52 protein-coding genes and 4 pseudogenes (1 of these 56 only partly in view) are annotated in these 54696 nt (G+C 67.0%); 35 read left to right on the top strand and 21 right to left on the bottom strand.

Features of this window, described 5'->3' with window-relative positions; translation table 11 throughout:
- Both OR16_RS12295 and OR16_RS12290 read left to right on the top strand, forming a co-directional pair.
- Positions 1 to 338: the end of an ADP-ribosylglycohydrolase family protein gene (locus OR16_RS12295; protein ID WP_006158289.1), read on the top strand. It extends 787 nt beyond the left edge of the window; only the last 338 of its 1125 coding nucleotides appear in the window; the start codon falls outside the window, past its left edge; the stop codon is at positions 336 to 338.
- 101 nt (positions 339 to 439) lie between these two features.
- Entirely contained in the window at positions 440 to 1711 is a 1272-nt protein-coding gene (locus OR16_RS12290) for a DUF445 domain-containing protein (protein ID WP_006158288.1), read from the top strand.
- Positions 1712 to 1738: 27 nt separating this feature from the next.
- On the opposite strand, the gene OR16_RS12285 is transcribed toward OR16_RS12290, so the two are convergent.
- On the bottom strand, positions 1739 to 3016 hold the full coding sequence (locus OR16_RS12285) for a Zn-dependent hydrolase (RefSeq protein WP_006158287.1): 1278 nt from the start codon (positions 3014 to 3016) through the stop codon (positions 1739 to 1741).
- Positions 3017 to 3173: 157 nt separating this feature from the next.
- Between OR16_RS12285 and OR16_RS12280 the strand changes: the two genes are divergently transcribed.
- On the top strand, positions 3174 to 3557 hold the full coding sequence (locus OR16_RS12280; RefSeq protein ID WP_006158286.1) for a nucleotide pyrophosphohydrolase: 384 nt from the start codon (positions 3174 to 3176) through the stop codon (positions 3555 to 3557).
- 191 nt (positions 3558 to 3748) lie between these two features.
- A complete protein-coding gene (locus OR16_RS12275; protein WP_006158285.1) occupies positions 3749 to 5236 on the top strand; it encodes a M81 family metallopeptidase in 1488 nt (495 codons plus the stop codon).
- 13 nt (positions 5237 to 5249) lie between these two features.
- Here OR16_RS12275 and OR16_RS12270 read toward each other — a convergent pair whose 3' ends face one another.
- Complete coding sequence (locus OR16_RS12270; protein ID WP_006158284.1) at positions 5250 to 6296, bottom strand: GntR family transcriptional regulator; 1047 nt, start codon at positions 6294 to 6296, stop codon at positions 5250 to 5252.
- 301 nt (positions 6297 to 6597) lie between these two features.
- Between OR16_RS12270 and OR16_RS12265 the strand changes: the two genes are divergently transcribed.
- The 5 genes from OR16_RS12265 to OR16_RS12245 all read left to right on the top strand — a co-directional run bounded on the left by OR16_RS12265 (position 6598) and on the right by OR16_RS12245 (position 11253).
- A complete protein-coding gene (locus OR16_RS12265) occupies positions 6598 to 7281 on the top strand; it encodes an amino acid ABC transporter permease (RefSeq protein ID WP_006158283.1) in 684 nt (227 codons plus the stop codon).
- Between the two features lie 44 nt (positions 7282 to 7325).
- The gene (locus OR16_RS12260; RefSeq protein ID WP_006158282.1) at positions 7326 to 7970 is read left to right on the top strand and encodes an amino acid ABC transporter permease; all 645 of its coding nucleotides are present in this window, start codon (positions 7326 to 7328) and stop codon (positions 7968 to 7970) included.
- A 59-nt stretch (positions 7971 to 8029) separates the two neighbouring features.
- Positions 8030 to 8758 carry an amino acid ABC transporter ATP-binding protein gene (locus tag OR16_RS12255; RefSeq protein WP_006158281.1) on the top strand — a complete coding sequence of 243 codons (729 nt, stop codon included), beginning with the start codon at positions 8030 to 8032 and terminating at the stop codon, positions 8756 to 8758.
- A gap of 66 nt (positions 8759 to 8824) precedes the next feature.
- Positions 8825 to 9625: a transporter substrate-binding domain-containing protein gene (locus tag OR16_RS12250; RefSeq protein ID WP_006158280.1), complete on the top strand. Its 801-nt coding sequence runs from the start codon at positions 8825 to 8827 to the stop codon at positions 9623 to 9625.
- 59 nt (positions 9626 to 9684) lie between these two features.
- A complete protein-coding gene (locus tag OR16_RS12245; protein ID WP_006158279.1) occupies positions 9685 to 11253 on the top strand; it encodes a UxaA family hydrolase in 1569 nt (522 codons plus the stop codon).
- 102 nt (positions 11254 to 11355) lie between these two features.
- Here the strand turns inward: OR16_RS12245 and OR16_RS12240 are convergent, their stop codons facing one another.
- Complete coding sequence (locus OR16_RS12240; protein ID WP_043419467.1) at positions 11356 to 12138, bottom strand: GntR family transcriptional regulator; 783 nt, start codon at positions 12136 to 12138, stop codon at positions 11356 to 11358.
- A 104-nt stretch (positions 12139 to 12242) separates the two neighbouring features.
- Here OR16_RS12240 and OR16_RS12235 point away from each other — a divergent pair, with 104 nt between their 5' ends.
- The 5 genes from OR16_RS12235 to OR16_RS12215 all read left to right on the top strand — a co-directional run bounded on the left by OR16_RS12235 (position 12243) and on the right by OR16_RS12215 (position 17988).
- Positions 12243 to 13025 carry an SDR family oxidoreductase gene (locus OR16_RS12235; protein ID WP_006158277.1) on the top strand — a complete coding sequence of 261 codons (783 nt, stop codon included), beginning with the start codon at positions 12243 to 12245 and terminating at the stop codon, positions 13023 to 13025.
- 77 nt (positions 13026 to 13102) lie between these two features.
- Positions 13103 to 14035 carry a 3-keto-5-aminohexanoate cleavage protein gene (locus OR16_RS12230; protein WP_006158276.1) on the top strand — a complete coding sequence of 311 codons (933 nt, stop codon included), beginning with the start codon at positions 13103 to 13105 and terminating at the stop codon, positions 14033 to 14035.
- Between the two features lie 90 nt (positions 14036 to 14125).
- Positions 14126 to 15445 carry an MFS transporter gene (locus OR16_RS12225; RefSeq protein WP_006158275.1) on the top strand — a complete coding sequence of 440 codons (1320 nt, stop codon included), beginning with the start codon at positions 14126 to 14128 and terminating at the stop codon, positions 15443 to 15445.
- Positions 15446 to 15716: 271 nt separating this feature from the next.
- Positions 15717 to 17084 (top strand): MFS transporter, encoded by a 1368-nt coding sequence (locus tag OR16_RS12220; RefSeq protein ID WP_006158274.1) that lies wholly within the window; start codon positions 15717 to 15719, stop codon positions 17082 to 17084.
- Positions 17085 to 17121: 37 nt separating this feature from the next.
- Positions 17122 to 17988 carry an alpha/beta hydrolase gene (locus OR16_RS12215; protein ID WP_006158273.1) on the top strand — a complete coding sequence of 289 codons (867 nt, stop codon included), beginning with the start codon at positions 17122 to 17124 and terminating at the stop codon, positions 17986 to 17988.
- A 90-nt stretch (positions 17989 to 18078) separates the two neighbouring features.
- Here OR16_RS12215 and OR16_RS12210 read toward each other — a convergent pair whose 3' ends face one another.
- Positions 18079 to 18630 carry a glutathione peroxidase gene (locus OR16_RS12210; RefSeq protein ID WP_006158272.1) on the bottom strand — a complete coding sequence of 184 codons (552 nt, stop codon included), beginning with the start codon at positions 18628 to 18630 and terminating at the stop codon, positions 18079 to 18081.
- 284 nt (positions 18631 to 18914) lie between these two features.
- Between OR16_RS12210 and OR16_RS12205 the strand changes: the two genes are divergently transcribed.
- The 5 genes from OR16_RS12205 to OR16_RS12185 all read left to right on the top strand — a co-directional run bounded on the left by OR16_RS12205 (position 18915) and on the right by OR16_RS12185 (position 23743).
- Complete coding sequence (locus tag OR16_RS12205; RefSeq protein ID WP_006158271.1) at positions 18915 to 19184, top strand: MoaD/ThiS family protein; 270 nt, start codon at positions 18915 to 18917, stop codon at positions 19182 to 19184.
- Positions 19185 to 19227: 43 nt separating this feature from the next.
- On the top strand, positions 19228 to 20382 hold the full coding sequence (locus tag OR16_RS12200; protein ID WP_006158270.1) for a WD40/YVTN/BNR-like repeat-containing protein: 1155 nt from the start codon (positions 19228 to 19230) through the stop codon (positions 20380 to 20382).
- A 52-nt stretch (positions 20383 to 20434) separates the two neighbouring features.
- Positions 20435 to 21349, top strand: coding sequence for a DUF72 domain-containing protein (locus OR16_RS12195; RefSeq protein WP_006158269.1), 915 nt, complete (start codon positions 20435 to 20437; stop codon positions 21347 to 21349).
- Between the two features lie 59 nt (positions 21350 to 21408).
- Positions 21409 to 22830 carry an ATP-dependent RNA helicase DbpA gene (gene dbpA / locus OR16_RS12190; RefSeq protein WP_006158268.1) on the top strand — a complete coding sequence of 474 codons (1422 nt, stop codon included), beginning with the start codon at positions 21409 to 21411 and terminating at the stop codon, positions 22828 to 22830.
- A gap of 64 nt (positions 22831 to 22894) precedes the next feature.
- Positions 22895 to 23743, top strand: coding sequence for a PA4780 family RIO1-like protein kinase (locus OR16_RS12185; protein WP_006158267.1), 849 nt, complete (start codon positions 22895 to 22897; stop codon positions 23741 to 23743).
- A gap of 32 nt (positions 23744 to 23775) precedes the next feature.
- On the opposite strand, the gene OR16_RS39640 is transcribed toward OR16_RS12185, so the two are convergent.
- Both OR16_RS39640 and OR16_RS12175 read right to left on the bottom strand, forming a co-directional pair.
- Positions 23776 to 24342 (bottom strand): acyloxyacyl hydrolase, encoded by a 567-nt coding sequence (locus tag OR16_RS39640; RefSeq protein WP_006158266.1) that lies wholly within the window; start codon positions 24340 to 24342, stop codon positions 23776 to 23778.
- A gap of 188 nt (positions 24343 to 24530) precedes the next feature.
- Positions 24531 to 25676: a DUF2855 family protein gene (locus tag OR16_RS12175; RefSeq protein WP_006158265.1), complete on the bottom strand. Its 1146-nt coding sequence runs from the start codon at positions 25674 to 25676 to the stop codon at positions 24531 to 24533.
- A gap of 37 nt (positions 25677 to 25713) precedes the next feature.
- Here OR16_RS12175 and OR16_RS12170 point away from each other — a divergent pair, with 37 nt between their 5' ends.
- On the top strand, positions 25714 to 26415 hold the full coding sequence (locus tag OR16_RS12170) for a TetR/AcrR family transcriptional regulator (protein WP_006158264.1): 702 nt from the start codon (positions 25714 to 25716) through the stop codon (positions 26413 to 26415).
- Here OR16_RS12170 and OR16_RS45640 read toward each other — a convergent pair.
- On the bottom strand, positions 26390 to 26782 hold the full coding sequence (locus tag OR16_RS45640) for a CDGSH iron-sulfur domain-containing protein (protein ID WP_006158263.1): 393 nt from the start codon (positions 26780 to 26782) through the stop codon (positions 26390 to 26392). The two genes, OR16_RS12170 and OR16_RS45640, sit on opposite strands and share 26 nt — an antisense overlap.
- Before the next feature lie 401 nt (positions 26783 to 27183).
- Here OR16_RS45640 and OR16_RS12160 point away from each other — a divergent pair, with 401 nt between their 5' ends.
- The 3 genes from OR16_RS12160 (at position 27184) to OR16_RS12150 (ending at position 30413) form a co-directional block, all read left to right on the top strand.
- A complete protein-coding gene (locus OR16_RS12160; protein ID WP_006158262.1) occupies positions 27184 to 27627 on the top strand; it encodes a CBS domain-containing protein in 444 nt (147 codons plus the stop codon).
- A 579-nt stretch (positions 27628 to 28206) separates the two neighbouring features.
- A complete protein-coding gene (locus OR16_RS12155) occupies positions 28207 to 29697 on the top strand; it encodes an MDR family MFS transporter (RefSeq protein ID WP_006158261.1) in 1491 nt (496 codons plus the stop codon).
- Between the two features lie 77 nt (positions 29698 to 29774).
- Complete coding sequence (locus OR16_RS12150) at positions 29775 to 30413, top strand: glutathione peroxidase (protein ID WP_006158260.1); 639 nt, start codon at positions 29775 to 29777, stop codon at positions 30411 to 30413.
- Between the two features lie 35 nt (positions 30414 to 30448).
- On the opposite strand, the pseudogene OR16_RS12145 reads toward OR16_RS12150, so the two are convergent.
- A pseudogene (locus OR16_RS12145) lies at positions 30449 to 31685 on the bottom strand (MFS transporter).
- Between the two features lie 166 nt (positions 31686 to 31851).
- Here OR16_RS12145 and OR16_RS45635 point away from each other — a divergent pair.
- The 3 genes and pseudogenes from OR16_RS45635 to OR16_RS12140 form a co-directional block, all read left to right on the top strand.
- A pseudogene (locus OR16_RS45635) lies at positions 31852 to 32430 on the top strand (LysR family transcriptional regulator); the annotation flags it as partial.
- 22 nt (positions 32431 to 32452) lie between these two features.
- Positions 32453 to 32806 carry a substrate-binding domain-containing protein gene (locus OR16_RS45630; protein WP_237717037.1) on the top strand — a complete coding sequence of 118 codons (354 nt, stop codon included), beginning with the start codon at positions 32453 to 32455 and terminating at the stop codon, positions 32804 to 32806.
- A gap of 62 nt (positions 32807 to 32868) precedes the next feature.
- Positions 32869 to 33660, top strand: coding sequence for an MBL fold metallo-hydrolase (locus tag OR16_RS12140; RefSeq protein ID WP_043419458.1), 792 nt, complete (start codon positions 32869 to 32871; stop codon positions 33658 to 33660).
- A 57-nt stretch (positions 33661 to 33717) separates the two neighbouring features.
- Here OR16_RS12140 and gstA read toward each other — a convergent pair whose 3' ends face one another.
- A complete protein-coding gene (gene gstA / locus OR16_RS12135) occupies positions 33718 to 34344 on the bottom strand; it encodes a glutathione transferase GstA (RefSeq protein ID WP_006158257.1) in 627 nt (208 codons plus the stop codon).
- Between the two features lie 135 nt (positions 34345 to 34479).
- Here gstA and OR16_RS12130 point away from each other — a divergent pair, with 135 nt between their 5' ends.
- The gene (locus OR16_RS12130; RefSeq protein ID WP_006158256.1) at positions 34480 to 35391 is read left to right on the top strand and encodes a LysR family transcriptional regulator; all 912 of its coding nucleotides are present in this window, start codon (positions 34480 to 34482) and stop codon (positions 35389 to 35391) included.
- Positions 35392 to 35403: 12 nt separating this feature from the next.
- Here the strand turns inward: OR16_RS12130 and OR16_RS12125 are convergent, their stop codons facing one another.
- Positions 35404 to 36297, bottom strand: a complete 894-nt coding sequence (locus tag OR16_RS12125) for a LysR family transcriptional regulator (RefSeq protein WP_006158255.1) — start codon at positions 36295 to 36297, stop codon at positions 35404 to 35406.
- A 124-nt stretch (positions 36298 to 36421) separates the two neighbouring features.
- Here OR16_RS12125 and OR16_RS12120 point away from each other — a divergent pair, with 124 nt between their 5' ends.
- Positions 36422 to 37384 carry an NAD-dependent epimerase/dehydratase family protein gene (locus OR16_RS12120; protein ID WP_006158254.1) on the top strand — a complete coding sequence of 321 codons (963 nt, stop codon included), beginning with the start codon at positions 36422 to 36424 and terminating at the stop codon, positions 37382 to 37384.
- 46 nt (positions 37385 to 37430) lie between these two features.
- On the opposite strand, the gene OR16_RS12115 is transcribed toward OR16_RS12120, so the two are convergent.
- The 5 genes from OR16_RS12115 to OR16_RS12095 form a co-directional block, all read right to left on the bottom strand.
- A complete protein-coding gene (locus tag OR16_RS12115; RefSeq protein ID WP_006158253.1) occupies positions 37431 to 38168 on the bottom strand; it encodes an aspartate/glutamate racemase family protein in 738 nt (245 codons plus the stop codon).
- A gap of 17 nt (positions 38169 to 38185) precedes the next feature.
- A complete protein-coding gene (gene hydA, locus OR16_RS12110) occupies positions 38186 to 39577 on the bottom strand; it encodes a dihydropyrimidinase (protein ID WP_006158252.1) in 1392 nt (463 codons plus the stop codon).
- Positions 39578 to 39591: 14 nt separating this feature from the next.
- On the bottom strand, positions 39592 to 40320 hold the full coding sequence (locus tag OR16_RS12105; RefSeq protein WP_006158251.1) for a maleate cis-trans isomerase family protein: 729 nt from the start codon (positions 40318 to 40320) through the stop codon (positions 39592 to 39594).
- A gap of 67 nt (positions 40321 to 40387) precedes the next feature.
- Positions 40388 to 41602 carry a serine hydrolase domain-containing protein gene (locus OR16_RS12100; RefSeq protein WP_043419440.1) on the bottom strand — a complete coding sequence of 405 codons (1215 nt, stop codon included), beginning with the start codon at positions 41600 to 41602 and terminating at the stop codon, positions 40388 to 40390.
- Positions 41603 to 41738: 136 nt separating this feature from the next.
- On the bottom strand, positions 41739 to 43037 hold the full coding sequence (locus OR16_RS12095; protein ID WP_043419437.1) for an MFS transporter: 1299 nt from the start codon (positions 43035 to 43037) through the stop codon (positions 41739 to 41741).
- 188 nt (positions 43038 to 43225) lie between these two features.
- Here OR16_RS12095 and OR16_RS12090 point away from each other — a divergent pair.
- From OR16_RS12090 to OR16_RS12080, 3 genes and pseudogenes are all read left to right on the top strand, one after another.
- Positions 43226 to 43642: pseudogene (locus OR16_RS12090) on the top strand (FCD domain-containing protein).
- The gene (locus OR16_RS12085) at positions 43639 to 44481 is read left to right on the top strand and encodes a fumarylacetoacetate hydrolase family protein (protein WP_006158247.1); all 843 of its coding nucleotides are present in this window, start codon (positions 43639 to 43641) and stop codon (positions 44479 to 44481) included. The pseudogene OR16_RS12090 and the gene OR16_RS12085 overlap by 4 nt, the downstream one beginning before the upstream one ends.
- Positions 44482 to 44794: 313 nt before the next feature.
- Complete coding sequence (locus tag OR16_RS12080; RefSeq protein WP_006158246.1) at positions 44795 to 46060, top strand: M20 aminoacylase family protein; 1266 nt, start codon at positions 44795 to 44797, stop codon at positions 46058 to 46060.
- A gap of 232 nt (positions 46061 to 46292) precedes the next feature.
- Here the strand turns inward: OR16_RS12080 and OR16_RS12075 are convergent, their stop codons facing one another.
- Positions 46293 to 47165, bottom strand: coding sequence for an AraC family transcriptional regulator (locus OR16_RS12075; protein WP_006158245.1), 873 nt, complete (start codon positions 47163 to 47165; stop codon positions 46293 to 46295).
- Positions 47166 to 47274: 109 nt separating this feature from the next.
- Here OR16_RS12075 and OR16_RS12070 point away from each other — a divergent pair, with 109 nt between their 5' ends.
- Positions 47275 to 48531, top strand: a complete 1257-nt coding sequence (locus OR16_RS12070; RefSeq protein ID WP_006158244.1) for an MFS transporter — start codon at positions 47275 to 47277, stop codon at positions 48529 to 48531.
- Between the two features lie 178 nt (positions 48532 to 48709).
- On the opposite strand, the gene OR16_RS47690 is transcribed toward OR16_RS12070, so the two are convergent.
- From OR16_RS47690 to OR16_RS12055, 4 genes are all read right to left on the bottom strand, one after another.
- A complete protein-coding gene (locus OR16_RS47690) occupies positions 48710 to 48892 on the bottom strand; it encodes a chemotaxis protein (RefSeq protein ID WP_237717035.1) in 183 nt (60 codons plus the stop codon).
- Positions 48837 to 49775 (bottom strand): methyl-accepting chemotaxis protein, encoded by a 939-nt coding sequence (locus tag OR16_RS47250; protein WP_337459833.1) that lies wholly within the window; start codon positions 49773 to 49775, stop codon positions 48837 to 48839. The genes OR16_RS47690 and OR16_RS47250 overlap by 56 nt, the downstream gene beginning before the upstream one ends.
- A 165-nt stretch (positions 49776 to 49940) precedes the next feature.
- Positions 49941 to 51260 carry a M20/M25/M40 family metallo-hydrolase gene (locus OR16_RS12060; protein WP_006158242.1) on the bottom strand — a complete coding sequence of 440 codons (1320 nt, stop codon included), beginning with the start codon at positions 51258 to 51260 and terminating at the stop codon, positions 49941 to 49943.
- Between the two features lie 124 nt (positions 51261 to 51384).
- Positions 51385 to 51960 (bottom strand): MarR family winged helix-turn-helix transcriptional regulator, encoded by a 576-nt coding sequence (locus OR16_RS12055; RefSeq protein WP_006158241.1) that lies wholly within the window; start codon positions 51958 to 51960, stop codon positions 51385 to 51387.
- Between the two features lie 121 nt (positions 51961 to 52081).
- Between OR16_RS12055 and OR16_RS12050 the strand changes: the two genes are divergently transcribed.
- The 3 genes from OR16_RS12050 to OR16_RS12040 all read left to right on the top strand — a co-directional run bounded on the left by OR16_RS12050 (position 52082) and on the right by OR16_RS12040 (position 54517).
- Positions 52082 to 53023 (top strand): EamA family transporter, encoded by a 942-nt coding sequence (locus OR16_RS12050; protein WP_006158240.1) that lies wholly within the window; start codon positions 52082 to 52084, stop codon positions 53021 to 53023.
- Positions 53024 to 53072: 49 nt separating this feature from the next.
- Positions 53073 to 53363: a hypothetical protein gene (locus OR16_RS12045; RefSeq protein ID WP_043419448.1), complete on the top strand. Its 291-nt coding sequence runs from the start codon at positions 53073 to 53075 to the stop codon at positions 53361 to 53363.
- 134 nt (positions 53364 to 53497) lie between these two features.
- Positions 53498 to 54517 carry a Bug family tripartite tricarboxylate transporter substrate binding protein gene (locus OR16_RS12040; RefSeq protein ID WP_043419434.1) on the top strand — a complete coding sequence of 340 codons (1020 nt, stop codon included), beginning with the start codon at positions 53498 to 53500 and terminating at the stop codon, positions 54515 to 54517.
- Between the two features lie 36 nt (positions 54518 to 54553).
- Here the strand turns inward: OR16_RS12040 and OR16_RS12035 are convergent.
- Positions 54554 to 54696, bottom strand: a pseudogene (locus OR16_RS12035) (DNA-binding response regulator); the annotation flags it as partial.

Genomic DNA, 54696 nt, shown 5'->3' with positions numbered 1-54696 from the left:
ACGCCATCGCGCGCCTGGGCGAGGGCTGGGTGGCGGAGGAGGCGTTGGCGATTTCCGTCTACTGTGCCTTGGTCGCGCGCGATTTTCGTCACGGCGTTGTGCTGGCGGTGAATCATGACGGCGATTCCGATTCGACTGGCGCTATCACGGGCAACTTGCTGGGTGCGCTGCTGGGCGTGGAGGCGATTCCGCCAGAATGGCTGGCGCCCTTGGAGTTGCGTGACGTGATTGCTGAGCTTGCCGATGACCTGAGCGTGTTCCCGGAGTGGGATGTCGGTGGCGAGGCGGCGGACGAGGCGTTGGCGCAGCGGATCGGGACGAAGTATCCTGGGCTTTGAATTTTTCGACGACTAATCGAGGGACCGGACATGGCTTTGTCCGGCATGCGATTTACGATGGCGATCCCATCGACAAGCCCGGCTGCGGGGTCCGGTATCCCATGAATCAGGAAGAAGAGCTCAGGGACGCAAAGCGCAAGGCATTGGCCTTGCTGCTGTTCGCGTTTGCTGTCTTTGTCACCACCGTCCTCCTGCCGCGCGCGCCCTTGACGGATGGCGTGCGGGCGGCGGCGGAGGCCGCGCTGGTCGGCGGGCTGGCGGACTGGTTTGCCGTGGCGGCGCTGTTCCGGCGGATTCCGTTGCCGGGTTTTGCGCGGCACACCAACATCATCATCCGCAAGCGGGACGATATCGCGGATGGCCTGGCGGTGTTCGTGAAGGAGAAGTTCCTGGATGTGCAGTCCGTGGTCGCGCTGATCGAGCGCCACAATCCGGCGCAGGTGGTCACCCGGTGGCTGGACTCGGCGGCCAACGCGCGGCAGATCGGCGATATGGTGGTGAAGTTCGCGAGCGGCATGCTGGATGTGATGGACGAGCGCAACATCCAGTCGCTCTTGAAGCGGGCGGTGGATACGATGATCGACAAGGTCGATCTGTCGGAGTCGGCGGCGGCTATCCTCGACAGCCTGACCCGGAATGATCGGCACCAGGTGCTGCTCGATGAGACGATCGCGCAGTTGATCGCCTTGCTCAACGAGCCCCCGGCCCGTGCCTTTATCTCGGAGCGGATCGTGGAGTGGCTGAAGCGCGATCACCCCATGAAGGAGCGCCTGCTTCCCACCGAGTGGATCGGCAGCAATGGCGCTGACATGATTTCCGCGGCGCTTGGCCGCGTGCTGACGCAGATCGAGGGGGATGCCGATCACGCGCTGCGCAAGCGCTTCGACGCGGCCGTGCAGCGTTTGATTCAACGGCTGAAGCAGGATGCGGCATTCCACGCCAAGGCCGAGGCGCTGAAGGAACACCTGAAGCAGGATGGGGCGCTGAATGCTTACATCGGCGGGCTTTGGGCCGAGTGGCGCGATTGGTTGAAGCGCGACCTGGCGCGCGAGGATTCCGCTTCGCACCGCAAGGTGGTGGCTGCGGGCCAGTGGATCGGCGCCGAGCTGGCACGCAATGCGTCCTTGCGCGCATCGCTCAACGATCACCTGCGCGATGCGGCGCGCAACATGGCGCCGGACTTCGCGGAGTTCATCACGCGGCATATCAGCAGCACCATCCGCGGCTGGGACGCGCGCGACATGTCCCGGCAGATCGAGCTGAACGTGGGCAAGGACCTGCAGTACATCCGCATGAACGGCACGGTGGTCGGCGGGCTGATTGGCGCCGCGCTGTACCTGATCGCGCAGTTGCCGGCGTGGCTCGGCCGCTAGGGTGAGCTGCCCGCCCAGGCCAGCCGGTCAGGGCCGGTCGGCGAGCCTGACCACCACTTGCAGCAGGATCTGCGCACCATTGACCAGGTCGTCCGGCTCGGTGAACTCGCGCACATCGTGGCTCAGGCCTTTGACGCTGGGCACAAAGATCATGCCGCTCGGGCACACGCGCGCCAGCATCTGCGCATCGTGCCCGGCGCCGCTGGGCATGCGCATATGGCTTAAGCCCAGCGAGGCGGTCTCTTGCTCGATGAGGTCGGTGACCATGGGGTGGAACGCTACCGGCTCCAGGCGCGCGAGCAAGCGGTAGCTCAGGTTGAGGATCTCCGCCTGGCAGGCTTGCTCGGCAAAAGCCAGCACCTCGGCTTCGGCCTGGGCGAGCAGTTGGTCATCGGTGTTGCGCAGGTCGACGGTGAAGGTGGCGCGCTTGGGGATGACGTTGATCTTGTTGGGCTCGAAGCGCATGGCGCCCACCGTGCCGAGCTGGCTGTCGCCGTAGCGCAGCGCCAGGTCGTGCACGAAGCTGGCGATGCGCATGGCGGCGTAGCCGGCGTCGTGCCGCAGGTCCATGGGGGTGGTGCCGGCGCTGTTGGACATGCCGTCGATCGTGAACTCGGTCCATGAAATGCCTTGCACGCTCTCCACCACGCCGATGCGCAGGTCGCGCAGGTCCAGCGCCGGGCCCTGCTCGATGTGCAGCTCGACAAAGCTGTCGACGCGCGGCTCGCCAACCGGCGCCTGGCCGCTGTAGCCGATGCGCTGCAATTCGGCGCCTACGGTGGTGCCGCCGATGCTGGTAGCGGCGAGGGCATCCGCCAGGGGCAGGCCGCCCGCGTAGACCAGCGAGCCCATCATGTCGGGCTGGAAGCGCACGCCGGCCGCGTTGGTGAAGAAGGCCACGGCGATGGGGCGGCGCGTGCGCAGGCCGGCGTCGCGCAGCGTGGCGATCACTTCCAGGCCGGCCAGCACGCCGTAGCTGCCGTCGTAGCGGCCACCGGTGCGCACGGTATCGATATGGGAGCCGATCATCACGGGGGGCAGGTCTTCGGTGCCGGCGTAGACGGCCACACCGTTGCCGATGGCGTCGATCGTCACCGCCATGCCGAGCGCCTGCATGCGCGCAACCGTCCAGTCGCGGCCGAGCTCGTCGGCGTTGGTCAGCGCCAGGCGGCACACGCCGCCGCCCTCGATGGCGCCGAGCCGCGCCAGATCATCCAGGCTTTGCAGCAGGCGCTCCGGGTGGATGCGCGGCGCGCGTGGGGTGTGCGTTGCCTGTATTGCCTGCTGGGGGTGTTGCGCGGTCATGCGTGTTTCTGGGTCCGGTCGGAATGCGTCAACTATGAAACGAATGTCTCGCGTTTTGGTGCACATGAAACCCATGTTTCTCTGCCGGTTGTGCGTCGCGGGCCGCTTGCAATCGTGGTTCAATAGGCACGGTGCCCAATTTTCGCAATGAACCATCATGACCCTGATCGACATCAAGACGCTCCAGCAAGCGGCCGCCGCGTTTGGCGAGGCCCGTGGCTGGGGCAAGTATCACAGCCCCAAGAACCTGGCCATGGCCTTGAGCGTGGAAGTGGCCGAGCTGGTCGAGATCTTCCAGTGGAAAACGGAGGAGGAGGCGCGCGGGATCATGGCCACGGATGAGCGCGCGCACGTGGAGCAGGAGCTGGCTGACATCACGATCTATCTGGCGCAACTGCTGACCGCGCTCAATGTGGACCTGGATGCGGCGGTGAAGGCCAAGATGGAGATGAGCGCGCTGAAGTATCCGGTGAAAGATCCGGAGAAAGATCCGGAGAAAGATCCGGAGAAAGATCCGGCGAAAACGGGCGGAGCGAATTGAGGTAACGCGGCGCCAGGGCAATGGCGCCGCGCGATGGCCTCCCGGCGCCCCTGTCCGCCCCTGTCCGCCCCTGTACGTCGCCGTTCCATCCCGGGCCGCATGCCGGTAGACTTTGGACGTTGGCCCTATCCCCATCCCCCTTTCCGGCCGGACATTCCCGGCCGCTTCCATGCTGGAGCCCCCGCACCGCCATGAAGATCCTGATCGCACGACTGAACCACGAAACCAATACCTTCTCGCCGGTGGCGACGCCGCTGTCGTCCTTTCATCCGCATTACGGTGAGGATGCGTTGCGGGTGAGCAAGGGCACGCGCACGGCCATCGGCGCCTTTATCGACCTGGCGGAGGCGGCGGGCGCGGAGCTGGTGGTGCCGGTCACGGCCAGCGCCAACCCGAGCGGACGCGTCGCGGCCGAGGCGTATTCGGCCTTGTGCGATGCCATCGTGAATGCGGCGCCCGGTTGCGATGCCGTGATGCTCGACCTGCACGGCGCCATGGTCGCTGAGAACAGCGACGACGGCGAGGGTGAGCTGCTGGCGCGCCTGCGCTTGGTGCTGCCCAACGCGCCGATTGCCGTTGCGCTGGACCTGCACGGCAACGTGACGCAGGCCATGATCGATCACGCGGATATCGCGGTCAGCTTCAAGACCTATCCGCATGTGGACATGTACGAGACCGGCGAACATGCTGGCCGCCTGCTGATGCGCATGCTCGAGCAAACGGCGCAGCCCGCGCTGGCCTGGCGGCGCCTGCCGATGGTCACGCACACGCTGCGCAGCAATACCGGCGAAGGCGCGATGCAGCGCGCGGTGGCGGCGGCCAGGCAGGCGGAGGCCGACGGCATGCTGGCGGTGTCGGTGCTGGCCGGCTTCGGGCTGGCGGATATCGCGGCGCCCTGCCTGAGCGTGCTGGTGGTGGCCGACGGCGACCCCGCCGCGGCGCAGGCGGCGGCCGACAAGCTGGCCGCGCAGATCTGGGCGGAGCGCGCGGGCTTTGTCTATGAGAGCGAGCCGCTGGCTGAATCGATTGCGCGTGCCGGGCAACTGGCCGCGCAAGCCGGCAGCGGGCCGGTGCTGTTGCTGGACCACGGCGACAACTGCATGTCGGGCGGCACCTGCGACGATATGCAGGTCCTGCGCGAGGCCCTGCGGCAAGGATTGTCCGGCATCGCCGTGGGGCCGGTGTGCGACCCGCAGGCCGTAGCCGCGATGATCGAGGCCGGCGTGGATGCCAGCGTGACGTTGCCGGTGGGCAACAAGGTGGCGTTGACCCAGCTGGGCATCTACCCCGCGCCGCTGACCCTGAGCGGCCGCGTGGCCGCCATCAGCAATGGCGAATACGTGATCAGCGGCCCGACCTACACCGGCGCGCGCATCCACATGGGCCGCACGGTGCTGCTCGATATCGGCGCCGCGCAGGTGGTGGTGACCGAGACCCCGCAGGAGCACTGGGACTTGGGCATCTTTACCCATATCGGCGTGGATCCGCTGGCGCAGCGATTCCTGCTGCTGAAGTCGCGCATGTACTGCCGGCCGGTGTTCGTGCCGATTGCAAAGGCGGTGGTGGAGTGCGACGGCGGCGGCGTGACGAGCTCGCGCTATGCGCAGTTCCCGTTTCAGCGGCTGACGCGGCCGGTGTATCCGCTGGAGGCCGACGTGGCCTTGCCCGCGCGTGGCTAGCCGCGTGGCCCGTTCACGCGATATACGAAACCTCGGGCAGCGCGAACGTCTCGCGCACCAGTTCCGCGCGCCGGGTCACTTTCTCGCAAGATAGTTCCAGATGGTCGCGCAGCAGGTCGGCGGCCTTGCGCGGCGCGCCATCGGCGGCGGCCTGCAGCACGGCGATGTGCTCGGACATGAAGGGGTCCGCTTCCGGCATCGGCGTGGATACGCCCAGCACGTGCTTGCTTAGCGTGAGGATGCAGCGCGTGCGCTGCAGGCTGCCGAGCAATTCCTTGTTGGGGCACTGCGAGAGCAGCTGCACGTGCAGGTCATGCTCCAGGTTGTCCATGGCGGTGCGGCTGACCTTGGGGTAGACGCGCTGCGCCTTGTGCAGGTCGCCGATCATCCGCTCGATCTCCACGCGATTTGCATGGCCGATGGCGGCGCGCAGCGCGGCGGGTTCCACCAGTGAGCGCAATTCGTAAAGATCATGGATGCGCTTGGCGTCCAGCGGCGTGATGACCCAGCGCAGGCGCTCGTCCTTCTCCAGGATGCCCAGGCTCTCCAGGCGCAGCAATACGTCGCGCACCACAGTCCGGCCCACGTTGAAGTGGCGGGCCAGCTCGATCTCGTTGACGCGATAACGGCCGAACACCGACAGGTGCACGAGGTCGCGCTCCACTTCGTCATAGATCACTTCCCAGCCCAGCGTCTTGCGCGCGACATCCGGCTCGCTGTCCACGCCCAGCATGGCAGGGTCCAGCGGAATACGCCGGGGCGCGGTGCCCGCGGGCCCTGCCACGAAGCCGCGCCCTTCGAAGCGGCTGACCACGCCATCGGCTTCCAGCTCGCGCAGGGCCTGGCGCACCGGCGAGCGGGTGGAGCGCAGGATCTCGGCCACATGCCCCTCCAGCAATACCGTGCCCTGCTCCAGCGAGCCTTCCACGATGGCCTTGCGCAGCAGATCGACGATGACGGCGTAGATCGGCGCGTGCCGCTGCGCCTCGTCGGCATCCTGCGTGAGTGCGAAGGGGGCGGTGCGCTTGTCTTGTCGCGCGGCCGTCGATGGACTCGGCACGTTGTCTCCGGATCGGTTGGCGGGTTTGGGTGGCGTTGAGTGCTGCGTTAGTGCAGCGTTAGTGCAGCGTCAGGCGCGTCGCTCGCGGAGTTGGCATGGTGCCAGGGATCGGGCGGCGCATGAACACATGATACACGGGTATCTCCGCATATTGACGATTGTCGGCAATAGTCATATATTTCGATCCATGCCGGCGCAAGGCCGCATCGAGACGAGAACAAGACACCGAGACGGGGTGGTGGCCAAGCCGGCGCTACCCACAAAAGCGCAAAAGAGCAAAAGCGCAAAAGGGCACATCCCCATGGACTACCAGTTCGATTTCAGCTTCCTGAGCGCCAACTGGCGCGAACTGCTCGACGGGGCATGGCTGACCCTGCGCATGTCTGTTGCGACCATCGTGCTTGGCTTTGTGCTGGGAACGGTGCTGGCGGTGGTGCGCACGCAAGGCCCGGCCTGGGCGCGCCGCTGCGTCACGGGATATGTGGATGTGATTCGCAATACGCCGCTGGTGATCCAGGCGTTCTGGCTGTTCTTCGGGCTGGCGGCGGTGCATGTGCGCGTGCCGGCGATGGCGGCGGCGGTGCTGGCGCTGGTGGTCAACGTATCGGCCTACACCACGGAGATCGTGCGTGCGGGCATCGAGTCGGTGCCGCGCGGCCAGCTGGAGGCGGCGTCGTGCCTGGGGCTGTCGCGCTGGCAGGTGCTGCGCCTGGTGGTGCTGCCGCAGGCGGTGGAGCGCATGTACCCGGCGCTGATCAGCCAGTTCGTGCTGATGATGCTGGCCACCTCGATCATGTCGCAGATCTCGGCGGAAGAACTCACAGCCGTGGGCTACCGCATCCAGTCGGAGACCTTCCGCGGTTTTGAGATCTACATTGTCATCGCCGTGGTCTACCTGGTGCTGTCGTGGCTGTTGCGGCTATCGATGGCAGGCGTGGGTGCCGTCGCATTCACGCGCCGCCGGCGCCTGAAGACCGCGCTCTGATTCCTTCCTTCCCTCTACTTTCTTTCGACGCGGAGCCAAGCATCATGTCCAGCCTTTCCCTGGATCAAGTCTTGTTTATCCTGCGCGGCGCCGGCTGGACGCTGTTGCTGTCGGCCATGGGCTTTATCGGCGGCGCGCTGGTGGGCCTGCCGCTGGCGCTGGCGCGCAGCCGCGGCGGCCGCGTGCTGCGCACGGCCACCGGCGCCTTCGTGCAGCTGGTGCAGGGCGTGCCGCTGCCGGTGATCATGTTCGTGGTGTATTTCGGCATCAGCGTGGGCGGCTTCGACCTGCCTGCGCTGGTGGCCGCCGGCATCGCCATGACGGCGTATTCCAGCGCCTACCTGGCCGAGATCTGGAAGGGCTGCATCCAGGCCGTGCCGCGCACGCAGTGGGAGGCGGCCGAGTGCCTGGCGCTCACGCCGCTGCAGCGCGTGATGCACGTGATCCTGCCGCAGGCCACGCGTATCGCGGTGGCGCCCACGGTGAGCTTCCTGGTGCAGATCGTGAAGAACTCCTCGTACGCGGTGGTGATCGGCTTCTTCGACCTGACCTATTCGGCACGGGTGGTGAACAACTCCACCTTTGAGCCATTCGTGGTGTTTTCCATCGCGGCGGTGCTGTATTTCGCCATCTGCTATCCGCTGTCGACGCTGTCGTACAAGCTGGAACGGCGTTTCAAGCGGGTTTGAAAGCAGGCATGAAAGCGGACCCGAATCAGCGAGAACCAAAAGACATCATGGAGACAAGCATGGAAGACATCGTCCGCTTCGACAAGGTGAGCAAATCCTTCGGGCAGGTGGAAATCCTCAAGGGCGTGAGTTTCTCGGTGCGTGCCGGCGAGGTGGTGGCGCTGATCGGCCGCAGCGGCTCGGGCAAGAGCACGGCCCTGCGCTGCATCAACGGCCTGGAACGCGTGAGCGGCGGCGCGCTCCATGTATGCGGCCGCGCCATGCACGACGCCAACGTGCCGCTGGGAGCGCTGCGCAAGGAAGTGGGCATCGTGTTCCAGAGCTACAACCTGTTCCCGCACCTCACCGTGGAAGAAAACGTCATGCTGGCGCCGCGCAAGGTCAAGGGCATCGGCAAGAAGGAAGCGCGCGAGCTGGCCATGCATGTGCTCAAGCAGGTCGGCATGGAAGCGCGTGCCGGCTACTACCCGGAGCAACTGTCCGGCGGCCAGCAGCAGCGCGTGGCCATTGCCCGCTCGCTGGCGATGCGCCCGCGCCTGATGCTGTTCGATGAAGTCACCTCGGCGCTGGATCCCGAGCTGACCGGCGAGGTGCTCAAGGTGATCGAGCGGCTGGCCGAAGATGGCATGACCATGGTGCTGGTCACGCACGAGATGGCGTTCGCGCGCTCGGTGGCGGACCAGATCATGTTCATGCACCAGGGCGTCGTCTGGGAAGGCGGCAGCGGCAAGCTGCTGGATGAACCATCGACGCCGGAGCTCAAGCAGTTCGTCGGCAACGGCCTCTGATTTCGCGATAGCTGTCTACTGGCCCGCACGACTCAACCTACCCAACCTACCCAACTGAGACACCCCATGCACATCAACCGCCGCCGCCTGCTCGGCTCGCTCGCCGCCCTGCTGCTCGTTGGCGCATCCGCCAGCGCCTGGTCCGACACGCTCGATACCATCAAGCAACGCAAGAAGATCCTGGTCGCCGTGGATATCGGCGCGCCGCCCTACGGCATGCTCGACGCGCAGGCCAAGCAAAGCGGCTCGGATGTGGAAACCGCCCGCCTGTTGGCCAAGGACCTCGGCGTGGAACTGGAGATCGTGCCGGTGACCGGTCCCAACCGCGTGCCCTTCCTGCTGACCAGGAAGGCGGACGTGGTGCTGGCTTCGTTCTCGGTCACCGACGAGCGCAAGAAGGTGATCGACTTCTCGGATCCCTATGGCGTGATCCCGGTTGTGGTGGGCGGGCCTGCAAAGTCCAGCCTCAAGAGCTTTGCCGACCTCTCCGGCAAGACCATCGCCGTCACGCGCGGCACCACCAGCGACCAGGAGCTCAGCCGTGGCGCCAAGGAAGTCCCGGGCCTGAACATCGTGCGCTACGAGGACGACGCCACCACCAACACTGCGGTGGCCACTGGCCAGCAGGACTACCTGGCCGCGGCTATCAGCGTGATTCCCGCCGTGAAGAAGAGCAATCCCACGCGCGACCTCGAAACCAAGTTCGTGATGAAGTCCTATCCCTATGCCATCGGCCTGCGCAAGGGCGATACCGCGCTGAAGAACTGGCTGGACGGATGGGTCAAGGCCAACCTGAAGAACGGCAAGATCAACGACATCTACAAGCATTACTTCGGCATCGGGCTGCCTGAAGACATGATCAAGTAAAGATCAAGCACGGCCCGCAAGCACTGGCAGGGCGACCAACACACCGCGAGACATTCCCCATGACAACAGACCCCCTTGCCGCCACTCCCGTGCAGGCCCCGCGCACCTCCCGCACCATCCGCCTGCATCCTGATGACGACGTGGTCATCGCGCGGGACCAGATGGTGGCCGGCACGCAGGTCGCCGACGAAGGCGTGACCGTGATCGGGCTGGTCCCGCCCGGACACAAGATCGCCACCCGTGCGATCGCCAATGGCGAGGCGGTGCGGCGCTATGGCCAGATCATCGGCTTTGCCAGCCAGGACATCCGCGCCGGCCAGCACGTGCATACGCACAACCTCGCCATGGGCGACTTCACGCGGGACTATGCCTTCAGCGCGGAGGCCCGCGTGGTGCAGCCGGCGGCGCAGCCGGCCACGTTCGACGGCATCAAACGCGCCGACGGCAGCGTGGCCACGCGTAATTACATCGGCATCCTGACCTCGGTGAACTGCTCGGCCACGGTGGCGCGCGCTATCGCGGACCACTTCCGCCGCGACATCCATCCGCAGGCGCTGGCCGCCTATCCCAATGTGGATGGCGTGGTGGCCCTCACGCACGGCGTGGGTTGCGCGGTCGATCCGCAGGGCGAGGGGCTGGCGGTGCTGCAGCGCACGCTGGGCGGCTATGCGTGCCATCCCAACTTTGCCAGCGTGCTGGTGATCGGGCTCGGCTGCGAAACCAACCAGATCTCCGCGCTGCTGGCCACGCAGGGGCTCACGCACAGCGACCGGCTGCAGACCTTCACCATTCAGGACACCGGCGGCACGACCAAGACCATCGCCCACGGCATTGCGCTGATCAACGCGATGCTGCCGAAGGCCAACGCGGTGGAGCGCCAGCCGGTGCCGGCGCACCATCTGGTGGTGGGCCTGCAATGCGGTGGCTCGGACGGCTACTCGGGCATTTCGGCCAACCCGGTGCTGGGTGCGGCGGTGGATCTGCTGGTGCGCCATGGCGGCACCGCGATCCTCTCCGAGACGCCGGAGATCTATGGCGCCGAGCACTTGCTGACGCGGCGCGCGCAAACGCCGGAGATCGGCAGGAAGCTGGTGGCGCGCATCCGCTGGTGGGAGGCCTATTGCGAGCGCCACGGCGCCAGCATGGACAACAATCCCTCCGCCGGCAACAAGGCGGGCGGCCTGACCACGGTGCTGGAAAAATCTCTGGGCGGCATTGCCAAGGGCGGCTCCACCAATCTCGCCGAAGTCTACGAGTACGCGCAGCCGGTCCGCGTGCGCGGGTTGGTCTTCATGGACACGCCGGGCTATGACCCGATCTCCGCCACCGGGCAGGTGGCCGGCGGCGCCAACCTGATCTGCTTTACCACCGGGCGTGGCTCCGCCTATGGCTGCGCGCCATCGCCCTCGGTCAAGCTTGCCACCAACACGGCGCTTTGGCAGCGCCAGTCGGACGACATGGACCTGAACTGCGGCACGGTACTGGACGGCGGCGCCACCATCGCCGAACTGGGCGCGGCGTTGTTCCAGCTGATGCTGGACACGGCTTCCGGAAAGCGCTCGCGCAGCGAGCTGCATGGCTACGGACAGAATGAGTTCGTGCCCTGGCAACTGGGGGCGATTACCTGAATGTGGATGGTTGCCCGGGCGTGCCCGGGCAACCGCCGGCGCGCAGTGCGATGCAGGTTGCCGGCGAGGCGGATCGGCTGGATCGCCATGCGCCTGGCCTGCTCAGACCGTTTTGCGCCCACCGCTCGCGGCCGCGCGGCGCGCAGTCTTCGCGGCTGGCTTGCCCGCGTCGGGTACCGGCTCATCAAACGCATCGGCCGCCAGCAGCACGCCCGCCGAGACGATGTACTCCGCCGCGCTTTCAATATCTCCCTGCAGCGCGGCCCTTGCCGCAACGCCATCCCTGCGCTTGAGCGCCGCAACCAGCCGTGCGTGATGATCGACCGCCACCTGCTCGCCCACGCGGCGCGAGCCGGAACGCAGGTCGTGATTCAGGATCGGGCCAATGCGCAGCCACAGCGCTTCAATCATCTGCAGCAGGATCGGCATGCCGGCGCCCTTGTAGACGGCGAAATGCAGTTCCTTGTTGACGGAGATCAGCTTTGAGCTGTCCGGCCTGGATCGGGCCATCTCTTCCGCGAAGCGGTCATGAAGGGCCGTGATCTGCACGATCGCGGCGTCGCTCAGGTGCTCGGCCGCCTGCTCTGTCGCCAGTCCTTCCAGGTTGACCCGGATGCTGGTGATTTCCCCGAACTGGCTCACGCTCATGATCGGCACGCGCAGCGCGCGGTTCGGTGTCAGTTCCAGCGCCTGCTCCGCTACCAGCCGATGCACCGCTTCGCGCACCGGCATCACGCTCACGCCCAGCGCAGCGGCGGTGCTGCGCAGCGAGATTTGTTCGCCGGGCATCATGTGGCCGCTGATCAACAATTCTCTCAATTGCGCGTAGACGTCTCCACTCAACGTCTGGCGCTTCAAAGGGGTCACAAGTTCGGGTAAGGACATGCGGAAATCATAGCACATAGGGTATTCCCGATTTGAGATCTGTGATCACAGATATAACATGGCGGCCATGGAGGCATATCGCCTCATGCATGGAGCCGACGGATATGTGGAATGACAACGCTCTCGCGGGCAAGCGAGTCCTGGTGACCGCTGGCGCCGACGGCATCGGGCTGGAAATCACGCGCGCTTTCGCGCAGGCGGGCGCCAACGTGCTGGTGTGCGATGTCCAGGGCGCCAGCCTGGAGCGCCTCGCGGCCGAGTTGCCGGCGGTGCATGGATGCCGGGCCGATGTGGCGAGCGAGGCCGATGTGGCGGCGATGTTCGAGACCGTCGATCGCACGCTCGGCGGCCTCGACATTCTCGTGAACAATGCTGGCGTGGCGGGCCCCACCGGTGGCGTCGAGACCCTGACCTTGGCCGATTGGGAGCGCACGCTCGCGGTCAATATCACCGGCCAGTTCCTGTGCACCCGCCTGGCCGTGCCGCGCCTGCGCCAGGGAAACAGCCCCGCCATCGTCAACCTGTCGTCGGCTGCCGGCCACCTCGGCATGCCCGGGCGCTCGGCTTACTCGGCGTCCAAATGGGCGGTCATCGGATTCACCAAATCGCTGGCACTGGAACTCGGCGCGGATGGCATCCGCGTGAATGCCATCCTGCCCGGCGCGGTCGATGGCCCGCGCATCCGCGCGGTCATCGCGGCAAAAGCCGAGGCGTTGGGCAAGCCCCTGGAAGACGTCACGCGTGCCTACACCTCGCAAGCGGCGCTCGGACGCATGGTGACGGCGCGCGACATCGCCAACATGGTGCTGTTCGCGTCCAGCGACCTGGCCGCCAACGTCACCGGCCAGGCGCTGGCGGTCGATGGCCTGACGCAAGCCCTGAGCTGATCGCACCGTCCGCGCGGCACGAAGAAGCCGCAAACCGCAAACCGCAGACCGCAAACCGATTTCACACGGAGCCCGTCATGGCAGCCCGATCCAAAGCCATCATCACCTGCGCCCCCACCGGCGCGATCCACACCCCCAGCATGTCGCCGTACCTGCCGGTGAGCGCCGACGAAATCGCCACCGCCGCCATCGACGCGGCCAAGGCAGGCGCGGCCATCCTGCACCTGCACGCGCGCGATCCGAAGGACGGCCGCCCGTCGCAGGACCCGGAGCTGTTCCGGCCTTTCCTGTCGAAGATCAAGGCGGCCACCCATGCCGTGATCAACATCACCACTGGCGGCAGTCCCCACATGACGGTAGAGGAGCGCATGCTCCCCGCAACGACCTTCAAGCCGGAGCTGGCCTCGCTGAACATGGGCTCGATGAACTTCGGCCTGTTCCCGATGCTAGATCGCTTCAAGGAGTTCGCGCACGAATGGGAGCGCGAGCATCTGGAGAACAGCCGCAACCTCATCTTCAAGAACACCTTCAGCGATATCGAAAACATCCTGAAGATCGGTAATGCCAATGGCACGCGCTTCGAGTTCGAGTGCTACGACATCAGTCACCTGAACAACCTGAAACACTTCCTGGACCGCGGCCTGGTCAAGGCGCCGGTGTTCGTGCAGTCGGTCTTCGGCATCCTGGGTGGCATCGGCGGCGATCCGGAAGACCTGATGCATATGCGTCGGACCGCGGACCGGCTGTTCGGCGACCAGTACCGCTGGTCGATCCTCGGCGCAGGCCGCAACCAGATCCCGCTGGCCACCATCGGCGCGGCGATGGGCGCCAACGTGCGCGTCGGCCTGGAGGATTCGCTGTGGATCGGCCCCGGCCGGCTGGCGGCGTCGAGCGCCGAGCAGGTGCGGCGCATCCGCAGCGTGCTCGAGGCGTTGAACATCGATGTCGCGACGCCCGACGAGGCGCGCGAGATTCTCGGCCTGAAGGGCGCGGCGAACGTGGCTTTCTAGAGGCCGGAGCCGCAAGACGACATGCGGACGCAGGCGCCCCTTGATGCCTGCGCAACACAAAACAGATACCGCCGACAGGAGACCCAGGTCATGTCTACCACCTATGTGCAAACCGCGCGAGAAGCGCCGCTGGCCGATCAGCGCTCGTTGAACGCGCTGTTGTTCAGGAAGCTGATGCCGCTGCTGGTGCTGGCCTACGTGATCAGCTTTCTCGATCGCACCAATATCGCGCTGGCAAAGAGCCATATCGCGGTCGACCTGGGCATCTCCGCGGCGGCCTATGGACTGGGCGCGGGCCTGTTCTTCCTCAGCTACGCGTTGCTGGAGATCCCCAGCAACCTGATCATGCACAAGGTGGGGGCGCGCTTCTGGATCACCCGCATCATGATCACCTGGGGCTTGCTGTCCGCAGGCATGGCCTTTGTCAGCGGCGAAACCTCGTTCTATGTCATGCGCCTGTTGCTGGGCGCGGCGGAAGCGGGACTGTTCCCGGGCGTGATGCTTTACCTGACCTACTGGTTCGGCCGCAAGGAGCGGGCCCGCGCGACGGGATACTTCCTGCTGGGCGTGTGCATCGCCAACATCCTCAGCGGACCGCTCGGCGGCGCGCTGCTGCAAATGGACGGCGTGCTCGGCTGGCGCGGCTGGCAATGGATGTTCGTGCTGGAAGGGCTGCCCGCGGTGGCGTTTGCCTTCGTCGTTTGGAAGAAGCTGCCTGACGGCCCCGCGAGCGCGACCTGGCTCTTGCCCGAACAGGCCCGTGAGGTGGAACGCCGGCTGGCGGCTGAGCAAGCCGAGGAAGCGGCCGCCGGGCACGTCGGGCATTCGTTCCGGGGCTGCCTGGCCGATCGCCAGATCTGGCTCGCGATCTTCGTGTACTTCTGCCACCAGATCAGCATCTACACCGTGATCTTCTTCCTGCCGGGCATCATCGGCACCTACGGCAAGCTGTCGCCGCTGCAGATCGGCATGCTCAACTCCCTGCCGTGGATCGCCGCGGCCGTCGGCGCCGCGGCGCTGCCGCGCTTCGCCAGCAACCCGCAGCGCTGCCGCCGCATGCTGATTGCGGGGCTTGCCGTGATGTCGGCCGGCCTGCTGCTCGCGGCCTATGCCGGCCCGGTGGTCGCCATGGTGGGCTTCAGCCTGACGGCATCGATGTTCTTCGTGGTGCAATCGGTCATCTTCCTCTTTCCGTCCTCGCGCCTTGCCGGTGTGGCGCTGGCGGGCGGGCTGGCGCTGGTCAACACCTGTGGGCTGGTCGGCGGATTCATCGGCCCGTCGGTCATGGGCGTGATCGAGCAGACCACGGGCAGTACGAAGAACGGCCTGCTGATCATTGCGGGGATGCTGGTGCTTGCCGCGATTGCCAGCGCCCGGCTGCGCCAGGGGCAGGAAGGGAAGTCCGCTTGACCGGTGGCAAGCGCTGCGGCCGGCCTTGATGGCGATCAGCGAGTCGTCCCGCTACAACCGCCCCGCTATAACCTTCTCGCATACCCGCCGCCCGAATTTTCATTATTCCGGCATGTCGCGCCTCCCTACACTGGTTTCCACCAGACACTGACCCGGCAACCCGCCGGCGTTCAAAGATAAAACAGGAGGCGGCGCAAGCCGGCAGGCGTATCCGCGCGGCGCACCCGCGCGGCGTGATGCCGTGCCGGCCTCGCCGCGAGGAGCGCATGCCATGTCCGAACCATCCGCGCTGGATGTCGAACGCTATATCGATGAAGCCGGTTTTACCCCGTTCCACTGGTTGCTGCTCTTACTGTGCTTCCTGGTGATTCTTCTCGATGGCTACGACATGGCGGCGATTGCCTATGTAGCGCCGTCGCTGCTCGAGGAGTGGGGGCTGCAAAAGGCGCAGCTCGGGCCGGCCATGAGCGCGGCGCTATTCGGGCTGGCTTTCGGCGCGTTACTGGCGGGACCGCTTGCCGACCGGATCGGGCGCAAGCCGGCGGTGGTGGTGTCGGTGCTGTTCTTCGGCGCGGGCAGCCTGGCGACGGCGTGGGCGTTTTCCATCGGCTCGCTGACGGCGCTGCGTTTCGCCACCGGGCTGGGCCTGGGCGCGGCGATGTCGAACGCGATTACCTTGCTTGCCGAATACTGCCCCAGCCACCGCCGCACCATGGCGGTGAGCGCGATGCTGTGCGGCTTTCCGCTCGGCGCCGGGGCGGGCGGTTTTTGCGCGGGCTACCTGATTCCGGAGTTCGGCTGGCGCTCGGTGTTGCTGGCGGGTGGCGTGGCGCCCCTGCTGCTGTGCGCGCTGCTGGCGTGGCGCATGCCGGAATCGGTGCGCTACATGGTGCTCAAGGGGCAGCCCGGCGCGCGCGTGCGCGCGGTGCTGGCGCGCATCCGGCGCGAGCCGCTGGCGCACGTGCAGCGCTTCGTGATTGGTGAGAAGGCCGCCGGCGGGCGCTCCGCCGTGATGGCGATTGTCACCCGCCCTTACCGGCTCGGCACGCTGCTGCTGTGGTTCTGCTGCTTCATGAGCATGCTGGTGTTCTACATGATCGTGAACTGGATGCCCTTGCTGCTGAAGGAGGCGGGCTTGCCGGTGCGGCAGTTCGCGCAGATCAGCGCGCTGTTTCCGCTTGGCGGTGGCGTGGGCTCCATCCTGATCGGCTGGCTGATGGACCGGCGCGAACCCAACAAGGTGCTGGCGCTGGTCTACCTCGCCGCAGGCCTGTTGGCGTATGCCGTGAGCCATGCGGTGGGCAATGTCAGCCAGACGGTGCTGCTGGGCAGCCTGGTGTTCATGATGGGCTTTATGTCGGGCGGTGGGCAATCGGCGTTGTCGTCGCTGGCGGCGGGTTTCTATCCCACGCATTGCCGCGCGACCGGCGTTGGCGGCATGCTCGGCATCGGCCGCTTCGGGGCGATTTCCGGCGTGCTGGCGGGAGCGGAGTTGCTGCGCCTGCAGTGGGACGGGGCAAGCATCTTCAGCATGTTGCTGGTGCCGGCATGGCTGGTGTGCGCGGCCTTGCTGCTCAAGTACTACAGCAGCGTGAAGCGCAGGCCGGATGATGGCCTGGTGACGGCGCAGGCGCGTTGAGCCCGGTGGCGGGCGTGAACAGTTGGGGCGGGAGGTGATGGTGTCGGATTTCGATCTCTGGTTCGAGGACTTGCCTGCGCGCAACCGTCTCTACAACGCGCGCGCGTCGGTGGCGGATTTCGAGGCCTGCATGCGCGAGTACGCGGCGCTGTCCGCGCAGGCCAAGGCGCGCTGCCCGGGCGTGCTGGATGTGGCGTATGGCCCGGGCGAGGACGACCGGCTGGATATCTTTCCCGCATCGGCCGCCACGCCTGCGCCGGCGCTGATCTATATCCACGGCGGCTACTGGCGCTCGCAGCGAAAGGAAGATGCGGCATGCATGGCCGCCAGCTTCACGGATGCTGGCGTGGCGGTAGTGGTGCTGGAGTACACGCTGCTGCCGGCGGTGACGCTGTTCGACGTGGTGCGCCAGGTGCGGGCCGCTGTTGCCTGGCTCCATCGCCATGCGGCCGACTACGGCATCGACGCGCGCCGCCTGCATGTGTGCGGGAGCTCGGCCGGCGCGCACCTGGCCGCCATGCTGCTGGCGGACGGCTGGCAGCAGGCATTGGCGTTGCCGCGCGACGTCATCAAGGGCATGGTGGGGCTGAGCGGCCTCTACGATATCCGGCCCTTGTGCGCAACGGATGTGAACGACTGGCTGCGGCTGGACGAGACGCAGGCCGCCGCGCTGAGCCCTGCCTTGCTGCTGCCGCGAACTGGCCCGCAACTGCTGCTGGCGGTAGGCGAGCTGGAAACGCGGGCCTTCGTCCACCAGACGCTGCATTTCCACGCCGCGTGCGCGGCGCGCGGGCTGCCGGTCCGGCTGGTGCCGGCGCCGGGCTTGAACCACTTCAATATCGTCAACGAACTGGGCCGCGCGGACAGCCTGCTCTTTCGGGAGACGCTGGCGTGGATAGCTTGAGGCGGGCCGCAGGCGCAGCCCCCCAAAACAAAAGCGGGCGGTCCTGCAAATCAGGATCCCCCGCTTGTTGTCACGCCAGAATGTAGCCGGTCAACGGCCCTTGCCCAGCTCCGCATCGATCGCTTCAAGCAGGCGCGGATCATTCGCGGCAACGTCCGGCGCGAAGCGCGCCACCACCTGGCCCTCGCGATCGACCAGGAATTTCTCGAAGTTCCACAGTACATCGGTGGCGTTTTCCGGGTTCACGCCATAGCCCTTCAGGCGTTCGCGGAAAGGGCCGTCGCCGATGGCGGCGGGCTGGGCTTCGGTCAGTGCCGCGTACAGCGGATGCTGGTCCGCCCCAAGCACCGAGACCTTCGAGAACATCGGGAAGTGCACGTCGTACGTCAGCGTGCAGAATGCCTGGATCTGCGCCTCGTCACCCGGCTCCTGGCCCTTGAAGTTGTTGGCCGGGAAGCCCAGCACCTCCAGGCCCTCGGCGTGCTTGTCCTGGTACAGCGCTTCAAGCCCTTCGTACTGGGGCGTCAGGCCGCACTTCGATGCCACGTTCACAACCAGCAGCACGCGCCCGCGAAAATCCGCGAGCCGGCTGTCGGTGCCGTCGATGCGTTTCAGGGGGATGTCATACAAGGTGCTCGCCATCTTTGGTCCTTACGGGAGTGGTACGGATGCCATGGAGCCGACAGTATGCAGGCCTTGGAGTTTTCTTGCCGGTGGCTTCCCAGCTTCCCGCGCATGCTGCATTGCAGCGTCAAAGCGTCAAAGCGTCAAAGCGTCAAAGCGTCAAAGCGTCAAAGCGCCACAGCGGCGGCGGCGCCCTCATTGTTGCCACTGAGTGCAACTGCACACCCATTCCCTCGTGGGATTTCCTAAACTGCAAGACACCCGCACTCACGGCCGGCGGTCCCCGCGCTGGCCCTCCCGCCATGCCGCGCCTTGTCTTTGCCTCCGCGATCCAGCGCCATATCCCGAGCCCGGAGCGGGAAGTGTCCGCGGCTACCGTCTGCGCCGCGCTGGAGCTAGCGTTTCGGGAGCAGCCTGAGTTGCGAGGCTATATCCTGGATGACCAGGGCCAGTTACGCCGGCACCTGGCGGTGTTTGTCGATGGCTCCGCCATTCTGGACCGCCGGCGCATGAGCGATCGCGTGGGCGCCAGCAGCCAGATCTTTGTGGTGCAGGCGTTGTCGGGCGGTTGACGGCTTGCCGCTGAAGGCTCGGCGTTCAAGAGTGGAGTTCAGCATGAACGATCAGCTTCTCATTGGCACGCGCAAGGGCTTGTTGATGCTGCGGCGCGACAGCGCGCTCGGCTGGCTGCAGGAGTCGGTGCATTTCCTGGGCGAGCCCGTGAGCATGGTGCTGTCCGATCCGCGTGACGGCGCCTTGTATGCGGCACTTAATCTTGGGCATTTTGGCGTCAAGCTATGGCGGCGCAGGGCGCGCAGCGTGGAATGGGAGGCTTGCGCGGTGCCGGTTTATCCACCTCAACCGGAGCCGGACAAGCCCCGGGAACTGGCCGCGCCGGGCGTACCCATCCCTGCGCAGGCTGCCGATCCCGTGGCCAGCGCGCCGCCAGTGCCGTGGTCCTTGCAGCAGATCTGGTCGATGGAAACCGGCGGGACCGATGAGCCCGGCGTGCTGTGGGCCGGCACCTTGCCGGGTGGCTTGTTCCGCTCCGGCGACGGTGGCGCCAGCTGGGCGTTGAACCGGGCGCTGTGGGACCGCCCCGAGCGCAGCGAGTGGTTCGGCGGCGGCTACGATGTACCCGGCATCCACTCCATCTGCGTGGATCCGCACGACAGCCGCCATGTCACCGTGGCCGTGTCGTGCGGCGGTGTGTGGCAGACCCGGGACGGCGGCAATAACTGGGCCTGCACCGCTGCGGGCATGGTGGCTGACTACATGCCGCCGGAGCGGCGCGAGGACGGCAATATCCAGGATCCGCACCGGCTGGCGCAATGTGCCGGCCATCCGCATGCGATGTGGGTGCAGCATCATGGCGGGATCTTTCGTTCCGGCGACGCCGGCATGCACTGGCAGCGCTTGCATGCCAAGCCGTCGAGCTTCGGCTTTGCGGTGGCGGCGCATCCGCGCCGGCCCAATACGGCGTGGTTCGTGCCGGCGGTGAAGGATGAATGCCGCGTGCCGGTGGACGGCAAGCTGGTGGTCACCCGCACGCGTGACGGCGGGGTCAGTTTTGAGGCATTCTCCGAGGGCTTGCCGGCAGCGCCGTCCTATGACCTGATCTACCGGCACGGGCTGGCGGTGGACCAGACCGGCGAGCGGCTCGCCATGGGGTCCACCACCGGCGGCCTATGGATATCGGAGAATGGCGGGGAGCGCTGGAAGCTGTTCTCGGCGCACCTGCCGCCGATTTACTGCGTGCGCTTTGTTTGAGTTGCCCGCGCGCGCGAGCGACCATCGATTCACCTGGACAGGAAGCGAACGCATGGCTGAAGCAAGTACCAAGAGCACAACCACCAAGAGCACAACCCAGTCAACCGAATCAACCCAATCAACGACATCCCACAAGGCGCCCATCGCCCGCGTTGGCATCGGCGGATGGAACTTCGCCCCCTGGCGCGACAACTTCTATCCCGCCGGATTGACGCAGAGCCGGGAGCTGGAATATGCCAGCCGCCAGCTCACCGCCATCGAGATCAACAGCACCTACCACGGCACCCAGAAGCGCACCTCGTTTGCCAAATGGCGCGACGAGACGCCGGATGGCTTCGTGTTCTCGCTCAAGGCGTCGCGCTTTGCCACCAACCGCCGCGTGCTGGCGGAGTCCGGCGAATCCATCGGGCGCTTTCTCGACAGCGGCATCGCCGAGCTGGGCGACAAGCTCGGCCCCATCGTCTGGCAGTTCGCGCCCACCAAGCTGTTCGACCCGGAAGACTTCGAAGCCTTCCTGGCGCTGCTGCCGGCATCGGTCGAAGGCCGCAAGCTGCGCCATGTGCTCGACGTGCGCAACGAGAGCTTCATGACGCCGGACTATCTCAAGCTCGCGCGCAAGTACAAGGCCGCCACGGTCTTCACGGACTCGGACAAGTTTCCGTCCTTCGCGGATCTCACGGCGGATTTTGTCTATGCGCGGCTGATGCGCAGCGCCGAGACACTGAAGAGCGGGTACGCGCCCAAGGCGCTGGATGCGTGGGGCGAGCGCGTGCAGGCCTGGGCGGCGGGCGGGCGGCCGGAGGATCTGCCGCAAGTGGATGTCAGCGCACCTGCAAAGCGCAAGCGTGAAGTATTCGTGTTCTTTATCAACGGCGCCAAGGAGCGCGCGCCGGCGGCGGCGCAAGCGCTCCTGGCGCGGCTGAGCTGGCAGGCGCCGCCCTGGGATGCCGGCGCCAAGGGTAAATAGACGACGGGAGACGGCAAATAGACGACAGAAGAGGGGCAGCCAGCCCGGTATAATCCGGCATGACCTCAAGCCCTACCCAATCCGCAGCGCCCGCCGCTGCCGGCGCCTCTTTCTCCAAACTGCCCCTTTCGCCCGCTACGCTGGCGACGCTGGAGCAGCTCGGCTACCAGACCATGACCCCGATCCAGGCGGCCAGCCTGCCGGTCGCGCTGGCCGGGCAGGACCTGATCGCGCAGGCCAAGACGGGCAGCGGCAAGACCGCGGCCTTCGCGCTGGCGCTGCTGAACCGGCTGGACGCGCGCCGTTTCGACGTGCAGGCGCTGGTGCTGTGCCCCACGCGCGAGCTGGCCGAGCAGGTCACGCAGGAAATCCGCCGCCTGGCGCGCGCGGAAGAAAACATCAAGATCCTGACGCTGTGCGGCGGCTCGCCGATGCGCCCCCAGGCCGATAGCCTGGCGCATGGCGCACATATCGCCGTGGGCACGCCCGGCCGCATCATGGATCACCTGGAGCGCGGCACGCTGAACCTGGAGGCGCTCAACACGCTGGTGCTGGACGAAGCCGACCGCATGCTCGACATGGGCTTCTTCGACGACATCGCCTATGTGGCGAGCCATTGCCCCAAGGAGCGCCAGACGCTGCTGTTCTCGGCCACCTACCCCGAAGGCATCGCCAAGCTCAGCCAGCAGTTCCTGCGCAAGCCGCGCGAGATCAAGCTGGAAGAGCAGCACGACGACAGCAAGATCCGCCAGCGCTTCTACGAGGTGGCCGACAGCGACCGCCTGAACGCGGTGGGCCTGCTGCTCAATCATTTCCGCCCGGTCAGCACGCTGGCCTTCTGCAACACCAAGGCGCGATGCCGCGACCTGGTCGACCTGCTGCGCGCGCAGGGCTTCGAAGCCCTGGCGCTGCATGGCGAGCTGGACCAGCGCGAGCGCGACCAGGTGCTGGTGCAGTTCTCCAACCGCAGCTGCTCCGTGCTGGTGGCGACCGACGTGGCCGCGCGCGGGCTGGACATCGCCCAGCTGGAAGCGGTGATCAACGTCGACGTCACGCCCGACCCCGAGGTCTACGTCCACCGTATCGGCCGCACCGGCCGCGCGGACGAGGATGGCTGGGCGCTCAGCCTGGCGAGCATGAACGAGATGGGCCGCGTGGGCAATATCGAGCAGGCCATGGGCGCCGAGATGGAATGGCAGCCCCTGTCCGAGCTGACCCCGGCCAGCAACGAGCGCTTGCTGCCGCCCATGGTCACGCTGCAGATCCTTGGCGGGCGCAAGGAAAAAATGCGCCCCGGCGATATCCTCGGCGCGCTCACCGGCGACGCGGGCTACGCCAAGCACCAGATCGGCAAGATCAACGTGATGGACATGTCCACCTACGTGGCGGTCGAGCGTTCGATCGGGCGCGAGGCGATGCGCAAGCTGAATGACGGGACGGTGAAAGGCAAGCGCGTGAAAGTGCGCATGCTGACGGAATAACGGTGCCGGCGATGCTGTTGTACCCGCGCGGGCCGCGCTTGCCCGGCTTGGCGGGGGTGTGCCGATGAAAACGCCAAAGCGGCTGCAGCCGCTGGTCGAGGACGGCCTGGTCGATGAGGTGCTGCGCCAGCTGATGAGCGGCAAGGAAGCCACCGTCTACGTCGTGCGCTGCGCAGGCGAGATCCGTTGCGCCAAGGTCTACAAGGATGCCGCGCAACGCAGCTTCCGCCAGGCTTCGACGTACCAGGAAGGGCGCAAGGTCAAGAACAGCCGGCAGGCGCGCGCCATGGAAAAGGGCACGCGCTACGGGCGCAAGGTGGCCGAGGAAGCGTGGCACAACGCGGAAGTGGATGCGTTGTACCGCCTCGCCGCGGCAGGCGTGCGGGTGCCCACGCCGCACCTGTGCTTCGAGGGCGTGCTGCTGATGGAACTGGTGGTGGATGCCGAGGGCAATGCCGCGCCGCGCTTGAACGACGTGGCGCTGAGCCCGGAGCAGGCGGTGGCATTCCACGACGCGCTGATCGAGCAGGTGATCCTGATGCTGTGTGCCGGCGTGGTGCACGGCGACTTGTCCGAATTCAACATCCTGGTCGATGCCGACGGTCCCGTCATCATCGACCTGCCGCAGGCGGTGGATGCCGCCGGCAACAGCGAAGCCAGCGCCATGCTGGAGCGCGATGTGGATAACCTCGCGTTCTACTTCGGGCAGTTCGCGCCGGCGCTCAACGGCACGCAGTATGGCAAGGAAATCTGGGCGCTTTACCAGGCCGGCCTGCTGCATCCCGGCGTGAAGCTGACCGGCCAGGTCGCCGTGGACGACACCCCGGTGGATGTGGAAGCCGTGCTGGCGGAAGTGGAAGACGTGCGCCTGGACGAAGAGGCGCGCCAGCGGTACCTGCAGAGCGCGGAGTAAGGCGGCGGCGCGGCGGCGCGGCGGCGCCGCGCTCAGAACTGCATCGAGTACTGTACGAGCAGGAAATTGATGCCGGGGTTGGGCCGCTTGATCCTGCCGTTGGAGTAGTGCTGCAGGCGCAGCGCGAGCTCGGAGTGCACGGCATCGTCAAAGCGGTAGCCGATGGCGATGCGGTCGCCGAACTGGAACGCCGTGGAGAACACGGTCGTATCGGAGATGCGGGTGCGCGAGAGCAGGTGGGCGCCGATGGCGAGATCCACGAAGGCTGTCGCGTTGCCCCCACCCTGCAAGCGAAAGATGGGCGTCAGGCCAATATCGCCCATTGCGCCGCTGCTGCCGCCATGCGGATCCCAGGCGCCGGCGGAAATCTCCAGCCCCAGGCGCAGCCTGACCGATCGCGTGGCACTGTCCCACAGGTCCTGGCGCAGGTCCCAGCGCAGCTCCAGGCGGGCGAGGTTGGCCTCCGGCGCGATGCCAAGCGAGACGCCGGCGCGAATGGGTTCGAACCAGCCAGCGTCGGTGATCGGCGGCGGGTTGGCCTGCGCGTAGGTACAGGCGCCGTGCAGTGCAAGGGCGCCAGCAAGCCAGGAGACGCGCATCGTGAGGTCCTCGCAACGGACTGCAGGGCTCTCGGGCAACGGGTGGCTGCCCGGCTCTTCGCTGAAGCATACACACTGGCAGCCAGGCCCGCCGGGTTTTCGTTCGCGCGGAATCCGGCGCGGCCACTCGCGTGCCAGCCCGGCCGCGTACTGGCAGGAACAGGCATGCGGCGCTCAACCGAGCCGGACTACATACCCCGCTTTCGCTCGCTCCCGCCTGCCACCAGGCTCGCGATCCTCTCCTGGGCGGCGCCGAAGCCCTGCTCTTCGACCAGCGTCAGCCAGCCGTTTGCCGGCGTCTTCACGTAATCGATAAATGCGCGCTGTGCTGCGTTGAAGCGCTGGTTCACGCCTTCGGGCCCCCAGTCGGCATTGCGCTTGCGGATCTGCACCGGCGCGAAATAGAACTCGGGCTTGGGCCCGGGCAAGCCGGTATCGCGCAGGAAGCCCGTGTTCTGCGCCGAGCCGGCAAAGCAGTCGTACACCAGCGCGCTGCCAAAGTGATGGTGCACGCGTGCGCGCAGCGCTTCGTCGCCGGAGAAGTCCACGTAGAGCGTGGGCACGTCGGTGCCAAGCGTTTCCAGCCCGTCGTAGCTGACCACTTCCTCGTAGCAGCCGAGGCCTTGGACAAAGGCGCGGTTGCGCTCCGAGGTAATGGCGGCCAGCGCGATGCCGGGGATGTCGCGCAGGCAGAAGGCGGTGCCATAGGCGGTCTTGCTGGAGGCGCTGGACACTACCAGCCGGGTCGTGCCGAAGAAGCGGTTGTCTTCGAGGAAGTCGGCCAGCATGAATGACGTGATGAACAGCGGCCGGTACAGGATCTGGTAGTTCTCCAGCTCGGGCGCGTAGGCGGCGTCGTTGGTCACGCGGGTGTACTGGTTGTAGGCGGAGGTCAGGGAGCGGCGGTGCGCCATGGCATCGTAGAAGCCGCGCCCGGTCACGCGCTCGGGCTGCATGCGGATATGGCTGGCGATGGGGAAATAGCCGTAGAAGCGCTCTCCCACCGCCACGCCGGGCACCTGGGAGTCCACCACGTCGGCAAAGCCCCACACCGGCATATGGCCCCATTCCTGTTGCCCGGTGGGAAAGAATTGCCAGTAGTTCATGGCGTCGCCAAAGGCGGCGTAGGTGACGTTGTTGGTGGTGAGCGCGAAGCGGTCGATCTTCAGCAGGACTTCGCCGGGGGCGGCATCGGTGCGTTCCTGGCGCGCTTCCAGCCGGCTTTCGTTTAGGGCATGCTTGCGTGTCAGCAGGCGGGTGACGGTGAGCGATTGTTCCGCTTTGTCGCCGCGGCCACTATGGTCGCTATGGCCGCTATGCGCCGTGTGTTCCATGTTGTCTCCTTTCTTACCGTCGAGGTCGATGCCACCAATGTATCGCCGCAAGCCGGCCGCCGGGTTCGGAAACGCGGGTGCCGCGGCAGAACCGGCGCAGCTGCCGGCCAGGCCGCTGAAACGCCCGTCGCAGCGACGCGCGCGCTTTACCGTGGACGCCATTTACGAGGCCTTTGTTCGGATATGGCGGGCGCGCGGCTGGGACGGCGTGACCACGCGCGCGGTGGCGCTGGAGGCCGGATGCTCCGTAGGCACCCTCTACGAATACTTCCCCAACAAGGAGGCCCTGCTCTCTGGCTATGTGCGGCACACCATCGAGCTGCTGCTGGCGCGCATCGAGGCCGAGGTGGCGAGCGCGCCCGGGCTGGACTGGCGCACGCGCGTCCAGCGCCTGGTCCGGCTGACCTGCGGCGCCGACGATGCCACGCTGGAGGGCTTCGCACACGAGATGCTCGTGCTGGAGGCGCGCATCGCCGAGGACAAGCATCACCGCCGCGTGTTCGATGAGCTGTACGCGGCCTGGCAGCGGGCGCTGGCGGCGTGCCCGGACCTGCCGGGCGCGCCGGATGCCGCTGCGGTGCGAAGCCTGCTGGAGGCGGTCTGGGGCGCGCGCCGCTATCGCCTGTTGCTGCGGGCCGCCGAACCTTCGCGGGCGGCATGGGTGGCGCAGATGGAGCGGCTCTGCCTGTTGGCGCTGGGATCGGCGCCGCTGCCTAGGGATCCTGCGGTTCGCTCCTGAAGCCCACCTTCTTGTGCGTGCCGTCGCAGAACGGCTTGTTGCCCGACTGGCCGCAGCGGCAAAACCAGGCCTCGGTCATGCGGGCGATGGTCCTGCCCGTGCCGCTGATCACTTCAAGATTGCCCTTGACGCGCAGCGGTCCATTGGGGATGGGATGGATATCGAGGGGGCCGTCGCGCTGCGCCAGCGCCTCCGATGCCACGGTGGCGGCCTCGCCGCTGGCGACAAAGCCCGTGCTAGCGTGGCTGCTGTCACACAGGGGCTTGTTGCCTGATGCGCCGCAGCGGCACAGGGTCAGGCGAAATCCGGCGGGCTGGCCATCGATGGTGATGGCGGCGCGCACGGCCAGCGGGCCGTTCTCGAGCACGCGTACGACATTGACCAGGGGCGCCGCCTCGCCGGGCGAGCCGTCGACGTTCTGGTAGCGGATGGCGCCTGATGGACAGTTGTGTGCAATCTCCGCGATTTCAGCACGATGACGCGCTTCCCGGCAACGGACTCGATGGCCATGGCTGGCCCTCCTGCGCAGTGCGCGCCCGTTGGCGCGCTTACCTCCCTTTATAGCGCTTGCCGGCGGGTTTGCGCAGTGCTTTTCGGCGGCTTCGACTTTTTACAAAGATTCGTGTGCGTCACCCTGTAAGGCGTGCGCGGGGGATGCTAATCTGAAGGCAATTGGCAGCGGTGCGGTGCGCAGGTGCCCTGCCAGGCGCTCCCGCCGTCGCGCGCGGGTCGTGTTGCAATCCGTTGGGATCGAACAAGGAGTGGGTGATGAAAACCGCACGGCAGGTTCTTGAGTCCAAACCAACTCAGGCCATCTACAGCATTCCCCCTGGCGCTACGGTCTATGCCGCGCTGCAGTTGATGGCGGAGAAAGGCATCGGCGCGCTGCTGGTCATCGAGCGCGGCGATATCGTCGGCATCCTGAGCGAGCGGGACTATGCGCGCAAGGTGATCCTGATGTCGCGCACGTCGCGGGAGACCTTCGTGCGCGACATCATGACTTCTGCGGTGATCTATGTGCGCGGCGATCAGAGCACCGACGAGTGCATGGCATTGATGACGCAGCACCGCATGCGGCACTTGCCAGTGATGGATGGCGATCAGTTGATCGGCATGTTGTCGATCGGCGACCTGGTGAAGGATATTATTTCCGAGCAGCGCTTCATCATCGAGCAACTGGAGCATTACATTACCGGGACCAGCCATCGCTGAGGGCTTGGGCCGGTCAAGTTGTAGATGTCAATGCTGTGGCCCTGGCGGCGTCAGGGCCACAGCGGGCAAGCTCGCTGGAACGGGTACGCCCTGATCTCATCCCGCGATCGCCTCGGCCGCGCCTGCCGCAAAAAATACACAAACATCCCTCGCAGGCCGCTTTTCCCGGGTTGCCCTCCCAATAGCAGCAAGAAGCGCGGAGTTGCGGCCACGTTCGGTCGACATCCCCATCTCTGGCGCCTTCGCAAACCAAGTTGGCGCCGCACTCCATATTTGGTATCCGCATATAATTATGCATTCACTGAATTAGGTCCGCCCGGGCCGCGCAGGGGCTTCCGCCATCTCGTGGCAGTTCCCGAATCGCGCAGCACTGGGTACGCGTCCAATCGGTTGATTCCAATTTTGTGGCCATGTTCCCCGATGTAGGCCGACAAACGAGGTGGTTTGTCGGCGCTTTGGCGCAACGTTGGTTGCTCATGACTACGCGCCCTGCTGCCCCCGATGTCTTCCTCCGCTTCTGCTTCTTCTGCTTCTTCTGCTTCTGCTGCTGCCACCCCTGCCCTGAGCCACCAGGCCATCATGCGAGTGATCGGCGGGATCGTCCTTTGCATCTTGCTGAGCGCGCTGGACCAGACCGTGGTGATTCCGGCGGTGCCGGCGATCGCCAATGACCTGAATGGGTTTGGCCATCTGTCGTGGATCGTGACGGCCTACCTGATCACCTCCACCGTTTCCACGCCCTTGTACGGCAAGTTGTCCGATACCTACGGACGGCGCCGGCTGCTGATGCTGGCGATCGCGCTGTTCATCCTGGCTTCGGTGGCCTGCGCGATGGCGGCCACGCTGGAGCAGCTGATCCTGTTCCGCGCGCTGCAAGGCATTGGCGGTGGTGGCTTGATGTCGCTGGCGCAGGCGGCGATCGCAGATGTGGTGGCGCCGCGCCAGCGTGGGCGTTACCAGGGTTACCTGGCGACCGTGTGGGCGGTGGCTTCCATTGCCGGCCCGCTGGTGGGTGGCTGGACGTCGGATCATCTGTCGTGGCGCTGGCTGTTCTGGATCAATGTGCCGCTGGGGCTGCTGGCCATGTTCATGTGCTATCGGGGCTTGAGCCAGTTGCAGGTGCGTGGCGGCTCGGCGCGGGTGGACTGGGGCGGCGCCTTGCTGCTGACGGTGTCCATCGTGGCGTTCCTGCTGGCAATGAGCTGGGGCGGCGATGTCTATGACTGGATCTCGCCGCAAATCGCTGGCCTGGCGCTGCTGGCCGTGGTGGCGGTGGCCGCGCTGGTCTGGCAGGAGCGCCGTGCGGGCGACCCGATGCTGCCGCCGCGGTTGTTCCTGAACCGCGCTTATGTATTGGGCGTGGCGGCGTCCGCGCTGGCGGCGCTGAATATCTTCTTGTGCATCTTCGCGCTGCCGTTGCATTTCCAGCTGGTGCGCGGGGCCGATGCTTCGGAATCGGGCTTGCTGGTGGTGCCGTTCCTGCTCGCCACGGTGGCGGGCAACTTCATCGTGGCCGGCCTCGCGCCGCGCCTGGGGCGGATGCGCGGCATCCTGACCGGTGGCTTCATCGTGGCGGCGCTGGGCTTGCTGGCGCTTGTGGTGATTTCGCCGTCCACGCCGCTGGTGCTGGTGTTGCTGGCGATGACGCTGGCCGGCGTGGGCCTGGGCATGACCATGGTCGGTACCCTGATGACGGTGCAGAACGTGCTGGAGCGCCGCGATACCGGCGCCGGCACGGGCGCGCTGCTGGTGCTGCGCTCGCTCGGCAGCGCCTTTGGCGGCGCGCTGGCCGGCACCTTGCTGACGCTGGAATTCCGCAACGCCCTGCACGCTTCGGGCGTGACGCAGGCGCTGGACCTGGGCGCGCTGCGCCACGGCAGCGAGGCCCTGGCCCAGCTCTCGCCCGCGGTGCGGGACGTGCTGACGGGCGGCGTGGAGTCGGGCTTCCGGCTGATTTTTGCCGTGGGCACCGTCGCCGCGCTGCTGGCGCTGGCGATCGTGCGCCGCATGCCGGACGCGGAGCTGCGCAGCAGCGTGACCGAGCACGCGGCCACGCTGGCCATGGAGTAAGCGGGCAGGGGGCTAGCGCATCCATTTCACGCCCAACGGCGTAAACTAGGGACAGACCATCTCCGGAGCCTCCTTTCATGCGCAGCCTTCCCGAACAGCGCTCACGCGCCTTGCAACGCATCGCCTTGTCCGGCGCGTTGGTCCTGGCCGCCGCCGCAGCTGTCGTCGCCACGCCGCGCGCGGCGCAAGCTGCCGATACCCCGGCAGCCACCGCCGCAACGCCGGCCGGCGCCTGCCCGGCCTCGCTCAACTTCAAGTTCCCCCGCCTGCAGGACGAAGCGCCGCAAAACCTCTGCCAGTACGCCGGCAAGGTCGTGGTAGTGGTCAATACCGCCAGCTATTGCGGCTTTACCCCGCAATACGAAGGGCTGGAGGCGCTGTACGCCAAGTACCGCGAACGCGGGCTGGTGGTGCTGGGCTTCCCGTCGAACGACTTTTCGCAGGAGCCGGGGTCTTCCAAGGAGATCGCCGACTTTTGCTACAACACCTATGGCGTGAAATTCCCGATGCTGGGCAAGTCGCACGTGCGCGGCAGCGATGTCAATCCCATGTACGCGCTGCTGGCCAAGCAGTCCGGCACCACGCCCAAGTGGAATTTCTACAAATACGTGATCGACCGCAATGGCCAGGTGGTGGGCAGCTATAACAGCATGACCAAGCCCGACGACAAGCAGTTCGTCAGCAAGATCGAGCAACTGCTGGATGGCGCGCGCTAAGCCGCCAGGCCACTAGGTCACCAGGCCATCGGGCGCTAAGCCGCCATCGGCACCGCACGGCTTCGCAGCATGAGGCCGTGCGCCATCAGGTTGAGCGCGGCAAAGCCGAGCCCGGCCAGGCACACCGCCTGCCAGCCGCCAAGCGCCCAGGCGGCGCCGCCCGCCAGCGCGCCCGCCGCGCCACCGACGAAGAAGATCCCCACGAACAAGCCGTTGAGGCGCCCGCGCGCGGCCGCGTCCAGCAGGTTGATCTCGCGCCGGCCGAAGGTCTGGTCGGCGGTCACGCCGGCATCCAGCACCATGGCGGCGATCGCCAGCAGGCCAATCGCCGGCGTGCGGTGCGCTTCGGCCGCAAAGCCGAACCAGCCACCGGCAGCCGCGCCGGCCAGCAACAACGCAGCCAGCACGGCCAGTTGCGATACCACGGTGCCGGCACGGCCATGGCCCTGATCGCCCAGGCGGCCGGCCACTGGCGCCGCCACCGCGCCTGCCGCGCCGGCCAGCGCGAACAGCGCCACGCCGTGGCTGCCTAGCGCGAACGGCGGCTGCGCCAGCCGCAGGGCCACCGCGGTCCAGAAGGCGCTGAAGGCGGCCATCGACAGCGCCGCGGTCAAGGCATGCCGGCGCAGCACCGGCTGGCTGCGCAGCAATTGCCACATCGAGGCGATCAGGCTGGCATAACGATGGCCGCCGGCCGGCCTGCGGCTTGGCAGCCAGCGCAGCAGCACGGCTGCCAGCAAGGCGTCCAGCCCCGCCAGCACGGCGTAGCAGCCCCGCCATCCGCCCGCGCCGGCCAGCAGGCTGGCCAGCGGGCGCGACAGCAGGATGCCCAGCATCAGTCCGCTCATCACATTGCCCACCGCGCGCCCGCGCCGCTCTGGCGGTGCCATCAGCGCGGCCAGCGGCACCAGCATCTGGATCGCGCAGGTGCCTGCGCCAGCGGCAAATACCGCCAGGAAGAAGACCGTGCCCGACCAGGCCGCTGCCGCCGCCGCCAGCATGGCCGCGCACACCAGCCAGCAGCAGGCCCGTGGCATAGCCAAGCTGCGGCAGCATTGCCACTAGCCCGCGCCAGGCGGGCGGCAGGCCGAGCGCGGCGCTGACGGGGCCGGTCAGTGGCTGCGCGGCGAACAGGTTGATCACCATCACCCCGACGGCGGCGGCAAAGCCCAGCGTCAGTGTGCCGGTCAGCTCGGGCATGCCGGGCGTGCCAGGCGTGCTCGGCGTGATGCGCGGCGACGCTTTGTTCAAGGTGGAAGCGGGGCAAGACATGTGGGCTCCTGTTGTGCCTGGCCGGCGGGCAAGGTTGAGTCGCCAATGCTAGGATTGCGTTGTCTATGCGGCAATTGAAAGATTGGGATAATCTTTATGCGGGTTTGTTTGCTTCGCCCTTTGCCGCCCACCTGGCCAGCCTGCGGGAGCCCCAAGAGGAAACGCCATGAACACCCGCGACATCGAAGCCTTTATCGCCGTGGTGGAAGCCGGCTCGATGGTGCGCGCCGCCACCCGCCTGCACCTGACCCAGCCCGGCCTGACCCGCCGCGTGCAGAGCCTGGAAGCGCTGATCGGCGTGGCCTTGCTGGACCGCCAGGCCAAGCCGCTGCGCCCGACGGCCGCCGGGCAGGAAGTCTACGAGCTGGGCAAGCGCGTGCTGCACGCCACCGACGATCTGATGTCGCGCGCGGCGCGTGGCGCGGAGGTGGTGGGTGAGTTGCGGCTCGGCGTGCCGCCGTTCCTGTCCGAGATGGCGCTGGACCGCCCTATCGACCAGTTGCGCGAGCAGTTTCCCAAGCTGACCGTGCGCGTGACCGCAGCCTGGTCGCCGGGCCTGCTGGAGCAGGCGGAAAGCGGCAAGATCGATGTGGCTGCCGTGCTGCTGCCCGATGGCGTGGCGCCGCCGGCCGCGCTGACCGCGCGCGAACTGGGCCGCTACACCACACTGGTGGTGGCCGCGCGCGGGCTGGCGTTCCCGCCCAAGGGCGCGAGCCTGGGGGACCTGGCGGCGCACCCCTGGGGTGCTCAACCAGGATGGCTGCGGCATGCGCTCGGCGCTGCGCCACGCGCTGGACGCCGAGCACCTGCCCTTCAACGTCGCCGTGGAAGCATTCGGCGCCGAGTTGCAGCTCTCGCTAGTGGCGCGCGGCATCGGCATCGGCGTGGTCACGCCGGAGGTGCTGGCAGGCAGCGCGCACCGCGCTGCGGTGCAGGTGGTGCCGGTGCGCAATTTTCGCGCGGGGCTCACCGCGTGGCTGCTGCATGCGCCGCTGCCGCGCAGGCTGGGCGCGCCGCTGGAGTTGCTGTTCAACGCGCTGCGGGAGGACATTGCCGCAACGGCGGCCGCGTCCGGCGTGGCCGCGCCCATGGCATCGGCGCACGATTCGATGGCTTCTTGACCGGCGTCAAGCCGCCGGGGCGCGGCCATCGCTACTTTCGCCGCTTTGGGGAGAGACAGACAATGGCCATCACGCTATACGACGCCGGCGGGCATACCTGCCTGCTGTTTTCGGACCTGGTCGAGGAGGAGCACGGCGAGGTGGTGCAGACCAACCAGTTCCTGATCGTCGATGCCGGCCACGGCGCGCTGATCGATCCTGGCGGGCACATGACCTACGGCGAACTGTACCTCGCCATCAGCCGCTACTTTCCGCCCAAGCAGCTCGACTACGTGCTGGCCTCGCACGCCGATCCGGACATCGTGGCCTCGGTCGGGCGCTGGCTGACCGCCTCCGATAGCCGCATCCTGATCTCGCGCGTCTGGGCGCGGTTCCTGCCGCATTTTTGCCAGGCCGGCAAGACGCAAGGGCGCATCGTCACCATCCCCGATGCCGGCATGCCGATCGCGCTGGGCAACTGCACGTTGCTGGCGGTGCCGGCGCATTTCCTGCACTCGGAGGGCAACTTCCAGTTCTACGATCCCATCAGCAAGATCCTGTTCTCCGGCGACCTGGGCGCTGCCATGACCAGCGCGCAGGAAGCGGGCGCGGTGGTGAGCGATTTTGCCGCGCACACCCACGCCATGCTGCCCTTCCACCAGCGCTACATGAGCGGCAACCGCGCGTGCCGGCTGTGGGCCAATATGGCGCGCGGGCTGGATATCGAGTGGATCGTGCCGCAGCACGGCCCGTCGTTTCGCGGCAAGGCGATGGTGGCGCAGTTCATCGACTGGGTATCCACGCTGGAATGCGGGCTGGACCTGCTGAGCCAGGACAACTACAGGCTGCCGCCTTTGACCACGGCGGCAGCCTGAGCCGCGCCATCGATTGCGCTATCAATTGCGCCATCAATTGCGCCATCAATCGCGCCATCAATCGCGCGCCAGCCCCTCGGCCACCAGCGCCTCATGCACCTTCGGCCGCGCGGCCACGCGCGACAGGTAGGCCTGCAGCGCGGGGTAAGCGTTGAGCGGCATGTGCAGCATATTGGCCCAGTTGGCAACGGCGAAGCAGTAGGCGTCGGCTACGGTGAACTGTGTGCCGCACAGGTAGTCACGCGTGCCCAGGTGCCGGTCCAGCTCGGCGAAGCGCAGGGCCACCTTGGCCTGGCAATCCTCGCGTGTGCTCTGCGCGGTTTCCTTGTGCCACAGCCACGGGCTGAAGACCTTGTGCAGCTCGGTGGAAACCAGCGTCAGCCAGCCCACCGCTTCCAGGCGTGCCTTGGTGCCAGCCGCCGGCAGCAGCGCCGTGCCCGGGGCAAGGTCCGCCACGTACTGCAGCAGCGACGCGGCTTCGGTGTGGCGCGAGCCATCGTCCAGTTGCAGCATCGGCACGTAGCCGCGCGGGCTCACCGCGTAGAAGTCGTCGCTGCCGTGTTCCGGCTCGGCCAGCTTGTGCCTGGCCAGGTCGACCTTGGCGAGCGTGAACGGCAGGCCGGCTTCGCGCAGTGCGATATGGACGGCCAGGGAGCAAGCGCCAGGGGAGTAGTAGAGCTTCATCGGGTTGTCCTCGCTGTTTTGGGTTCGGGTTTTCAGGGTTTGCCGCCACGCCTTGTGGTGGCAGTCCCGGCAGTCTAGGATTGCAGCTGTGCAATCGCAACGCGCGTTGGCGCAAATCATGACTGCAAATTTGCAATGAACATGCCATACCAGCTTTCCTCTCCCGATCTGGATGTGGTGCTGGCACTCGTGCGCGGCACCACGTTGGCCGAGGCCGGGCGCCGGCTCGGGCTAGATGCTTCCACCGTGTTCCGCGCGCTGCAGCGCATCGAGAAAGGGCTGGGGCGGCGCCTGTTCGAGCGCAGCCGCGCGGGCTACCTGCCAACCGAGCTCGCGCAGCAGTTCGCGCAACATGCCGAACGTATCGAGGCCGAGCTGGAGGGGGCGCGCGCGCATGCCTCGGTGTCGGCTGGCACGGTGTCGGGCCTGGTGCGCATCACCACCACCGATACCGTGCTGCACGGCATGGTGCTGCCGGCGCTGGCGCCGCTCGGGCGCCAGCATCCCGGGCTGAGCTTCGAGCTGATCGCCACCAATGAGCTGGTCAGCCTGACCCGGCGCGACGCCGACATCGCCGTGCGCGCCACGCGCCATCCGCCCGATCACCTGATCGGCAAGCGCCTCGGCGCCCTGCGCGTGGGGGTGTTCGCGGCGCGGGAGCTGGTGGAGGCGGCCGGCATCGCGATCCCCGCGCACGGCGGCGCCGTGGATCTTGCCGCGCTAGCCACCTTGCCCTGGATCGCGCCGGATGAGGCCATGCCTGATCACCCGTCGGTGCGCTGGCGGCGCAAGCACCTGCCGCGCGTGGCGCCGCAGTACCGCGTCAACAGCATCGCCGGCGTGCTGGAAGGCGTCGAGGCGGGGCTCGGCGCGGGCATCGTGTCGCTGATGATCGGGCAGCGCAGCGGCAAGCTGGTGGCCCTGACCGGCACGCTGGACGAGTGCGACACCGACCTGTGGCTGCTGACGCATCCCGAGTCGCGGCATTTGCGGCGCATCGCCACCGTGGTCAGCCACCTGGCGGCGCATGTCAGGCTGGATGAATAGGCGCGCCCGCGCTCATGGCGCTGCCAGCGCCGCGGGGATGGCACCGGCGAGAAAATCATAGGCCGCGCGGATGCGCGCGCTGCCGCGGATTTCCCGGTGCACGGTGAGCCAGACCGGCAGCGGTGGAATGGACAGCTCCGGCAGCACCGTGCGCACGCGCGCATCGCCGGCGGCGATATAGCGCGCCGCAAAGCCCACGCCCAGCCCGGCGCGGATCGATTGCCACAGCACGATATCGTCATCGCTGCGCACCACAAACGCCTCGCGCGCGATCTCCACGCCCATGGCGCGAAAGCCGCGCAGGATCGTGTCGTCGCGGTCATAGCCCACCAGGTCAAAGCGTGGCAGGTCGTGCGCCGAGCGTGGCACGCCCTTGCGCCGCAGGTAGTCCTCGTGGGCGCAGGCGCATAGCGCCACGGACGCCACCTTGCGCGCGATCAGCGATGCCTGCGCCGGGCGCACCATGCGGATGGCGATATCGGCCTCGCGCCGCAGCAGGTTGCTGACCTCGTTGGACGACACCACTTCGATGGCAAGTTGCGGCTCGCGCAGGCGCAGGTCCGCCAGCAGCGGCGGCAGCAGGTAGCTGGCCACCGCGCGGCTGGCCGAGATGCGCACGGTCCCCGCGATGCCCGCCTGGTCACGCGCCAGCGTGCGCGCAACCGCATCGGCCCCTTGCTGCATGGCCCGCGCGTGCTCGGCGATGGCGCGCGCGGCGTCCGTTGGCTGCAGGCCGTGGCCGGTGCGCTCGAACAGCGGCACGCCGAGCTGCGCCTCCAGTTGCGCCACGTGACGCCCCAGCGTCGGCTGGCTGCTCGAGAGCTGGCGCGCCGCGCCCAGCAGGCTGCCGGCCTCCATTACGGCCAGGAAGGAGCGCATCAGCGCCCAGTCGAATGCATTGGCCATTTTCTCTATCGCTCCTCGCCCGGCGCTATTCAAAAATGAATTCGGGAGTTGCCTGGTCATGCAATTGTGGCGCAGCGCGGGATTGCCCACAATGGTCTTCAGGCGATGCCACAAGGAGAACGTGATGCAGGAGAACGTGATGGGCGACACCGTATTGATCCTCGGCGCCAACGGCCGGCTCGGCCGTACCCTGGTGGATGCCTTTGCCGCGTCCGGCTGGACCGTGCTGGCGCAGGCACGCCGTCCGCTGGCGGGCACGGTGCGGCACAACGTGCGCGGCCTGGCCATCGATGTGGCCGACAGCGCGCAACTGCTCGCCGCCGCGCGCGGCGCCAGCGTGGTGGTGAACGCGCTCAACCCGGTCTATACCGAGTGGGAGCGGCACGCCGAAGCGCTGGCGCGCAGCGCGATGGATGTGGCGCGGTCGCTGGACGCCCTGCTGCTGTTTCCCGGCAACGTCTACAACTTCGGCGAGTCGATGCCGCCGCGGCTGCGCCCCGATACCGCCGAGCGGCCCAGCGCGCGCAAGGGCGAGATCCGCCGCGCCATCGAGGCCACCATGCGCGAGCGTGCCCCCGCGCTGCGCAGCGTGATCATTCGCGCCGGCGATTTCTTCGGCGGCCCGGGGCGCGGCGCATGGATGGACCTGGCGATCGCCAAGTCGCTCGATCAAGGCAAGGTGGTCTATCCCGGCCCGCGCGACCGCGCGCATGCCTGGGCCTACCTGCCCGACCTGGCGCAAGCCTTCGTCGCGGTGGCGCGGCGCCACGCGGATCTGCGCGGCCATGCCGTGCTGCATTTCGCGGGATATACGCTAACGGGCGATGAACTGGTGAGCGCGCTGGCCGAAGCCAGCGGCATGGCGCACGCACCGCGCGTGGGCGGCATGCCGTGGTGGCTGATCCGCACCGGCGGCGCCGTGGTGCCGATGTGGCGGGCGCTGGCCGAGATGGCTTACCTGTGGAAGGTGCCGCATGCGCTCGACGGCGCGGCACTGGAAGCCCTGGTGGGTGACTTGCCGCGCACGCCGCTGCCGCAGGCGCTGCGCGCGAGCCTGGGCGAACTGGGCCTGCGGGTGGCCGCCTAGCGCGTGGCGCGGGCGCCAGGCTTGCGCATGGCCTCGGCAGCGCGCCTCAGTCCAGCATCGCCGCCAGCGTAGGCGGCAAGCCGCGATTGGGCTTGCGCGGCGGGCGCGCGAAGCTGCCTTCCGCCGCACCGGTGGGCGCCAGCGCAATCAAGCTCTCGCAATGCCGCACCGCGCTCGACACGCCGTCCACCACCGGCACCGGAATCCGGTCCTTGAGCGTACGCGCCAGCCCGGCCAGCGGTGCACCGGCCACGATGATCACATCCGCGCCATCCTCGCGCACCGCCTTCAGGCTGAGTTCCTCCAGCCGCGCCGCATGATCCTCCTGCACGCTGCCGATATCGCGCAACGGCTGCTGCAACGAGCGCACGCTGGCCAGCCGCGCGGTCAGCCCGTTAGCCGCCACGCACTCGCGATACCAGGCCTCGATCCGATGCGAGATCGCAATGATGGAAAAGCGCTGCCCAAGCAGGCAGGCGCTGGCCAGCGCCGCCTCCGTCATTCCCACCACCGGCACATTGAACAATTCCTTCAACCCCGCCAGCCCCGGATCGCCAAACGCCGCCACCACCAGGCCATCGAACTGCCCCTGATGCTCCGCCGCCACGCAAGCCGTCGCATAGCCACCCACCAGCGCCTCGAAGCGGGTCTCGATGTAGGCCACGCCGAACTGCGCCGTAGCCATCGTCAAGGCAGTCCCGGGCGAAGCCGTGCGCGCAGCCTCCGCGCGGATCAGCGCGGTGACGCTTTCTGAAATATTGGGATTAACAACAAGAATACGCATGATCGTGTCCGCAAAAATCAAACCAGGGAAGGCGCGCCCGCGGGCAAGAACCTGCCTCGCCCCGGCGCCGGCTCCAGGTACTTGCCATCCTCAACCAGCAACTCGCCACGTGAGAAGCAATGCACCGGCCAGCCGGTCACTTCGATGCCCTCGTACGGCGTGTAGTCCACTGCATGATGCAGGTCGCTATTGGCGATCCGCACCTTGCGCTGCGGATCCCACAAGGCGATATCCGCGTCGGCGCCCACGGCGATCGTGCCCTTGCGCGGGTACAAGCCATAGAGCCGCGCCGGCCGGTACGAAGTCAGCTCGACAAACTGGTGCAGCGAAAGCCTGCCTTGCGCGATGCCGTTGAACAGCAGCGGCAGCCGGGTCTCGATGCCGGGCACGCCATTGGGAATGTGGTCAAACGGCTGAGCCGTGCCGCCCAGCTTCTTGCCTTGCGGATCGTCATAGTTGAACGGCGCATGGTCCGAGGAAAAGACACTGAACACGCCATTGGTCAGCGCACGCCAGACGGCCGCCTGATTCTCCGGATCCCGCGGCGGCGGGCTGCACACGCACTTGGCGCCTTCGTAGCCATCATCGCCAGGCAAGCCCATATCCTCGGCCGTCAGGTACAGGTACTGCGGGCAGGTCTCCGCGAGGATCGGCAGCCCCCTGCCCTGTGCCCAGCGGATCTGCTCGATCGCCTCCTTGCCGGAGACATGCACGATCAGGATCGGCACGTCGACCAGCTCGGCAAAGGTGATCGCGCGATGCGTGGCTTCGCGTTCCACCAGCGCGGGCCGGGCCATGCCGTGGAAACGCGGCGAGATGGTGAGCCACGAGATGCAATCCGCGTTCTCGGCGTGCACCATCACCAGCGCATCGTTGCGCTTGGCCACGTCGAGCACGTCGAGCATCTCGCGGTCGGACAGCTTCAGGTCGTCATAGGTCATATAGACCTTGAACGAGGTGTAGCCCTGGCGAATCAGCTCGGGCAATTCGTGCTGCAAGACTTCCGGCGTGGGGTCCGCCACGATCAGGTGGAACCCGTAATCCGCCACCGCGCGGCCCTCGGCGCGGCGATGGTAGTCCGCCACCGCAGCCTTGAGCGAGCCGCCCTTTTCCTGCGCCGCGAACGGGATCACCGTGGTGGTGCCGCCGCATACCGCGGCGCGCGTGCCGGTGAAGAAGTCATCCGCCATGCGCATGCCGTCGGGCATGGGCTGGTCCAGGTGGACGTGGCCATCCACTCCGCCCGGCAGCGCCAGCAGGCCGGTGGCATCCATCTCGCGCGCGGCGCGCGGCAGGTCATTGCCCAGCATGGCGATGCGGCCATCGCGCACGCCGATATCGCAGGTGAAGCGGTCCGAGGCGGTGACCACCTCGGCGTTACGGATGACCAGATCGAGTTCGGTGTTCATGCGCCCTCTCTTCCTTATTCCACTTCGGCAAACAAGCGGCCCCAGCCGCGCAGCGCGCGCGTATCCACGCCGGCCAGACGCAGCGATTTCCACACCACGGTGGAGATGGTGTCGTACACGGGGATGCCGGTCTCGGCCTCCAGTTCTTCCACCAGGTGCGCCGCGCGCAGGTTGGTGCAGAACGTGGTGATGGCTGACGGCTTGTGCTGCGCCACTTCGCGCACCATGCGGCGGATGGTGTCTTCTTCGACCTCGGCGAAGCTGTAGTTCACGTGCAGGTCAAGGTGGCGCTCGGCCGTGCAGCTAAAGCCGTTGCGCTTGTAGTTCTGCACGATGCGTTGCTGCACGTCGTCCAGGTACGGCGTCACCAGGGCGAAGTCGCCCGCGCCCGTCTTTTCCAGGATTTCGTTGAGCGCCAGCACCGAGGTGGTGGCGGGAATGCCGGTTGCCTCGGTGATCTGGCGGCACAGCGCCTGGTCTTTCTCGAAGCCGAGCCAGCCGGAGGAAGTGCCGTTCCATGCGATCACGTCCACGCGCGCATCGGCCAGCAGCTTGGCCGCGCCGATGATCTTGTCGAGGTCGAACTGGCCAAGGGCCTGGTCGCGCAGCGAGATTTCGGTGACGGTGAAGCGCGAGAAATGCGCGCTGACATTGGGCAGGCCGCTCACCATCGCGCTGGTGATGGGTTCCAGCGCCGTGTTGGACGACGGCGTGAGCATGCCGAGAAGGGTACGTTTGGTCATGGGGTAAGGCTCTCTAGGAGATGGCGAGGCCCGAAGCGATGCGATGCTGTGCGCCGGGCCTTGCTCGTTATTGTTCGGGCTTGTCGTTGAAGGCGAGGGCGGTGCCAGGCTTGCCGTGGCTGGCGCGCGCCAGCGCCAGTTCCTGGCGCAGGGCGGCTTGCAGCGCGGCATCCGGCTTGACGCTGTTGCCGGCTTGCAGCGCGGGCAGCACGTAGTCGTTGACCATCTTGCGATAGAGGTCCAGGTAGGCCGCATCGCGCAGTCCGCCGGCGGTGGACATGATGCTGTTCATCACGATCACGGCGTTTTGCCGCGGCAGCACGGTAATGAACTGGCCCTTGAAGCCCATCGCGCTGAACTCGCGCTCGCTCTTGACGATGTTGTTGACCCAGCAGTAGTAGCCATAGTCAGCCGCGGGGCCGGCGGGCGTGGTCATGCGCGCCACCCAGCTGGCGGGCACGATCTGCTGGCCCTGCCATTTGCCTTGGTTGAGCATCAGCAGGCCGAGCTTGGCCATGTCGATGGTGCGCAGGCGCAGGCCCCAGCCGCCGGAGACCGCGCCTTTGCCGTCGGCGCCATCCCAGCGGTAATGCGACATGCCGAGCGGCTTGAACAGGCGTGCCTCCCCATAGCGTTGCTCGGGCTGGCCGCTGACCTGCGTGATGGTGGCACCGACCAGCACGGGATTGACGTCGATGTAGTCGAACTCGGTGCCGGCCTTGGTGCGCACGGCGGCGGAGGCGGCCACCTTCAGCCGGTCGGGCACGCCGTAGTAGAGCGTGTCGGTGCCTTCCACCAGCTTGTATGACAGGCCGCTGGACATCGACATCAGGTGGCGCAGCGCGATGTCCTGCTTGTCGGCCAGCGCCGGCGCCAGGTCCGGGCGCGCGGCGGCCAGCAGCGGGGCGGGCTTGTCCTGCGGGCTGAGCTTGCCGTCGCCCACCAGCGTGCCGACCAGGAGAGCGCTGATGAACTTGGTGACGGAGTAAAGCTCGTGGTTGTAGTCGCGCCCGAGTTCGTCGCCGTAGCGCTCGAACACAACCTTGCCGTCCTTGACGACGATAAGGCTGCGCACATCGAGCTGGTCGCGGCGGATCCACTGCGAGAGCGCGATGAGCTTGCGCGAATCGACGCCGACGGTCTCGGGCTGGGCGGTGGGTAGTTCCGCGGCCTTGTTCGTCGCAGCCTGCGCGGCGGCGGGCACCTGCGCGTGCGCGGTCCCGAGCAGCAGCAGGGCGCTTGCCATGGCCGCGCTGGCTAGTTTGCGGGGGCTTCTTTTCATGAGGTGTCTCCTCCACCGTCCGGTGCGCGGGGTGCGCCGGGACGGGATCGGTTCAAGCCGCGCCGCTGCCGGCGTGTGCCGGCGCGGCGCGTACAGGGGATGGGGGATGGGGCTTGATGTGGAAATCGGGCCGCGCTCAGACCGGCAGCTTCTTCTCGTAGTCGATCGCGGTCGAGGAAATCAGCAGGCCCACGCCGGCGGCGGCAAAGAACATCAGCGCCAGGAAGTACGAGCCGGTGAACTGCACGATCATGCCGACGATGATGGGCACGGTGATGCCGCCGATATTGCCGCCCAGGTTCATGATGCCGCCCAGCACGCCCACCTTGTTGCGGGTGCCGAGGATGGACGGGATGCACCAGTACAGGCCGCACCAGCGCAGGAAGAACAGCGTGGAGGAGAGCAGCGCAACCACCACCACCGGATCCTTCACGTACGCCACCGAGAAGATCGACACGGTAGCCACCACGGCGGCAATGCCGAACAGGGTGCGCATCACCAGGTTGGGGGCGCCGCCGGCGGCCTTCCACTTGTCGGCGATCCAGCCGCCGATGAGCTCGCCGACAAAACCGGAGAAGAAGATGATGAAGCTGGCGCCGCCCATTTGCTTGATGTCGAAGCCGTGCACCTTGTTCAGGTAGTTCGGCATCCACGTCAGCAGGCCGTAGAACACGCTGTTAAAGCACATCCAGCCGATCGCCATGCACCATACGGAGCGGTACTTGAGGAAGTCGAGCGAGCGGCCCGACAGGTTGGCCGGCTCGGCGCGGTGCTCGCTGGCTTGCGCGGCCTCGATATAGCTTGCTTCGAGCTCATTGACGCCACGGTGTTCGCGCGGCGAGTTGCGCACGTAGTACCACGCCAGCATGCCGGCCAGCACGGTGCCCACGCCAGCGACCACGAAAGCCAGGCGCCAGGAGCCCAGCGCGGTGATCAGCCAGGTGATGATGATGGCGCCGAGCGCCGCGCCCAGCGGCGCGCCGCCATCGAGCAGGGTGGCGCCGCGGCCGCGTTCGTTCTGTGTCATCCAGATCGCATTGAGCTTGCCGCCGGCCGGGTAGATCGGCGCCTCGGCCGCGCCCAGCCCGAGCCGGGTCAGCAACAGCGCGCCGGCGCTGGTGCACACGGCCGCCAGGGCCTGGAACGCGCCCCAGAAGACGGTGGCGGTGGCGATCACGATACGCGGCTTGTACTTGTCCGCCAGCATGCCGCCGGGAATCTGCATGACCGCGTAGGTCCAGAAGAAGGAACTGAGGATCAGCCCCTGCATGGTGGGGCTGAGATCGAACTCCTTGGCGATCAGCGGCATCGCCACCGAGAGCGAGGCCCGGTCGATGTAGTTGATGGCGATGAGGAACAACATCATCAGGAAAATCTTCCAGCGTACGGAGCTCTTCGTCTCCGTTAGCGCTGCAGCCCGGCTTGTCGTTTGCATGACGCTTGTCTCCTTTGGGGGAATGGTAGAGCGGTTTGTGTTGTGTGTCGCGCAACTGGGACGGAGTATAGGATACGTAATCTGTAATTACAACTCTCGTAAGTTGTTGATTTTATTGTTATGCGAACGCAACGCTTCCTAAATCCAACCGCCTGCGCACCCTCGGCATCGCCGCGCGGCTGCGCACCATGATCGAAGAGGGCGAACTGCCCCCCGGCGCGCGCATCGACGAGCGCGCCTTCTGCGAGATGTTCGACGTCTCCAAGACTGACGAGTTGCGCTCCACCTTCGAGACGCTGCACGGGCTTGAAGCCACCGCCGGCGAACTCGCGGCGGCACGGGCGGCGCACCGAGTATTTCCGCACCAACCAGGAAATCCACCAGCTGATCATCGACGGCGCTGCCAATCCGGTGCTGGCCGGCATCTACGCCACGCTGATGAGCAAGGTCCACCGCGCGCGCGGCGCCGCCAATGCGGATATGCTGCGCTGGCAGGACTGCGCCAGCATTCCGAGAACACTGCAAAAGAAGTCCTGACCGTGGTCGCGCGGACCCTTTCCGAGCCCGCCGGCCGCATCGCCACCGAAGCCAAGGGGAAACGATGAAACTAGTACGTGTGGGTAAGCCGGGCGCGGAACGCCCGGGTCTGATCGATGCCGAAGGCCGCGTGCGCGACCTGTCCGGCGTGCTGGACGGCCTCGGGCCGCAGGCGCTATCGGCCGAAGCGCTGGCGCGCCTGGCCAAGCTGGACCCGGCCACGCTGCCGGTGGTGCAGGCCGAGCGCTTTGGCGTGCCCTGGACCGGCATCGGCAAGATCGTGGCGATCGGCCTGAACTACGCCGACCACGCCGCCGAGGCCGGCATGGCGCTGCCGGCCGAGCCCATCGTCTTCCTGAAGGCCAACAGCTCGCTCAACGGGCCCAACGACACGGTGATGCTGCCGCGCGGCTCCGAGAAGACCGACTGGGAAGTGGAGCTCGGCGTGGTGATCGGCAAAGTGGCGCGTGACGTCTCGCTTGCCGATGCGCTCTCGCACGTGGCCGGCTACTGCGTGGTCAACGACGTCTCCGAGCGTGAATTCCAGATCGAGCGCGGCGGCACCTGGGACAAAGGCAAGGGCTGCGACACCTTCTGCCCGGTCGGCCCGTGGCTGGTCACGCGCGACGAAGTGGCCGACCCGCAGGCGCTGGGCCTGTGGCTGGACGTCAACGGCCAGCGCGTGCAGACGGGCAGCACCGCCACCATGGTGTTCGACGTGGCCACGCTGGTGAGCTACGTCAGCCGCTTCATGACGCTGCACCCCGGCGACCTGATCTGCACCGGCACGCCGCCGGGCGTGGGCATGGGCTTCAAGCCGCCGCGCTTCCTCAAGGCCGGCGACACCATGCGCCTGGGCATCGACGGCCTGGGCGAGCAGGGCCAGACGGTGGTGGCGTACGCGTAGGGCGGATTGTCCGAAAGGCGCGGAGAAGGGCGGCCAGCGATGGCCGCCCTTCTTGCTTTGTGGTGCCGCTTGTTGGTCCGCTTGCTGGTCCACTTGTACCGCTATCGATACCTGTCACCGCGCGCCCGCAGGTTCCCGCGCGCGCCTGCCAAGGCGGCACCGTCCCCCGTTCGCAACAGTTCGCAACAGTTGTTCCCCTGATTTCGCTACAAAGGGTTAAACCGTTTGCGCTCTGCGGCCAGCGTGAAATACTGTTTTCTATACGCCTTACGTCTTACGCCTCGTAAAGTGGCCTAATAAAACGAGTACTGCCATGTCAGAACACGCCCCCGAACTGATCGAGTCACTTCTTGCCGACTCGCGTGCGGTCCAACCCGCATCCTCCGCTTGCTCCACGTCCCGCGCTTCACGATTCTGCGAACTGGCCGATACCGCCGACAGCCGCGCCGAGCTGGAAGCCATCCGCCACAGCATCCACCAGCACCCCGAGCTCGCCTTCGACGAAGTGCGCACCGCCGAGCTGGTCGCCACCCAGCTCGAAGGCTGGGGCTACGCGGTGACGCGCAGCGTTGGCGGCACCGGCGTGGTCGGCACGCTGCGCCAGGGCGACGGTCCGCGCAGCATTGGCGTGCGCGCCGACATGGACGCGTTGCCCATTCATGAGCGCACCGGCCTGGCGTACGCCAGCATCCACGCCGGCAAGATGCACGCTTGTGGCCACGACGGCCACACCACCGTGCTGCTCGGCGCGGCGCGCCAGCTGGCCCGCACACGCAACTTCAACGGCACCGTCAACCTGATCTTCCAGCCCGCCGAAGAAATCGGCGCGGGCGGCGGCGCCGAGCGCATGCTCGCTGACGGCCTGTTCGAGCGCTTTCCCTGCGACGCGATCTTCGGGCTGCACAACCATCCCGGCGTGGAAGCGGGCACCTTCATGTTCCGCGCCGGACCGTTCATGGCGGCCTGCGATACGGTTGCCATCACCATCCGCGGCAAGGGCGGCCACGCGGCCCGCCCGCACCAGTCGATCGACCCGATCCTGGTCGCCGGCAGCCTGGTGATGGCGCTGCAGAGCATCGTGTCGCGCAATATCGACCCGAACGAAACCGCAGTGGTCACGATCGGCACGCTGCATGCCGGGCATGTGCCCAATGTGATCCCCGAGAGCGCCAAGCTGGAGTTGAGCGTGCGCTCGTTCAGCGCCGATGTGCGGCGCACGCTGGAGGATCGTATCCGGCGGCTGGTGAGCTCGCATGTGGAGGGTTATGGCGCTACGGTGGAGATTGACTATATCCGGGGCTACCCGGTGCTGATCAACAGCGAGCGCGAGACCGAGTTCGCCCGCGAGGTAGCGGAGGAACTGGTGGGGTCTGACAAGGTGGTGGCGAATTTCCCGCTGATCGCCGGGAGCGAGGATTTTGCTTACTTCCTGCAGCAGCGGCCGGGGTGTTTTGTGCGGATGGGGAATGGGGCGGGGCAGCCTTTGCTGCATAACGCTGGGTATGATTTTAATGATGAGAATTTGACGGTTGGGGCGGCTTATTGGGCTCGGTTGGTGGAGAGGTATTTGGAGGCTTAAAGGGGGGGCGGTTGTTGGGCGCAAGGGCAGACCAGTTAGCTTTTGCTGTATTGACTGGTGTTTTTTTTGAACGGCGTTGGCTGTTGGAGCCAAGAGCCGTACGACATCCCCCTGCGGGGGCTGCCGGTCACTTTTCTTTGTCGTATGGCCCTTGGGTGCAAAAGCCAACGCCGTATCAATCGAATCCGAAGCTTGGACAAGAGCCAACGGTGCTGCCCTTGGGCCCAAAAAATCACCTAAAAAACCCACTAGGCGGCACCCCAAACTGCCTCCTAAACATAGTAGAAAACGCACTAGGACTCTCATACCCCAGATCCAAAGCCACATCCACCACCTTAGCCCCGGCGGCCAGCCCCTCCAACGCCGACAGCAACCGGGCCTGCTGCCGCCACTGCCCAAACGTCATCCCGGTCTCGCGCGCAAAGCGCCGCTGAATGGTCTTGGGATCCACCCCTAGCCGCGCCCCCCATTGCGCCAACGTCAGCGCCGTATCCGGCGCGCCGACAATCGCATCGCAGATCTCCCGCAATCCGGCATCGGCAGGACGCGGCAAGTGCAACGGCAACGTCGGCACCAGCATGACTTCATCCAGCAGCAACCGCATCAGCCGCCCATCCCGGGACTCGGCCGCATAGGGCGAAGGGATATCGATCGCGGCGAGGATGAGTTCGCGCAGCAGTGGCGTGATGCCCAGCACGGTGCAGCGGGTGGGCAGGTTGGCGGCGGCGTCCGGCCGGATGTAGGCGGTGCGCATGCGCACGTGCCCAACCATGCGGATCCAGTGCACCATGCCGCCGGGCATCCACATGCCGCGCGTTGGGGGCACGATCCATTGCCCTTCGGCGGTGGCGACCACCATCACGCCATGCACCGCGTGCACCAGTTGCGCATTGGGATGCTGGTGCGGCTTGGTAACGTGGCCGGGCACGTAGTCAGCGGCCATGGCGGTGACCGGCATGGGGCTGCGGTCGTACTGCAGGTAAGTGGGTGACCTGGCGTAGGTGTCGGCGCGGTGGATGGCGGGCGGGGAGGCGGGGGTCCTGGGCACGGCGCCTTCGGCGCTTTTGGCGCTTCGCTGTGCGATCGGGCGGGGGAGGCGGGGCATGTCCTTTTCTCCAAGGTTCCGGCCCTATTCTCGCAGGACAGGCGGCGTCGCGCCATTTAGGATGAGCGCCAGGATTCCCCCATTGCCTTTTCAGCCCCCCGTTTCCATCATGAGCAGCCGCATCGATACCGCGCCCGGCGGCGCGAATGCCTCGCCGCAAGGCCAGGCCCAGACTCCCACTACCGCGCAGGCCGCCGAGCGGACCGGTTTCCGCGTGCTGGGGGCGATCAGTTTTTCGCATTTCCTCAACGACATGATCCAGTCGCTGATCCTGGCCATCTATCCGATGCTCAAGGGCGGCTTCAACCTCAGCTTCACCCAGATCGGGCTGCTGACGCTGACGTACCAGATCACCGCCTCGCTGCTGCAGCCTGTGGTGGGCCTGTACACCGACAAGCATCCCAAGCCGCAGTCGCTGTCGATCGGCATGGGGTTCACGCTGTGCGGCTTGCTGCTGCTGTCGGTGGCGCCTACCTACGGCGTGCTGCTGGTGGCGGCGGCGCTGGTGGGCACCGGGTCGTCGATCTTCCATCCGGAGTCGTCGCGCGTGGCGCGCATGGCGTCGGGCGGGCAGCACGGGCTGGCGCAGTCGATCTTCCAGGTTGGCGGCAACGCGGGCAGCGCTACCGGGCCGCTGCTGGCGGCGTGGATCGTGCATCAGCAGAGCAGCGTGGCGTGGTTCTCGCTGGCGGCGCTGCTGGCGATTGCCGTGCTGTGGCAGATTGGTGGCTGGTACGGCCGCGAGCTGGCGCATACCACGCGCAAGCGCAAGGCTGTGGCCACAGCCGCGCCGCTGCCGCGCAGCACCGTGGTACGGGCCATGGTGGTGCTGATGGCGCTGGTGTTCTCCAAGTATTTCTACATGGCCAGCCTGAACACCTATTACACCTTCTACCTGATGGAGCGCTTTGGCCTGACGCGGCAAAGCTCGCAGCTCTACCTGTTCGTGTTCCTGTTCGCGGTGGCGGCGGGCACCATCCTGGGTGGCCCGATCGGCGACCGCATTGGCCGCAAGCGCGTGATCTGGGCGTCGATCCTGGGCGTGGCGCCGTTCACGCTGATGCTGCCGCATGCCAACCTGTTCTGGACCGGCGTGCTGTCGTTCATCATCGGCTTTATCCTGGCGTCGGCGTTCTCGGCGATCCTGGTGTTCGCGCAGGAGCTGATCCCGGGCAAGGTGGGCATGGTGTCGGGCCTGTTCTTCGGTTTTGCTTTCGGCATGGGCGGCATCGGCGCCGCGGTGCTGGGCAAGCTGGCCGACGCGCATGGCATTGAATCGGTCTACCAGTTGTGCGCGTTCCTGCCGCTGCTGGGGCTGTTGGCGATCTTCCTGCCTGACCTGGGCGGGCGCAAGAAGCCGGCCTGAGCGGGGCCAGCGCTTTAGCTTGGCCCACCCCGCCCGGGCCCACCCGGGCGCAGGTAAAGCGTAGTGGCCCGTTGCGATATCGGCGTGCGATTCATCGCACCATCGCGGTGCGTGTGCGCCACATTGTGGCAGCCACATGGGATGCGTGGCGCACCTGCGTGGCTGCCCTTTCATTTTCTCAAGCGTGTCCCGCCGGATGCCTACCGCCTGGCGGATGCTGCACGATCACGCCGTACCAGCCCAATCCCGGATAGGTTTCGTAGCCGGGCGTGCGGGCGAACGCCACCAGCGCGCCGTCCGGCGCTTCATACCAGCCGGTGGGGGTGGGGTCGTCCTTCAGGGGGAAGGTCTCGGTGAGCACGCCCATGCCATCCGACGCGGCGATGACGCGGTGCCCGGCGTCCACCAGCAGGCAGCGCGTGCGCTGCCAGTCTTCCGGCGACAGCCGTACGCCCTTGACCACCGTATGCGCCTGCGGCGCCCAGTTGAAGAAGATGGCGAGCACGCCGACGGGTTCGCCGCTGGCGCGGCCGCCCGCGCGGATGGCGGTGGCGTAGGTGGCCACGCTGGCATTGTCGATAAAAACGCGAGACCGCGACATCATGCGCGACATAGTCGTCGCCCGAGGCTGTGGCCATCGCGCGCTTGAACCATTCCACGCCCGAGACATTGCGCCCTGCCACGCCCGGGTAGGCGTGCGGGCGGCCGTTGGCGGCGACGCGTCCCTGCGCGTCGATCACCCACAGGTCGAGGTAGACGGTGTAGCTGTTCAGGATGACGCCGAGGCGCTCGCTCGCATGGCTGGCAGTGGCGCGGTCGGGGCGGCTCACCGCGTCCACGATGGCAGCATCGGTGGCCCACCAGCGCACATCGCAGGAGCGCTCGTAGAGGTTGCGGTCGACCACGTCGATCATGTTCAGGGCCATGTCGGCCAGGCGCTGGCCCTGGTGGCCGCGCATCTGCCGGATCATCGCGTCGCCGAGCTGGGTGAGCTCGGCGATGGAGCCGCCCAGCTCCGTGGTGAGCTCGCCGGTGATGCCGGAGATGCGCTCGGAGACCTGCTTGACCTGATTCGCCACGACGCTGAAGCCACGGCCCGCATCGCCGGCCCGTGCCGCCTCGATCAAGGCGTTCAGCGCGAGGAACTTCGTTTCCCGGTTGATCTCCGCGATGCTGGAGATCTTGTCGTCCGCGATAAACCCAACGTGGTGAGACAGCTCGACGATGCGGTCTGCGCTTGCCATACGATATCTCCCATTCAGATCCAGTGACCCGTCAGGAGCGCGGCGTGTGCTGTCGAAAACGGTCCGCACCATGTTTGTTCTCTCGTCGCTCCTGTCGTTCTCCATAGGCGAGAAGCGTGCCAGCCCGGCATCAGGCTGGCACGAGCGACAGGCTGGGCGAGCCGGTCAGCGGCCGGTCTTGTCCTGCGACACGTCCATGATCATGCGCGTGAGCAGGTACAGGCGCGGCGTGACCGAGTTGAGGTCGACGTATTCCGCATCGTTGGAGTGCGCGCCAAAGCCGCGCAGGCCGAAGCGCTCGATGACCGGCGCCTTGGTGGCGGCCGCGGCAAACGCGGCATCGGTGCCGCCGCCCTCGGCGGTGTCGTACACGGCCAGCTTCTCGCCGATCTCCGCATACACGCCCTGCGCGTGTGCGGCCAGCTTGCGCGCGGCGTCGGTGACTTCCAGCGGCGGCCGGCGGCGTTCGAACCTGACCTCGACCTTGGTATCGGGGATCAGCTGCTTCTTCACGCGTTCCTGCAGCGTGCGCTCCAGGCTGTCGTAGTCGGCGGTGCGCAGCACGCGCACGTCGGCCTGGGCCGTGGCGGTGGCTGGGATCACGTTGCGGTTGGTGCCGGCCGAGGAGATCGTCCAGTTCACCTTGAGCCCGCTCTGCGGGTTGGACAGGTCGCGCATCTGCAGGATCTGGTGCGACAGTTCATACAGCGCGTTGCGGCCCTGCTCGGGCGAGCCGCCGGCGTGCGAGGCCTTGCCGTGCACGGTGAGCGAGATGGCGCCGATGCCGCTAGTGGCAAGCGACAGGCGGTCGCCAGTCACGCGCGTGGCCTCGCAGGAGAACACCGCGTCTTGCTGGCTGCCCATCTTGGCCAGCATGGCGCGCGCGCCCGGCGAGCTGATTTCCTCGTCGCCGTTGATCAGCACGGTCAGCGTGCCGTAGTCCTTGAAGCCCATCTTTTGCAGGATGGCCACTGTATGCAGGATCACCGCCACGCCGTTCTTGTCGTCCGCGATGCCCAGGCCGTAGGCGCGCTCGCCGTCGATGCGAAACGGTTGCTGCGCCAGCATGCCGCGCAGGTAGACCGTGTCCATGTGGGCGATCAGCATGATGTTGCGCTTGCCCGTGCCCTTGAACTGCGCCATCACCATCTTGCCCACCTGCTTGGGCGTGTCTTCCATGCGGTAGACCTCGGTGGGCTCGATCAGCTGCGCGTCGCCGCCCATGGCGGCCAGGCGGTCGCGGATCAGCGCGGCGATGCGGTCCAGCCCCTCGATGTCCTTGCTGCCGGATTCGATCGAGACCAGGTCTTTGAGCGTGGCGATCAGTGCGGGCTTTTCCTGCTGGGACAGCTGGTAGGCGGGCTCCACCGGCGCCGCTTGGGCGGCCGCGGCGCAGAGCAGGGCGGCGAGCGCGGCCGCCGCTTTCAAGGACGGACGGCGGCAGTGGGCAAGCGTGCTGGCGCGCGGGCTAAGGTTCAAACGCATGTGGGGCGGCTCCATGGTGCAGTGAGGAAAAACGCAGTGAGGGAAACAGATGAAAGGCAGGGCGGATTGCAGGGTCCGTGCCAGGCGTGGCGCATGCACTGCCGCGATGCCCCGGCCTGCCGCGTCATGGCCCGGTCGCCTCGAAGCCCTGCAGCCAGCGCCGCAACAGGCTTGCCAGCTGCTTGCGCTCGGCGGCCGAAAGCCCCTCCAGCAAGCGATGCTCATTGGCCACGTGCACTTCCAGCGCGTGGTCGATGCGCACGCGGCCCGGCTGGGTCAGCTCGATCAGCAGCCCGCGCCGGTCGTCCGGGTTGGGGCAGCGGCGCACCAGCCCGGCGCGCTCCAGATGGTCGATCCGGTTGGTCATGGTGCCCGAGGTGATCATCAGCGAGTCGATCAGTGCGCCCGGCGACAGCGCATAGGGTGGCCCGGAGCGGCGCAGCGTGGCCAGCACGTCGAACTCCCAGGTATTCAGGCCGGTCGACGCCAGCGCGGACTCGACCGCGCGATCGGTGTGGCGCGCCAGGCGCCAGACCCGGCCGATGATGCCCATCGGCGCGGCGTCCAGGTCCGGGCGCTCGCGCGCCCACTGGGCCAGGATGCGGTCGACGCGATCGCCGCCGCCTTCGGGCGCATCGTTGCCGGCTTGGGGGGAGGGCGCCGTCGCGCTGGTTGCCTTGGGTTTGCCGCGGATGGCCATGGTGGGCTGCTGTTGATCCTGGGTGACGAGAATCTTGACATCAAGGCTTTCAGTTCGTAAAGTGGATTTTATATCTTGATATCAAGAATATCGTCTTGAAGAAAAATGGAGGCATGACGACATGAAGCCCGATGCCCCGCAGGTTCAGGTACGCACGGCGGAAGTCCTGCTGACCGCTTGCGCGCCCCTGATCTGGGGCAGCACCTACCTGATCACCAGCCAGTGGCTGCCGCCGGGACAGCCGCTGCTGTCCGGCGTGATCCGCGCGCTGCCGGCCGGCCTGGCAATGCTGGCGTGGGGCCGGCAGCTGCCGCGCGGCGGCTGGTGGTGGAAGGCGGCGGTGCTGGGCGTGCTCAATATCGGCCTGTTCCAGGCCATGCTGTTTATCGCCGCCTACCGGCTGCCGGGCGGCGTGGCGGCCACCGTGGGCGCGATCCAGCCGTTGCTGGTGGTGGTGCTGGCGTGGCTGCTGCTGGGCGCGCGGCCGCGCCTGGCTACGTGGCTGGCCGGGCTGGGCGGCATCGGCGGCGTGGCCTTGCTGGTGCTGGGGCCCGCCGCGCGGCTGGACGGCGTGGGCGTGGCGGCCGCGGCGGCCGGCGCGGTATCGATGGCGCTGGGCACGGTGCTCGCCAAACGCTGGCGAGCGCCGGTCTCGCCGCTGGTGCTCACCGCGTGGCAGCTCACCGCGGGCGCCTTGTTCCTGCTGCCGTTCGCGCTGGCCTTCGAGACCCTGCCGGCGCGGCTGACGGTGCCCAACGTGCTCGGCTACCTGTGGCTGTGCGTGGCTGGCGCCGGGGTGAGCTATGCGCTCTGGTTTCGCGGCATCGGCCGCCTGCCGACCGCGGCAGTGTCCGCGCTTGGCTTGCTCAGCCCGTTGAGCGCCACCGTGCTGGGCTTCGTGGTGCTCGGCCAGACCCTGAGCCAGGTGCAGATGGCCGGCGCGTTGCTGGTGCTGGCCAGCGTATGGCTGGGGCAGCGCGTGCCGAAGGCGGCGCAGGGCGCTGCCGGGGGCGCCGGGGCCTCGGATACGGCGCATCTGCCGTTGCCGCAGCGGCAAGGGTGAACGCAAGGATGAACGACAAGGGTGAATGGCACGCCGTTTTTGCGGCATCATGGCGGGCATGACGTCCGCCGTACCTTCCCCTACCCCCGCCAGGCCTGCTTGCGATCACTGTCTTGCGCTCGCGGCGGATTCCCGCCGGCGCGAGCCGCACGACCGGCTCGCGCTCAAGCACACCGCGCCGCTGGTCAGCCAGAGCGCCGCCGGCGTGCCGTTCAGCATGCTCACCTTCACGTGCCGCGAGTGCGGCACGGTATGGCGGCTCTATGACCGCGCCAACGAGCTCTTTGTCTCGTGGGTGCCGGACCGCGCGCTGGGCCGCGGCGCCGATCGGATAAAATAGCGCCTGTTCCTGCACGCGTGCTGACGGTCCAGCGCCCGGTTCCGGGCCTCCCGGCGGCGCCAGCGCGGCCAGTTCCGTTGCTCAGTTGCTCCGTGGTTCCGTCCTCCAACCGATGTCCTCGTCGTTCCCCCGCCATGTCCGCTTCCCACCGAATTCCCCTGCTGGCTGCCGCCTCCGTGTTTGCCGCCCTGATGAGCCCGCTCGCCAACGCCGCCAACGCCGCCGATGCCGCTAGCGCCGCTGGTGCCGCTGGTGCATATCCCGCGCGCCCGATCCGGCTGATCGTGGCCTATCCCACCGGCGGCATCAGCGATACCGTGGCACGCGCGCTCGGCGAGCGCCTGTCGGCCCAGATGGGCGCCTCGGTGGTGGTGGAAAACAAGGCGGGCGCGGGCGGCAGCATCGGCATCGACGCCGTGGCCAAGGCCGCGCCGGATGGCTACACGCTGGGCTTCGCCTCGACCAGCCCGCTCACGCTCAACCCGCACGTGGGCCACGTCAACTACGATCCGCAGCGCGACATCGCGCCGGTCATGAGCGTGATGTACTCGCCGGTGCTGGTGATCGCCACGTCGAGCTTCGGCGGCAAATCGTTCCAGGACCTGCTGGCGCAAGCCAAGGCCAAGCCGGGTTCGGTGCGCTGGGCCACGTCGGGACTGGGCACGGTTGGCCATGTCATGCTGGAACAGATCAAGTCGAAGGCCAAGGCCGACCTGACCCTGATCCCCTACAAGGGCGCGGGCCAGCAGATGAACGACGCCCTCGGCGGCCAGTTCGAGGTGATGAGCACCAACGCCAGCCCCATGCTGACCCAGCACATGCAGGCCGGCCGGCTGCGTGCGCTGGCGGTGGGCGCGCCCAAGCGCATCGCGTCGCTGCCCGATGTGCCAACCTTTGCCGAGCTGGGCTATCCCAAGGCCAACCTCACTTCCACCTTCGGCGTGTTCGCTCCCGCTCGCACGCCCGTGGCCATCATCACCAGGCTGAATGCCGAGCTGAACAAGGCCTTGCAAGAGCCCGAGGTGCGCGAGCGCCTGCTCAAGGGCGGCGAAGTCCCCACCGGCGGGTCCGCCGCGCAGTTCGCCAAGGCGATCCATGCGGAATACGACGACAACGCCCGTATCGTGAAGGAAGCGGGCATCAAGGCGGACTGACGGGCAACAGGATGGGCGACAGCACGGGCAGCCGCATCACCGCTGCTCGACCAGGTCCAGCCGGCAGCCGGTCGCATATACCGCCGACAGGCGCACGCCATTGCGCGGCTCCAGCGCCAGCTTGGTGCGCACGCGCGACAGGTGGCTGTCCACCGTGCGGGATGCCGGCGGCACCTTGC

The sequence above is a fragment of the Cupriavidus basilensis OR16 genome (assembly GCF_000243095.1).
GTDB classification, from domain to species: domain Bacteria; phylum Pseudomonadota; class Gammaproteobacteria; order Burkholderiales; family Burkholderiaceae; genus Cupriavidus; species Cupriavidus basilensis_D.
Note: the sequence above shows the minus strand (reverse complement) of the source record. Positions and strands in the feature narration are given on the sequence as shown.

What these genes read in the sequence shown, in the direction of transcription:
- OR16_RS12055 (WP_006158241.1), bottom strand. Translation starts at nt 51,960, where the DNA reads ATGGCCATCCGCGGCAAACCCAAGGCAACCAGCGCGACGGCGCCCTCC.
- OR16_RS12260 (WP_006158282.1), top strand. Translation starts at nt 7,326, where the DNA reads ATGTCCAGCCTTTCCCTGGATCAAGTCTTGTTTATCCTGCGCGGCGCC.
- OR16_RS39640 (WP_006158266.1), bottom strand. Translation starts at nt 24,342, where the DNA reads ATGCGCGTCTCCTGGCTTGCTGGCGCCCTTGCACTGCACGGCGCCTGT.
- OR16_RS45630 (WP_237717037.1), top strand. Translation starts at nt 32,453, where the DNA reads ATGCGCTCGGCGCTGCGCCACGCGCTGGACGCCGAGCACCTGCCCTTC.
- OR16_RS12250 (WP_006158280.1), top strand. Translation starts at nt 8,825, where the DNA reads ATGCACATCAACCGCCGCCGCCTGCTCGGCTCGCTCGCCGCCCTGCTG.
- OR16_RS12240 (WP_043419467.1), bottom strand. Translation starts at nt 12,138, where the DNA reads ATGTCCTTACCCGAACTTGTGACCCCTTTGAAGCGCCAGACGTTGAGT.
- OR16_RS12070 (WP_006158244.1), top strand. Translation starts at nt 47,275, where the DNA reads ATGAGCAGCCGCATCGATACCGCGCCCGGCGGCGCGAATGCCTCGCCG.
- OR16_RS12290 (WP_006158288.1), top strand. Translation starts at nt 440, where the DNA reads ATGAATCAGGAAGAAGAGCTCAGGGACGCAAAGCGCAAGGCATTGGCC.
- OR16_RS12265 (WP_006158283.1), top strand. Translation starts at nt 6,598, where the DNA reads ATGGACTACCAGTTCGATTTCAGCTTCCTGAGCGCCAACTGGCGCGAA.
- hydA (WP_006158252.1), bottom strand. Translation starts at nt 39,577, where the DNA reads ATGAACACCGAACTCGATCTGGTCATCCGTAACGCCGAGGTGGTCACC.
- OR16_RS12230 (WP_006158276.1), top strand. Translation starts at nt 13,103, where the DNA reads ATGGCAGCCCGATCCAAAGCCATCATCACCTGCGCCCCCACCGGCGCG.
- OR16_RS12175 (WP_006158265.1), bottom strand. Translation starts at nt 25,676, where the DNA reads ATGGAACACACGGCGCATAGCGGCCATAGCGACCATAGTGGCCGCGGC.
- OR16_RS12200 (WP_006158270.1), top strand. Translation starts at nt 19,228, where the DNA reads ATGAACGATCAGCTTCTCATTGGCACGCGCAAGGGCTTGTTGATGCTG.
- OR16_RS12140 (WP_043419458.1), top strand. Translation starts at nt 32,869, where the DNA reads ATGGCCATCACGCTATACGACGCCGGCGGGCATACCTGCCTGCTGTTT.
- OR16_RS12210 (WP_006158272.1), bottom strand. Translation starts at nt 18,630, where the DNA reads ATGGCGAGCACCTTGTATGACATCCCCCTGAAACGCATCGACGGCACC.
- OR16_RS12150 (WP_006158260.1), top strand. Translation starts at nt 29,775, where the DNA reads ATGCGCAGCCTTCCCGAACAGCGCTCACGCGCCTTGCAACGCATCGCC.
- OR16_RS12235 (WP_006158277.1), top strand. Translation starts at nt 12,243, where the DNA reads ATGTGGAATGACAACGCTCTCGCGGGCAAGCGAGTCCTGGTGACCGCT.
- OR16_RS12275 (WP_006158285.1), top strand. Translation starts at nt 3,749, where the DNA reads ATGAAGATCCTGATCGCACGACTGAACCACGAAACCAATACCTTCTCG.
- OR16_RS12220 (WP_006158274.1), top strand. Translation starts at nt 15,717, where the DNA reads ATGTCCGAACCATCCGCGCTGGATGTCGAACGCTATATCGATGAAGCC.
- OR16_RS12045 (WP_043419448.1), top strand. Translation starts at nt 53,073, where the DNA reads ATGGCGGGCATGACGTCCGCCGTACCTTCCCCTACCCCCGCCAGGCCT.
- OR16_RS12080 (WP_006158246.1), top strand. Translation starts at nt 44,795, where the DNA reads ATGTCAGAACACGCCCCCGAACTGATCGAGTCACTTCTTGCCGACTCG.
- OR16_RS12105 (WP_006158251.1), bottom strand. Translation starts at nt 40,320, where the DNA reads ATGACCAAACGTACCCTTCTCGGCATGCTCACGCCGTCGTCCAACACG.
- OR16_RS12130 (WP_006158256.1), top strand. Translation starts at nt 34,480, where the DNA reads ATGAACATGCCATACCAGCTTTCCTCTCCCGATCTGGATGTGGTGCTG.
- OR16_RS12170 (WP_006158264.1), top strand. Translation starts at nt 25,714, where the DNA reads ATGTATCGCCGCAAGCCGGCCGCCGGGTTCGGAAACGCGGGTGCCGCG.
- OR16_RS12125 (WP_006158255.1), bottom strand. Translation starts at nt 36,297, where the DNA reads ATGGCCAATGCATTCGACTGGGCGCTGATGCGCTCCTTCCTGGCCGTA.
- OR16_RS12195 (WP_006158269.1), top strand. Translation starts at nt 20,435, where the DNA reads ATGGCTGAAGCAAGTACCAAGAGCACAACCACCAAGAGCACAACCCAG.
- OR16_RS12120 (WP_006158254.1), top strand. Translation starts at nt 36,422, where the DNA reads ATGCAGGAGAACGTGATGGGCGACACCGTATTGATCCTCGGCGCCAAC.
- OR16_RS12215 (WP_006158273.1), top strand. Translation starts at nt 17,122, where the DNA reads ATGGTGTCGGATTTCGATCTCTGGTTCGAGGACTTGCCTGCGCGCAAC.
- OR16_RS12115 (WP_006158253.1), bottom strand. Translation starts at nt 38,168, where the DNA reads ATGCGTATTCTTGTTGTTAATCCCAATATTTCAGAAAGCGTCACCGCG.
- OR16_RS12225 (WP_006158275.1), top strand. Translation starts at nt 14,126, where the DNA reads ATGTCTACCACCTATGTGCAAACCGCGCGAGAAGCGCCGCTGGCCGAT.
- OR16_RS47250 (WP_337459833.1), bottom strand. Translation starts at nt 49,775, where the DNA reads ATGGCAAGCGCAGACCGCATCGTCGAGCTGTCTCACCACGTTGGGTTT.
- gstA (WP_006158257.1), bottom strand. Translation starts at nt 34,344, where the DNA reads ATGAAGCTCTACTACTCCCCTGGCGCTTGCTCCCTGGCCGTCCATATC.
- OR16_RS12085 (WP_006158247.1), top strand. Translation starts at nt 43,639, where the DNA reads ATGAAACTAGTACGTGTGGGTAAGCCGGGCGCGGAACGCCCGGGTCTG.
- OR16_RS12160 (WP_006158262.1), top strand. Translation starts at nt 27,184, where the DNA reads ATGAAAACCGCACGGCAGGTTCTTGAGTCCAAACCAACTCAGGCCATC.
- OR16_RS12095 (WP_043419437.1), bottom strand. Translation starts at nt 43,037, where the DNA reads ATGCAAACGACAAGCCGGGCTGCAGCGCTAACGGAGACGAAGAGCTCC.
- OR16_RS12040 (WP_043419434.1), top strand. Translation starts at nt 53,498, where the DNA reads ATGTCCGCTTCCCACCGAATTCCCCTGCTGGCTGCCGCCTCCGTGTTT.
- dbpA (WP_006158268.1), top strand. Translation starts at nt 21,409, where the DNA reads ATGACCTCAAGCCCTACCCAATCCGCAGCGCCCGCCGCTGCCGGCGCC.
- OR16_RS12155 (WP_006158261.1), top strand. Translation starts at nt 28,207, where the DNA reads ATGCGAGTGATCGGCGGGATCGTCCTTTGCATCTTGCTGAGCGCGCTG.
- OR16_RS12205 (WP_006158271.1), top strand. Translation starts at nt 18,915, where the DNA reads ATGCCGCGCCTTGTCTTTGCCTCCGCGATCCAGCGCCATATCCCGAGC.
- OR16_RS12285 (WP_006158287.1), bottom strand. Translation starts at nt 3,016, where the DNA reads ATGACCGCGCAACACCCCCAGCAGGCAATACAGGCAACGCACACCCCA.
- OR16_RS12280 (WP_006158286.1), top strand. Translation starts at nt 3,174, where the DNA reads ATGACCCTGATCGACATCAAGACGCTCCAGCAAGCGGCCGCCGCGTTT.
- OR16_RS12185 (WP_006158267.1), top strand. Translation starts at nt 22,895, where the DNA reads ATGAAAACGCCAAAGCGGCTGCAGCCGCTGGTCGAGGACGGCCTGGTC.
- OR16_RS12060 (WP_006158242.1), bottom strand. Translation starts at nt 51,260, where the DNA reads ATGCGTTTGAACCTTAGCCCGCGCGCCAGCACGCTTGCCCACTGCCGC.
- OR16_RS12100 (WP_043419440.1), bottom strand. Translation starts at nt 41,602, where the DNA reads ATGAAAAGAAGCCCCCGCAAACTAGCCAGCGCGGCCATGGCAAGCGCC.
- OR16_RS12075 (WP_006158245.1), bottom strand. Translation starts at nt 47,165, where the DNA reads ATGCCCCGCCTCCCCCGCCCGATCGCACAGCGAAGCGCCAAAAGCGCC.
- OR16_RS12050 (WP_006158240.1), top strand. Translation starts at nt 52,082, where the DNA reads ATGAAGCCCGATGCCCCGCAGGTTCAGGTACGCACGGCGGAAGTCCTG.
- OR16_RS12255 (WP_006158281.1), top strand. Translation starts at nt 8,030, where the DNA reads ATGGAAGACATCGTCCGCTTCGACAAGGTGAGCAAATCCTTCGGGCAG.
- OR16_RS12245 (WP_006158279.1), top strand. Translation starts at nt 9,685, where the DNA reads ATGACAACAGACCCCCTTGCCGCCACTCCCGTGCAGGCCCCGCGCACC.